49 protein-coding genes and 1 tRNA gene (2 of these 50 cut by a window edge) are annotated in these 57,671 nt (G+C 64.8%); 20 read left to right on the plus strand and 30 right to left on the minus strand.

Features of this window, described 5'->3' with window-relative positions:
- The 9 genes from HK108_RS05770 to HK108_RS05810 form a co-directional block, all read right to left on the minus strand.
- Window positions 1-777, minus strand: the 5' portion of a protein-coding gene (locus HK108_RS05770; protein WP_181270804.1) for an outer membrane protein assembly factor BamB family protein. Its footprint begins 696 nt before the window's first position; only the first 777 of its 1,473 coding nucleotides appear in the window; it begins with the start codon at window positions 775-777; its stop codon lies off the left edge, out of view.
- A 194-nt stretch (window positions 778-971) separates the two neighbouring features.
- On the minus strand, window positions 972-1,592 hold the full coding sequence (locus tag HK108_RS05775; RefSeq protein WP_139467990.1) for a response regulator: 621 nt from the start codon (window positions 1,590-1,592) through the stop codon (window positions 972-974).
- Window positions 1,589-3,022, minus strand: a complete 1,434-nt coding sequence (locus HK108_RS05780) for a sensor histidine kinase (protein WP_229663962.1) — start codon at window positions 3,020-3,022, stop codon at window positions 1,589-1,591. The genes HK108_RS05775 and HK108_RS05780 overlap by 4 nt, the downstream gene beginning before the upstream one ends.
- 126 nt (window positions 3,023-3,148) lie before the next feature.
- A complete protein-coding gene (locus HK108_RS05785; RefSeq protein ID WP_181270805.1) occupies window positions 3,149-5,422 on the minus strand; it encodes an MMPL family transporter in 2,274 nt (757 codons plus the stop codon).
- 138 nt (window positions 5,423-5,560) lie between these two features.
- On the minus strand, window positions 5,561-6,127 hold the full coding sequence (locus tag HK108_RS05790; RefSeq protein ID WP_139467988.1) for an isochorismatase family protein: 567 nt from the start codon (window positions 6,125-6,127) through the stop codon (window positions 5,561-5,563).
- A 108-nt stretch (window positions 6,128-6,235) separates the two neighbouring features.
- Window positions 6,236-7,126 carry a siderophore-interacting protein gene (locus HK108_RS05795; RefSeq protein WP_181270806.1) on the minus strand — a complete coding sequence of 297 codons (891 nt, stop codon included), beginning with the start codon at window positions 7,124-7,126 and terminating at the stop codon, window positions 6,236-6,238.
- Between the two features lie 109 nt (window positions 7,127-7,235).
- Window positions 7,236-7,922: a GrpB family protein gene (locus HK108_RS05800; RefSeq protein WP_181270807.1), complete on the minus strand. Its 687-nt coding sequence runs from the start codon at window positions 7,920-7,922 to the stop codon at window positions 7,236-7,238.
- 3 nt (window positions 7,923-7,925) lie between these two features.
- Window positions 7,926-8,414, minus strand: coding sequence for a DoxX family protein (locus HK108_RS05805; RefSeq protein ID WP_172171684.1), 489 nt, complete (start codon window positions 8,412-8,414; stop codon window positions 7,926-7,928).
- 69 nt (window positions 8,415-8,483) lie between these two features.
- Complete coding sequence (locus HK108_RS05810; protein WP_229663961.1) at window positions 8,484-9,632, minus strand: CPBP family intramembrane glutamic endopeptidase; 1,149 nt, start codon at window positions 9,630-9,632, stop codon at window positions 8,484-8,486.
- Window positions 9,633-9,841: 209 nt separating this feature from the next.
- Here HK108_RS05810 and HK108_RS05815 point away from each other — a divergent pair, with 209 nt between their 5' ends.
- On the plus strand, window positions 9,842-11,389 hold the full coding sequence (locus HK108_RS05815) for an APC family permease (protein WP_181270808.1): 1,548 nt from the start codon (window positions 9,842-9,844) through the stop codon (window positions 11,387-11,389).
- Window positions 11,390-11,416: 27 nt separating this feature from the next.
- Here the strand turns inward: HK108_RS05815 and HK108_RS05820 are convergent, their stop codons facing one another.
- Window positions 11,417-11,929 carry a GNAT family N-acetyltransferase gene (locus tag HK108_RS05820; RefSeq protein WP_229663960.1) on the minus strand — a complete coding sequence of 171 codons (513 nt, stop codon included), beginning with the start codon at window positions 11,927-11,929 and terminating at the stop codon, window positions 11,417-11,419.
- A gap of 130 nt (window positions 11,930-12,059) precedes the next feature.
- Here HK108_RS05820 and argG point away from each other — a divergent pair, with 130 nt between their 5' ends.
- The gene (gene argG / locus HK108_RS05825) at window positions 12,060-13,481 is read left to right on the plus strand and encodes an argininosuccinate synthase (RefSeq protein WP_139467983.1); all 1,422 of its coding nucleotides are present in this window, start codon (window positions 12,060-12,062) and stop codon (window positions 13,479-13,481) included.
- Window positions 13,482-13,757: 276 nt separating this feature from the next.
- Here the strand turns inward: argG and HK108_RS05830 are convergent, their stop codons facing one another.
- The 10 genes from HK108_RS05830 to HK108_RS05875 all read right to left on the minus strand — a co-directional run bounded on the left by HK108_RS05830 (window position 13,758) and on the right by HK108_RS05875 (window position 25,689).
- Entirely contained in the window at window positions 13,758-14,609 is an 852-nt protein-coding gene (locus HK108_RS05830; protein ID WP_229663959.1) for a sugar phosphate isomerase/epimerase family protein, read from the minus strand.
- Window positions 14,606-16,027 (minus strand): sugar porter family MFS transporter, encoded by a 1,422-nt coding sequence (locus HK108_RS05835; RefSeq protein WP_181270809.1) that lies wholly within the window; start codon window positions 16,025-16,027, stop codon window positions 14,606-14,608. Before HK108_RS05835 ends, HK108_RS05830 begins: the two co-directional genes overlap by 4 nt.
- A 120-nt stretch (window positions 16,028-16,147) precedes the next feature.
- On the minus strand, window positions 16,148-17,161 hold the full coding sequence (gene iolG, locus HK108_RS05840) for an inositol 2-dehydrogenase (RefSeq protein WP_181270810.1): 1,014 nt from the start codon (window positions 17,159-17,161) through the stop codon (window positions 16,148-16,150).
- A gap of 80 nt (window positions 17,162-17,241) precedes the next feature.
- Window positions 17,242-18,318, minus strand: coding sequence for a Gfo/Idh/MocA family protein (locus tag HK108_RS05845; protein WP_181270811.1), 1,077 nt, complete (start codon window positions 18,316-18,318; stop codon window positions 17,242-17,244).
- Window positions 18,315-19,202 (minus strand): sugar phosphate isomerase/epimerase family protein, encoded by an 888-nt coding sequence (locus HK108_RS05850; protein WP_229663958.1) that lies wholly within the window; start codon window positions 19,200-19,202, stop codon window positions 18,315-18,317. The genes HK108_RS05845 and HK108_RS05850 overlap by 4 nt, the downstream gene beginning before the upstream one ends.
- Window positions 19,199-20,170: an NAD(P)-dependent oxidoreductase gene (locus HK108_RS05855; RefSeq protein ID WP_181270812.1), complete on the minus strand. Its 972-nt coding sequence runs from the start codon at window positions 20,168-20,170 to the stop codon at window positions 19,199-19,201. Before HK108_RS05855 ends, HK108_RS05850 begins: the two co-directional genes overlap by 4 nt.
- A complete protein-coding gene (locus HK108_RS05860; RefSeq protein WP_181270813.1) occupies window positions 20,163-21,413 on the minus strand; it encodes a Gfo/Idh/MocA family protein in 1,251 nt (416 codons plus the stop codon). Before HK108_RS05860 ends, HK108_RS05855 begins: the two co-directional genes overlap by 8 nt.
- Before the next feature lie 54 nt (window positions 21,414-21,467).
- Window positions 21,468-22,256: an HpcH/HpaI aldolase family protein gene (locus HK108_RS05865; protein ID WP_181270814.1), complete on the minus strand. Its 789-nt coding sequence runs from the start codon at window positions 22,254-22,256 to the stop codon at window positions 21,468-21,470.
- Window positions 22,244-24,178, minus strand: coding sequence for a 3D-(3,5/4)-trihydroxycyclohexane-1,2-dione acylhydrolase (decyclizing) (gene iolD / locus HK108_RS05870; RefSeq protein WP_181270815.1), 1,935 nt, complete (start codon window positions 24,176-24,178; stop codon window positions 22,244-22,246). The genes HK108_RS05865 and iolD (HK108_RS05870) overlap by 13 nt, the downstream gene beginning before the upstream one ends.
- 62 nt (window positions 24,179-24,240) lie before the next feature.
- Window positions 24,241-25,689 carry an aldehyde dehydrogenase family protein gene (locus HK108_RS05875; RefSeq protein ID WP_181270816.1) on the minus strand — a complete coding sequence of 483 codons (1,449 nt, stop codon included), beginning with the start codon at window positions 25,687-25,689 and terminating at the stop codon, window positions 24,241-24,243.
- A gap of 232 nt (window positions 25,690-25,921) precedes the next feature.
- On the opposite strand from HK108_RS05875, the gene HK108_RS05880 reads away from it, so the two are divergent.
- The 16 genes from HK108_RS05880 (at window position 25,922) to HK108_RS05955 (ending at window position 43,029) form a co-directional block, all read left to right on the plus strand.
- On the plus strand, window positions 25,922-26,986 hold the full coding sequence (locus HK108_RS05880) for a LacI family DNA-binding transcriptional regulator (RefSeq protein ID WP_181270817.1): 1,065 nt from the start codon (window positions 25,922-25,924) through the stop codon (window positions 26,984-26,986).
- Window positions 26,986-27,708, plus strand: coding sequence for a DNA alkylation repair protein (locus HK108_RS05885; protein ID WP_181270818.1), 723 nt, complete (start codon window positions 26,986-26,988; stop codon window positions 27,706-27,708). The genes HK108_RS05880 and HK108_RS05885 overlap by 1 nt, the downstream gene beginning before the upstream one ends.
- 223 nt (window positions 27,709-27,931) lie before the next feature.
- A complete protein-coding gene (locus tag HK108_RS05890; RefSeq protein WP_181270819.1) occupies window positions 27,932-29,116 on the plus strand; it encodes a Gfo/Idh/MocA family protein in 1,185 nt (394 codons plus the stop codon).
- Window positions 29,113-30,114, plus strand: coding sequence for a sugar phosphate isomerase/epimerase family protein (locus tag HK108_RS05895; protein WP_181270820.1), 1,002 nt, complete (start codon window positions 29,113-29,115; stop codon window positions 30,112-30,114). The genes HK108_RS05890 and HK108_RS05895 overlap by 4 nt, the downstream gene beginning before the upstream one ends.
- A 169-nt stretch (window positions 30,115-30,283) precedes the next feature.
- Window positions 30,284-31,051 carry a GntR family transcriptional regulator gene (locus tag HK108_RS05900; protein ID WP_181270821.1) on the plus strand — a complete coding sequence of 256 codons (768 nt, stop codon included), beginning with the start codon at window positions 30,284-30,286 and terminating at the stop codon, window positions 31,049-31,051.
- Between the two features lie 258 nt (window positions 31,052-31,309).
- A complete protein-coding gene (gene iolC / locus HK108_RS05905) occupies window positions 31,310-32,326 on the plus strand; it encodes a 5-dehydro-2-deoxygluconokinase (RefSeq protein WP_181270822.1) in 1,017 nt (338 codons plus the stop codon).
- Window positions 32,327-32,391: 65 nt separating this feature from the next.
- Window positions 32,392-33,282 carry a class I fructose-bisphosphate aldolase gene (locus HK108_RS05910; RefSeq protein ID WP_373284077.1) on the plus strand — a complete coding sequence of 297 codons (891 nt, stop codon included), beginning with the start codon at window positions 32,392-32,394 and terminating at the stop codon, window positions 33,280-33,282.
- 4 nt (window positions 33,283-33,286) lie between these two features.
- Entirely contained in the window at window positions 33,287-34,279 is a 993-nt protein-coding gene (gene iolB / locus HK108_RS05915; protein WP_181270823.1) for a 5-deoxy-glucuronate isomerase, read from the plus strand.
- A 1-nt stretch (window position 34,280) separates the two neighbouring features.
- Window positions 34,281-36,185 carry a 3D-(3,5/4)-trihydroxycyclohexane-1,2-dione acylhydrolase (decyclizing) gene (gene iolD / locus HK108_RS05920; protein ID WP_229663956.1) on the plus strand — a complete coding sequence of 635 codons (1,905 nt, stop codon included), beginning with the start codon at window positions 34,281-34,283 and terminating at the stop codon, window positions 36,183-36,185.
- Between the two features lie 94 nt (window positions 36,186-36,279).
- Window positions 36,280-37,194 (plus strand): sugar phosphate isomerase/epimerase family protein, encoded by a 915-nt coding sequence (locus HK108_RS05925; RefSeq protein ID WP_181270824.1) that lies wholly within the window; start codon window positions 36,280-36,282, stop codon window positions 37,192-37,194.
- Window positions 37,195-37,224: 30 nt separating this feature from the next.
- Complete coding sequence (locus HK108_RS05930) at window positions 37,225-38,253, plus strand: Gfo/Idh/MocA family protein (RefSeq protein ID WP_268236631.1); 1,029 nt, start codon at window positions 37,225-37,227, stop codon at window positions 38,251-38,253.
- 36 nt (window positions 38,254-38,289) lie between these two features.
- Window positions 38,290-39,174 (plus strand): sugar phosphate isomerase/epimerase family protein, encoded by an 885-nt coding sequence (locus tag HK108_RS05935; protein WP_181270825.1) that lies wholly within the window; start codon window positions 38,290-38,292, stop codon window positions 39,172-39,174.
- 201 nt (window positions 39,175-39,375) lie between these two features.
- Window positions 39,376-40,791, plus strand: coding sequence for a sugar porter family MFS transporter (locus HK108_RS05940; protein WP_229663955.1), 1,416 nt, complete (start codon window positions 39,376-39,378; stop codon window positions 40,789-40,791).
- Window positions 40,792-40,904: 113 nt separating this feature from the next.
- Complete coding sequence (locus tag HK108_RS05945; RefSeq protein ID WP_181270826.1) at window positions 40,905-41,264, plus strand: universal stress protein; 360 nt, start codon at window positions 40,905-40,907, stop codon at window positions 41,262-41,264.
- A 372-nt stretch (window positions 41,265-41,636) separates the two neighbouring features.
- Entirely contained in the window at window positions 41,637-42,461 is an 825-nt protein-coding gene (locus tag HK108_RS05950; RefSeq protein WP_181270827.1) for a hypothetical protein, read from the plus strand.
- 190 nt (window positions 42,462-42,651) lie between these two features.
- The gene (locus HK108_RS05955) at window positions 42,652-43,029 is read left to right on the plus strand and encodes a hypothetical protein (RefSeq protein ID WP_181270828.1); all 378 of its coding nucleotides are present in this window, start codon (window positions 42,652-42,654) and stop codon (window positions 43,027-43,029) included.
- A 212-nt stretch (window positions 43,030-43,241) separates the two neighbouring features.
- Here HK108_RS05955 and HK108_RS05960 read toward each other — a convergent pair whose 3' ends face one another.
- Window positions 43,242-43,970 (minus strand): hypothetical protein, encoded by a 729-nt coding sequence (locus HK108_RS05960; protein ID WP_181270829.1) that lies wholly within the window; start codon window positions 43,968-43,970, stop codon window positions 43,242-43,244.
- A 100-nt stretch (window positions 43,971-44,070) separates the two neighbouring features.
- Window positions 44,071-44,143, minus strand: a tRNA-Arg gene (locus tag HK108_RS05965).
- 374 nt (window positions 44,144-44,517) lie between these two features.
- Between HK108_RS05965 and HK108_RS05970 the strand changes: the two genes are divergently transcribed.
- Complete coding sequence (locus HK108_RS05970; RefSeq protein WP_181270830.1) at window positions 44,518-46,350, plus strand: phosphoenolpyruvate carboxykinase (GTP); 1,833 nt, start codon at window positions 44,518-44,520, stop codon at window positions 46,348-46,350.
- A 100-nt stretch (window positions 46,351-46,450) separates the two neighbouring features.
- On the opposite strand, the gene HK108_RS05975 is transcribed toward HK108_RS05970, so the two are convergent.
- From HK108_RS05975 to HK108_RS05995, 5 genes are all read right to left on the minus strand, one after another.
- The gene (locus tag HK108_RS05975) at window positions 46,451-47,113 is read right to left on the minus strand and encodes a hypothetical protein (RefSeq protein ID WP_181270831.1); all 663 of its coding nucleotides are present in this window, start codon (window positions 47,111-47,113) and stop codon (window positions 46,451-46,453) included.
- Between the two features lie 494 nt (window positions 47,114-47,607).
- Complete coding sequence (locus tag HK108_RS05980; protein ID WP_172171696.1) at window positions 47,608-47,841, minus strand: hypothetical protein; 234 nt, start codon at window positions 47,839-47,841, stop codon at window positions 47,608-47,610.
- Window positions 47,838-49,217, minus strand: coding sequence for an inorganic phosphate transporter (locus HK108_RS05985; protein ID WP_181270832.1), 1,380 nt, complete (start codon window positions 49,215-49,217; stop codon window positions 47,838-47,840). Before HK108_RS05985 ends, HK108_RS05980 begins: the two co-directional genes overlap by 4 nt.
- A gap of 320 nt (window positions 49,218-49,537) precedes the next feature.
- Window positions 49,538-50,953 carry an aspartate aminotransferase family protein gene (locus tag HK108_RS05990; protein WP_139467963.1) on the minus strand — a complete coding sequence of 472 codons (1,416 nt, stop codon included), beginning with the start codon at window positions 50,951-50,953 and terminating at the stop codon, window positions 49,538-49,540.
- 80 nt (window positions 50,954-51,033) lie between these two features.
- Window positions 51,034-52,518: a CoA-acylating methylmalonate-semialdehyde dehydrogenase gene (locus HK108_RS05995; RefSeq protein ID WP_139467962.1), complete on the minus strand. Its 1,485-nt coding sequence runs from the start codon at window positions 52,516-52,518 to the stop codon at window positions 51,034-51,036.
- Between the two features lie 113 nt (window positions 52,519-52,631).
- Here HK108_RS05995 and HK108_RS06000 point away from each other — a divergent pair, with 113 nt between their 5' ends.
- The gene (locus HK108_RS06000; RefSeq protein WP_181270833.1) at window positions 52,632-54,329 is read left to right on the plus strand and encodes a PucR family transcriptional regulator; all 1,698 of its coding nucleotides are present in this window, start codon (window positions 52,632-52,634) and stop codon (window positions 54,327-54,329) included.
- Between the two features lie 87 nt (window positions 54,330-54,416).
- Here the strand turns inward: HK108_RS06000 and HK108_RS06005 are convergent, their stop codons facing one another.
- From HK108_RS06005 to HK108_RS06015, 3 genes are all read right to left on the minus strand, one after another.
- On the minus strand, window positions 54,417-55,421 hold the full coding sequence (locus HK108_RS06005) for an Ldh family oxidoreductase (RefSeq protein ID WP_181270834.1): 1,005 nt from the start codon (window positions 55,419-55,421) through the stop codon (window positions 54,417-54,419).
- A 105-nt stretch (window positions 55,422-55,526) separates the two neighbouring features.
- Window positions 55,527-56,618 carry a proline racemase family protein gene (locus HK108_RS06010; protein ID WP_181270835.1) on the minus strand — a complete coding sequence of 364 codons (1,092 nt, stop codon included), beginning with the start codon at window positions 56,616-56,618 and terminating at the stop codon, window positions 55,527-55,529.
- 117 nt (window positions 56,619-56,735) lie between these two features.
- A protein-coding gene (locus HK108_RS06015; RefSeq protein WP_181270836.1) for an FAD-dependent oxidoreductase crosses the window boundary here: on the minus strand, window positions 56,736-57,671 show its 3' portion. The gene runs 312 nt beyond the window's last position; 936 of the gene's 1,248 nt are visible here — the last part of the coding sequence; its start codon lies beyond the right edge, outside the window — the gene reads right to left on this strand; the stop codon is at window positions 56,736-56,738.

The raw sequence follows: 57,671 nt of genomic DNA on the forward strand, positions 1-57,671 counted from the left end.
GAAGTGCTCGACTCCGGAGTCGTCGATCGCTCGAGCTTTGGTGATGGGAACAGTGGCATGACGCCCGGTGTCCAATGAGATCCGTGTGACCATGGAGCCCTCCCCGGACTTCCATGACATGACTGCGTTCTTGCGGTCCGGCGCGAGGTGAATCAGGGAGCCGCCGAAGGTCCGACCGTCATCATCGATCGACAGCGACGGCCAGGCTTCAACCCCTGTCGATGGGTCAAGGGCGAACAACACCGCATTGCCGGCTTCGGAGGTAGGTGTGCAGTGCCCGTCCATTCGCATGCCGCTGTATTCGAGCAGGAGCAGGTCATCTTCGCCGAGGCGGTTGCCGAGCCCTGTCGACCGGGAGCCGAACGCCATCTGTTCATGACACGCATCGTCGGGGCCGGGAATGTCGAATGACCAGGCTTCCTCGCCGTCTTCCCAGGTGTAGGCAGTGACCGTTCCCGAGTAGTCGTTGACGATCACCAGGTCTCCCGCGGAATAGGCTTCTGAGCCTCCGCCTTCGTCATTGATGTAGGCGTCGATGCTCCACAGCTCTTCTCCGGTGGAATCGATCGCCCGCAGCTTCTCTTCGACCCAGTCGGTGACGAGCGCATGCCCCGCACCATCGTCGACGGTCAGTGTGGCGAAGTAATCGAGCTCGACCGGTTCGGCCAAGGTCGGGGTCGTCGTCGGCGATGGTTTTCCCTCTGGTTCGCCGCCGATGCTGCAGCCGCTCAGCGCCACTAAACCTGCCGCCACAACCGCCGCCCACATCCGCTTCATAATGCGTTTCTCCTGCTCATACCCCGGTGCATAGCTTGATCATATGCGGCGGCATTCACATTGGCACTTCGGGTGTGGTGAGCATAGAACCGCGCACTCGCCGAAAAACGGGCTGCGTGTCGAGAAACGGGGGTGCACATGCGTTTCTCGACGCTCAGCCCGTTTTTCGGCGGAGACTGCGAGAAGCGCGGCCGCTAAACCAGCCCCTGGTCCTCGGCGACTCGGATGGCGCGGGCCCGCGAGTCCACCCCGAGCTTCGTGAATACATTGACGAGGTGGCTCTTCACCGTCGCCTCGGTGACGAAGAGCTCCTGTGCGATCTGCGCATTCGAGGCCCCTGTGGCCAGAAGTTTGACGACGTCGCGTTCACGCCGGGTGAGCTTCGGGCTGGGGTTGCGCATCGCGGCGAAGACCTTCGACGAGATCTCCGGAGGCATATAGGTCTCCCCCTTCGCCGCTTTCTCGATCGCCGTCGAGATGTCCCCAGGGTCGATGTCCTTGAGCAGGTAGCCCGAGGCCCCGGCGTTGATCGCGGCGATGATCTCCGAGTCGAGGTCGAAGGTGGTGAGGATGAGCACCGCCGGCGGATTCGGCTTCGCTCGCAGCCGCTTCGTCACCTCGATGCCGTCGATCCCCTGCCCCAGCCGCAGGTCGCAGAGGACGACTTCGGGGTCGAGTTCGTCGACGACCGTCAGCGCCTCCTCGCCGCTGCCGGCCTCACCGACAACCGCGATGTGGTCCGGAGCGTCGATGACGGACTTCAGGCCCGCCCGCACGACCGGGTGGTCGTCGACGAGGATGACTCGAATGCTCATGCGTTCTCTCCTGGATCGCGTGTCTCACCTGTGTTGCTTTCACCATCGCCGAGGCGGCCCGATCCATCCGTGCCCGACCCGTCCGCGCCTGTGCCCTCACCCTCGCCGAGGCGGCGGTCCGAATCCGCGCCCGATTCCGCGGCTGAGATGCTGAGGCCCTCGCCCCGGGTGTGCAGCTGGGACTGGCTCGGCAGGGTCGCGGAGATCGCAAAGCCGGATCCCTGACTCGATTCGATGACGAGTTCACCGCCGAGTTCGCGCATCCTTGAGCCGATGAAGTCGAGACCGAATCCCGAATCGGGGTTCCGCTGCCGATTGTGAGGATCGTCCATTCCGACGCCGTCATCGACGATGTCCATCCTGATCGCCCCGTCGAGGTCCATGAGGCTGACCATCACTCGTGTGGCCTGCGAATGCTGCCGAACGTTGGCCAGCGCAGACTGCGCGGTCCGCAGCAGCGCCACCTCCGCCTCGGCGGACAGATTCGGCAGGGTCTCGTCGACGTCGAGGCGGCCCCTGATCGTACTGTCCTCCTCGAGCCGGGCGAGCAGGCGGCGGATGGCAGCGGTCAGTGCGCCGTCCTCAAGTTCGGCCGGGGCGAGCGCAGCGATGATGCGGCGGACGTCGCGGGAGCTCTGCGCGGCGAGCTCCTCGACCTGGGCGAGCACCTGCCCGGCGTGATCATCGGTGGTGCGCTCCGCCTCGGCGTGGGCGATGAGGCGGATCGACGAGATCGACTGCGCGATCGTGTCGTGGATGTCGCGGGAGACGCGGGTCCGCTCCTGGATCTCGCCTGCGTGGCGCTGGGTGAGAGCGAGCTCGTCCTGGAGGTCGAGCAGGTTCTGGTGGGCGAGCTCAAGCGAGCGCAGCAGTTCCTCGCGGCGGCGGCCCTCGCGCAGGAGTTCGATATAACCGCGGGACAGCCCGAGAGCGAACACGGCACCGATGAGGGAGCCGATGATGCTCGGGGTCGGCACCTGCCCGTAGTGCGCGAGTGGGGCGACGATTGTCGCGATGTAGGTGAGTGCGGTGAAGACGACGGCGATGCGCAGGGAGAAGAGGTGGCCTGCGAGCAGCCAGAGGAGGAAGGCGACCCAGATGAACTCGGCGGAGACGAGCAGGGTGCACAGCCAGGCGGCTGCGAGGACGATGAGCCACCATTTCGCGAGGACCAGTGCGCCGGAGCGCGCTGCGCGGACGGCGCCGAGGGCGTACCAAGCGAGGAAGACGACGCTCACGGCTACGGCAGCGAGCATCGGTGCACCGGCAGAGACCGCGCGGATGCAGGAGATGAGCATGAGGACGAGAGCGATGGCGTGCTGACCGAACTCCATCGTGCGTTCCGTCCATTTGCGTGCGCCCACGCTGCCACCTTCCTGCAGATCGGCCTCGGCGATGAAACTGCCGAAGCGGTGATCCTGTGCTGTCATGTTCTCCCTGCCAACTCAATCACATCCCGACCCCCGGTGGTATGACATCTGAGCCGTCCGGTGCGGAAACCGAGCGGGCCCGGGCGACGATCTGCGTCGTCGCCCGGGCCCACCCAGCGTGACGGTTCAGTGCTTGCCGTGGTGAATCCCGGAACCGGAGTCCGCGAATTCCTTCTCGGCGAGCAGATGGGTGGAGTGTTCGTCACCGTCAGCCGCACCGGATGCCGCACGCTCGTGGAAGTGCGTGATCGCCTTGTTGGGCCACCACATCTTGTCGCCCACGAGTCCGAAGATCGAGGGGACGATGATGGTGCGGACGATGATCGTGTCGACCAGTACGCCGACTCCGACGATGAGGCCGAGCTGGCCGAGCACCATCAGCGGCAGCATGCCCAGCGCCGCGAACACTCCGGCCAGGACGATGCCGGCGCTCGTGATGACGCCGCCGGTGTGGGCGACTGCCTCGACCATGCCCTGGCGTCCGCCGTGGAGGACAGATTCCTTCTTCGCACGGTGGGCGAGGAAGATCGAGTAGTCGATGCCGAGTGCCACGAGGAAGAGGAACGCGAGGATCGGCACCTGCGAATCGAATGCGGACTGACCGAAGATCGTCCGTGACAGGAACGCGCCGAGCCCGATGGCCGCCGCGGAGGAGACCACGTTGACCAGCAGCAGGGTGAACGCCGCGATGGGTGCACGGAGGATGACGAGCAGGATGATGAAGCTGATCGCCAACACCATCGGAACAATGGTCATGAAGTCTTTCTGATTGCCGTCACGGGCGTCGAGCTCCGTGGCCGCTGCACCACCGACCTGAGCGTCGGCTCCGTCGATGGCGTGGACGTCGCCGCGGATGTCCTCAACGAGGTCGAGTCCCTTCGTGCTGTCGGGTGCATACTCGCCGGTCACCATGATCTTCGTGACCGAGGTGCCGTCGATGTTCGTGTCCTCGATCGCCGAGGCGCGCACGACGCCGTTCATATCGTTGACTGAATCGGCGACCTCATCGGCATGGTCGGTATCGGCGACGATCCAGATCGGCTGGGATTCCCCGGGCGGGAAGTGGTCGGCCAGGACATCGAGTCCCTGCGCGGATTCGGACTGGACCCGGAACTTCTCGGTCTGGTCGAGACCGATCGAGGATCCGATGAACCCGGTGGCCATGACACCGAGGATGACGATCCCAGCACCGAGGTGGAGCCCCGGCCTGCGGACCACGCGGGTGGCGATGGTCCGCCAGATCGAGGTCTTGGCCGCACCCGCACGTGCGGTCGCACCCTCAGGTGCGGTGGCACGGCCGGCGGCGGCTGCCTCAGCGGGGGTGAGCTCTTCATCCGTGCTCTCCTCGGCCTTCGGGATGAAGGGCCAGAACATCTTCTTGCCGCAGATCGCGAGCACGGGCGGCAGGGCGAAGAGGACGGCGGCTGCGGAGATGAGCAGGCCGACGGCCGCGGTGATGCCCAGGCCGCGGGTGCCGGGGATGATCGCGAAGACGAGGCTGAGCAGGGACAGCACGACGGTGAGGTTCGAGGCGAGGATCGTCGTGGCGGTGTGCGTCCAGGCGTCAGCGAGCGCGCGGCGGTGGTCGGTGAAGCGGCGCAGCTCCTCGCGGTAGCGGGAGATGAACAGCAGCGCGTAGTTCGCTCCGGCGCCGAAGACGAGGACGCTGATGATACCCGCGTCGAACTGCAGGTCGAGCCAGTCGCCGACGGCCGCGGTCACGGTCGAGGCGAGTCCGTCGGCGGTGCCGATGACGATGAGAGGCAGCAGCCACAGGATCGGTGAGCGGTAGGTGATGATGAGCAGGAGGGCGACGATGACGATGGTGACGATGAGCAGCGTGAAGTCCGCGCCGTTGAATGCCGAGGCGATGTCGGCGCCGATCGCGGGACCGCCGGTGACCAGCAGGGACATGCCCTCATCGGTCAGTCCTGAAGCGGTCGGGTCGTCGGCGATGGCGGTGCGCAGGTCGTCGACGGTCTCGGCGGTGTCGGAGTTCGTCAGGCCGACCGTGATGGGCACCATGAGCAGCGCGGCCTGTTTGTCGTCGCTGAGGATCGGTCCGGTGACGGTCTCGGTGGATTCGTCGCCGACGGAGTCGCCCAGCGAGGAGCCGAGCTTCTTCAGCTCGGCCTGGTCGTCGGCGGAGAGTTCGGATCCGTCCTCGTTCGAGGCCACGACCATGACGGACTGTTTGTCCGCCTCGGGGAATTTGTCGAGGATCTTCTGTGCCTGAGTCGATTCGGAATCGGCCGGTGCGGTTTCGTTGGGCCGGTCTTCTCCTGCCCCGGACAGGAGTCCGAAGAGCAGGGCGACGAGGACGACGATCCCGCCGAGGACGAGCCACGAACCGCGCTTCGATGTCAGCGTATGTGCGGTTTTCGCCAGTGGTGAGTTCATGACTCCAGTCCATCAATCTATGGAGTCACACACATCGCCTGTGAGTTCGGATTCGATCTGCAACTTTCGATGGAGAAAACGCGCTGAACTGGGGCGATAGGTTTTCTGAGGGTGGAGGTTCCGCGGAGAGTCGGCGACTCAGACGAGCTCAGCGCCCGCCTTCTCGACCTTCGAGAGGGCGGCTCTGCTCGACTCGCCTCCGACGCCCGCGACGAGGTCGGTGAGCACGCGAACGCTCAGCCCCGCGCTCAGCGCGTCGAGTGCGGAGGCGCGTACGCAGTGGTCGGTGGCGATGCCGACGACGTCCACCTCGGTGATGGTGAGATCGCCAAGAAGCTCGCCGAGGCGGCTCCCCGTGTCCGTGATCCCCTGGAAAGCCGAATAGTCGGGTTTACCTTGGCCCTTGCGGACTTCATGGGTGATGGCCGCGGTGTCGAGGAGAGGATCGAAAGCTGCGCCGTCGGTGCCTGCGACGCAGTGGACGGGCCAGGAATCGACGAAGTCCGGGGAGTCACTGAAGTGGCCGCCGTTGTCATTGTCGGCATCGTGCCAGTCACGGGAAGCGATGATGGCATCGTAGTCCCCAGCATGTGCTGTGAGGTGAGCGCTGATGCCTTCGGCGACGGCGTCACCGCCGGTCACGCCGAGCGCGCCGCCTTCGGTGAAGTCATTCTGGACATCGACGATGAGGAGTGCCTTGGCCATGCCTTGAGCATAGGCGTTTCTGCGTGGAATTCCAGAGATGTGGCGAATGGGGACGGAAATCCAGTGCTGTGGCGAATCGGAGGGTCGAGCGATTCGTGTCGGCGCGGCTCAGCCGGTGGGTTTGTCGGCGAACCAGTAGAACTGGGAGAACTGCTGCGAACGCCCCAGCCCCAGATCGCCCTTGGCGAAGCGACGGACCTCTTTGACCATGCTCCTCTCCCCCGCCGCCCAGACGTACAGTCCGGCGCTATCGAGGTCGAGTCCGCGCAGGTGATCGGCCACGGATCGATCCGTGCGATACTGCGGGGCCGCCTCGGCGCTCACACCCTGACTCACCCAATGCCACGTCGCGTTGGGGTGTGCCGACTGCGGGAGCCCTGGCACCTCGGCCGGGTCGGCAGTGATCGCCACGGTGATGGCAATGTCGGCGGGGACGGCTTCGCACCAGGAATTGATTGCCGGCAGCGCGGTGAGGTCCCCCACCAGGAGGAGGCGGGAGGTGTCGTCAGGCAGGTCGAGACGGGCCGGGGTGAGGGCGGCTTCAATGGTGTCACCTGGGCGGACATGAGCCGCCCAGCGAGCAGCGGGACCGATGTCGGACGTGGATTCCGCCTCAATCGGGCTTGTCGAGGCTGCCGGGCCTGCCTGACCCGCAGAAACTGCCGGGTCCGCCGGAATTGCCCGGTTTGCCGGGCCGCCCGAATCGGCTTCCCCGAGGTCACCGTGGAGGACGAAGTCGAGGCTGAACGTCCCGGCGTGGAGGTCGATGGCCGAGAACGTGTAGCCGCGCTGACTCAGGTGGCCCTCGCCCTTCTCCGGGTGCGGGAACCACAGCCGGGTCCACAGAGTCGGGAAGACCTCATCGAGTTGGGCCAGCAGTTCGGCACCGGAGAAGTGGATCCGACGGTAGGTCGGGGTGAAGTCCGTGACCCCGGTGACGACCACTTCGTGATTCGTGATTCGCATCAGCCGCATCACGCCGCGCTGCCAGTTGACCATTCGCTCCACCCCTCGTTCGCACGTCTTTGCTTAGCCTACCCTAAGCAAACAGCGCCGGTTGCGTGAGTCAGCGGATCAGACGCTTCGCGATGGGCGTGTGTGGAGTGGATCAGACCCAGCCTCGGGCTTCGAAGATGCGGTGGTAGATCTCGCGGACGACGGCCTGCTTGCGGGCGTTGTAGCCCATGACCGTCTCCCCGACCGCGTTCGATTCCGCGGCCGAGGTCCGCTTCACCGACTCGTAGGCCTCGCGCTCGTCCGCATGCTCCCGCAGCCGATCTCGGAAGAGCCGCATCCGTGCCACTTCCGCGCACCGGGGTCCGAAGACGTGGAGATTGTATTCAGGCTGCCCGGGGGCCGGGTCGAGCCGCTTGAACATCCGATGCTCGTACCACGCAGGTTCGCGGAGGGTGAGATCGAATCCCGCTTCGGCGAGCGCGGGGACATAGTCATCTTCGGCCGTGGGGTCGGCTACGACGAGGGCGATGTCGATGATCGGTTTCGCGGGCAATCCCGGCACCGAGGTGGACCCGACGTGGTCGATGCCGACGAACGCACTGCTCGGGCTCAGGGCCCGACGGATCCGGTGGGCCGCCTCGGCGAAATGATCGGTCCAGGCGGGGTCGTGGTCAACGATGGCGATCACGGACGGCGGCGCGGTCGGTCGCGTCCAGAGATCGGGATCCTTGACATCGTTGAAGGTGATGATGTCAGCGATCGCGGCTGACATCGGATCGGCGAACACACCGCCCGCGGCCTCCTGCTCAGAGGAGTCACCAGCGGACGGCTGCGTCATGCCTCAGGCCTGCTTGAGGGCGTGCTTCTCGGCCTTCTTCGCAGCTTTCCTGGCAGCCTTTGCGGCCGCCTTGTCGATGGCCTTCTGGTTCTCACCGGCGCCGATGAGGAGCAGCAGTCCGCCGAGCGCGGCGAGGTTCTTCGAGAACTGGGTCTGGTGAGCCTTCGCCTCTCCGCCTTCCATCTCCCAGAAGGAGTGTCCGGCGAGCGTGGTCGGGATGAGGGACCCGGCGAGTGCGAGTGCCGACAGTCGCGGCTTGATGCCCAGCAGCAGGGTGGTGCCGGCGAGGATCTGGACGCCGCCATTGATGCGCACGAGCAGCTCGTTGTCGTCGGGCAGCCCGGGCACGTATTCGCGGATGGCGTCCAGGGTCGACTCGGCCATCGCTGCTTTGCCTGCCGGATCAGTGACGGCCGAGTATCCGCCGCTGATGAAGATCGGTGCGGTGAACACGCGTCCGGCGGTCTGCAGCAGCGAAGGTCCGAAGGTCATATGAGGCTCCTGTGGGTTTGGGATTGCGGTTGATCGGGTTTTGAGCCTAGCCGACGCCGGGGCCGAGCCTCAAGATTCGGGGCCGGCCTTCGCCTTGATGCCCAGTTCCGGCTGCTTGCGGAACTGGCCGGTGACGACGAGCACTGCGATGACGACCGCTGAGACGATCCAGCCTGCGACTCCGAGGAACGCGACAAGCGCCGGATCCGGAGTCGACGCACCTGCATCGACGAACAGGCCCAGCAACATGGCCCCGCAGCCGTTGAGTGCGGCATGGGCGAATACGGCCGGCCACACGGATCCGGTGCGCAGGCGCAGCCAGCCGAAGAGGATGCCGACCACGATGCAGCCGCCGACCATGAAACCCACACCGGTGAGGTCGGGGCGCCCGAAGTTGTAGCCGAGCAGGATGAGCGGTGAGTGCCACAGGCCCCAGACGACGCCGATGATGAGCAGTGCGGGCCAGGTGCCCAGGGGACGCAGACTGGTGAGCAGCCATCCGCGCCAGCCGAATTCCTCGCCGATCGTGACACCGACATTGGCCACCGAGCTGACGAACATGAGCAACAGGTAGATGGCGATGGCGGCGGCAGTCGGCAATGAGTCCGTGCCGGGAATCGTCTCCAACTGTGCCTTGAACCCGGACAGCCCGTCGAGATCGAGGGCGAGCCATCCGAAGGCCGCGCTGACCAGGTAGCCGAGGACGACGAGCACCATGATCCCGAAGAAGGCGGCGATGGTCATCCCGATGACTCGGCCGAAGCTGCGCAGCGGCCAGTAGCCGAAGTAGCGCGGAGCACTGGCCAGGACCTCTCCCCTGGCACGGGCGCGGCGGCGCTGGATGATGGAGGCGATGATGCTCGCGATGAGCGGAGTGAACATCATGGCGCTGCCGCAGGCCAGAAGCAGAACAGGATCGCCGATCCCCTCCTCGGAGAACCACAGCGGCAGGCAGGCCAGCCAAGCGAGCCCGAAGGCGGTGACGGTGAAGATTCCGATCTCGAGCCACGGGACCCGAGCGGGCACGACGGCGAGCGGCCGTCCTTTCGCGTCGACATCCTCGGCGGGGGTGTGCGATCCATCCATCGCCGAGGCGGCAGAACCGGGCATGGAATCCGTCGTTCCGGGCCGGTGGGGTTGGATAGTGGGTTGAGGTGATGGCTCGGTCGGTCCGGTCGCCTCGGCGAATCCGTTGTGACTGTGCGTCTGCGTGTTCACGGTTCCTCCTCGATCCTGCACTGTGCCCACCGATTCGGCGGTGGTCCGTGCCTGTGATTCCACGCTATGACTCGTCGTTGTTCGACACCTCCGCCGCGAGGATGAAATAGCAATCAGCCGCGCGGGCGAGAACGCTTCCGCAGGTGAGAATCGGAGATACGATGCGAACAGCACAGAATCAACGACGATTCGAATGAAGGAACATCACCATGTCCGATCTCCCCTCGAACGCCCACCACCCCGCAGGCGTTCACAACTCCACCGGCAACCGGGCCGGCGACCACCTCTCCGATTCCGACCATCTGGCCGTCCTCGGCTACGAAGATTCCTTCGAACGGTCGATGAGTCCGTGGGCGAACTTCGCCCTCGGCTTCACCTACCTCTCCCCTCTCGTCGGTGTGTATTCGCTGCTGGCAGTGGCGCTCTCAACCGGTGGTCCGCCCTCGATCTGGTGGATCGTCATCGTTGCCTGCGGACAGCTGCTCGTCGCCCTCGTGTTCGGTGAAGTCGTCTCCCAGTTCCCCATCGCCGGCGGAATCTACCCATGGGCCAGGCGGCTGTGGAGCAAGCGATATGCGTGGATGGCCGCATGGATCTACATCTGCGCACTCATCGTCACGATCACCTCGGTGGCGGAGTTCGGTGCCGGATTCCTCGCGAGCCTCTTCGGCCTCGAACTCAGCCGCAACTCCACTCTGTTCCTCGGCCTGGTGCTGTTGGTGCTGGCCTTGGCGATCAACTTCTCGGGCACGAAATGGTTGGCCCGCATCGCGCGCATCGGCCTTTTCGCCGAGCTCATCGGCGTCATCGGGCTCGGCCTGTTCCTGCTCATCTTCGAACGCAAGCACAGCTTCTCCGTCTTCTTCGACACCATGGGCACCGCGGGCGACGGCAGCTACCTGCCCGTCTTCATGGGAGCTGCAGTCGCCGGGCTCTTCCTCTTCTACGGATTCGAAGCCTGCGGCGACGTCGCCGAGGAGGTGTCGAATCCGGCTCGCGGCATCCCGAAGGCGATGCTCATGACGATCCTCGTCGGAGCGGTCTCGGCCCTGTTCTCCTTCGGCGGGTACGTGCTCGCGGCACCGAATCTCGAGGAGATCGTCTCCGGTGAGGTCGCCGACCCGATTCCCGCGATCCTCGAAGGCAGCCTCGGAGCGGTGGGGGCGAAGATCTTCCTCGTCGTCGCTGTCCTCGCATTCATCTCCTGCGTGCTCAGTCTGCAGGCCGCCGCATCGAGGCTGATCTTCAGCTTCGCCCGCGATGGAATGATGCCCGGGCACCGGTGGCTGTCGAAGGTCACCGACGGGACGAAGATCCCGCACAATGCGCTCATCGTCGCCTGCACGGCACCCGCGCTGATCTGCGTGCTCATCTGGTTCAACGACGGAATCCTCGTCGCTGTGACCTCGTTCGCGATCCTCGGCATCTACCTCGCCTTCCAGATGGTCGTCCTCGGGGCGCTGCGGCAGCGGCTGCGCGGGTGGAAGCCGGCGGGTCCGTGGTCGCTGGGCGGTTGGGGAATCATCGTCAATTTCGCCGCACTGGCCTACGGCATCTTCGCTATGGTCCTGCTCTCGCTGCCCGGCGACTCCGGATCGTTCTTCGCCGACTGGATCGTGCTCATCGGTCTGGTCGTCGTGCTTGTCGCCGGATTCATCTATCTGTTCACGGCACGTCCGGATCGGAAGTCCGACGCTCCCGAAGGTGACGCCATCGCCGTCGCCGAGGCGATCCGGGCACACCGCGCGAAGCAGTAACTCACGCGGGTCGGGCGCGGCCCCGGATCAGACCCCGAACTCTGGCGCGAAGGCCAGGGCGCCCTCGGGTACCTCGCCTCCCAGCGGCATCGCCATGAGCGCTTCGTCGGGAACGTCGACGTGCAGGGTAATGCCGAAGCCTGAGGCTGGGGTGAACCCGAAGCGCGGATAGTACTCGGGGTGGCCGAGGACGACGGCGAATGCCTCACCACGGCGGGCCGCCTCGGCGAGGAGCGCTTCGATCACCGCAGTGCCTGCGCCAGTGCGCTGGTGCTCGGGCCATACGGAACAGGGCGCCAGGCAGACGCCTGGGGCCTCGCCGACGAAGCAGCGGGAGAGCATCGCGTGGGCGATGACCTCACCTTCGAGCACTCCGACGAACGACAAGCCCTCGACCCCATTGCCGGATCCGCGGAGGGCGTCGACGAGCTCTGCCTCGTCAACCTGGCCGAATGCAGCTGCGGTCAGCGCGTGGATGGCGTCGAAGTCGCCGGAAGTCTCAGGGCGGACGGTGAACTGAGGTACGGGAGGATTCGTCACCCGCTCACGATAGCAATCGGCGGGGCCGCCTCGGCGAGATTCCATCGCCTCACTCACCCCATTCACATAAAAATACATTCCAATGCATAACAATTCGACAATCGACGGAGACTCACGTTACGCTGGTGACATGTCGAAAGTACTGTCTTCGCTCCCAGTCGGTGAGCACGTTGGAATCGCCTTCTCCGGCGGTCTGGACACCTCCTGCGCGGTCGCGTGGATGCGCCACAAGGGCGCCATCCCGTGCACATACACGGCCGATATCGGCCAGTACGACGAGCCCGACCTGGAGTCGGTGACCGATCGCGCCAAGGAATACGGTGCCGAGATCGCTCGCTTCGTCGACGCCAAGCGCCTGCTCGTCGAAGAAGGCTTCGTCGCCCTCCAGTGCGGTGCGTTCAACGTCCGCTCCGGAGGCAAGACCTACTTCAACACCACTCCCCTCGGCCGCGCTGTCACCGGGACCATGCTGGTCCGCGCCATGAAGGAGGACGGCGTCGACATCTGGGGCGACGGCTCGACCTACAAGGGCAACGACATCGAGCGGTTCTACCGGTACGGCCTCATGGCCAACCCGAAGCTGCGCATCTACAAGCCCTGGCTCGACTCGGAGTTCGTCGACGAGCTCGGCGGCCGACAGGAGATGAGCGAATGGCTCGTCGAACACGGCTACCCCTACCGCGACTCGGCCGAGAAGGCCTACTCCACGGATGCGAACATCTGGGGCGCCACCCACGAGGCGAAGACCCTTGAGTTCCTCGACGCCGGACTCGACATCGTCGAACCGATCATGGGCGTCGCCGCCTGGCGCGATGACGTCGAGGTCAAGTCGGAAGAGGTCTCGGTCCGCTTCGAAGCCGGCCGCCCAGTCGCCATCAACGGCGAAGTCTTCGACGATCCCGTTGCCCTGGTCTTCAAGGCCAACGAGATCGGCGGCCGCCACGGGCTCGGCGTTTCCGACCAGATCGAGAATCGCATCATCGAGGCGAAGTCCCGCGGCATCTACGAGGCCCCGGGCATGGCACTGCTGCACGTGACCTACGAACGCCTGCTCAACGCCATCCACAACGAGGACACCATCGCCCTCTACCACGAAGAGGGCCGCCGCCTCGGCCGCCGGATGTATGAGGGACGCTGGCTCGACCCGCAGTCGCTCATGCTGCGCGAGTCCATGCAGCGGTGGGTCGCCTCGGCGATCACCGGCGAGGTCACCCTGCGCCTGCGCCGCGGCGACGACTACACGATCGTCAACACCGAGGGCCCGAACCTGTCCTACCACCCGGAGAAGCTGTCGATGGAGCGTGTGGGCGACTCCGCCTTCGGCCCCGAGGACCGCATCGGCCAGATGACCATGCGCAATCTCGACATCGCCGATTCGCGTGCCCGCCTCGAACAGTACGCCGCCATGGGCATCGTGTCCGGCCCGACTTCGGAACTCGTGGGCTCACTGGAGGCCGGCGGCGCCGAGGAGATCGCGAACTCCAACGCCGAGGTGGACGAAGCCAGTGACCTCGCCAACCTCTCCTCGGCCTTCGACGCCGGCACGGACTGAGGTCCCGCGTCGGACTGAGGTTCTGACCCGGCACAGGTCCCGGTCGGGCTGAGCCTCGTCCGAACCGGAGGTCCCCCGAACTTCCGGAGACACTGCGCAGCATGAGACTCGCGGCCTCCGGTTGAGAACAGAGAGCGGCCGGCAGGCGCACTCCTCGATCATCACTATCGACGGAGTCCGCCTGTCGGCCGCTCTTTCGGCTCGGACCTGTTCTGCTACCCGTCGGCCGTATCGAACCGTTGCAAACGCTCAGACCGGGGTCATCGCCGTGCTCGTTCAGACAACACCGAAGGCGGACAGCGCTGTTCGACGTGCGACGTCCAGCGCCTCGCGCAGAGGTCGTCTTCGATGCCCCTCAGAGAGGATCTCAACACCCCATGGGCCGTCATAGCCGATGGCCTTGAGCGTCTCGATGAAACCGCTGACATCTTGGTGCCCATCACCGATGAGGCGACGATTGTCCCTGGTGTCTTCGAACAATGTCCCGACAGCGGTTTCGTCGGCATCGCAGAGTTCGACACCGAAGACCTGGTCCGCAGTCAGAGCGCTTCGCAGTTCCTCCAAAGAGGTGCCTGCACGGAAGACGTGCCAGTAGTCGACGACAAGGCCAGCAGCTGGGTGGTCGACGCGTCGAATAAGCTCGGCGCCCTGCGGAATCGACGCGATCATGCCGAACGGTAGAGGCTCGAGCGCGACCTTCGTGCCATAGGTCTCCGCCTCCTCCGCCAAACGTCGCAGCGGTTCGACGAAAGGCTCGACATCCTCTACGGCGGGGACACTGTCAGTGCCGATCTTGATGAAAGCAGCATCGAGTTTTCGCGCCGCTTCGAGCAGTTCCTCCCAATGCCCACGCCATCCCGCGTTGGGTCCCCTCCACCATCCGGAGCACAGTTCGACCTCGACATGGCGCAATCCTGCACCGCTGATCTCTTCAGCCAGTGCGTCGTAGCCGATCGTGTCCCGAATTGCTCTCAGATCATCGAGGACAAATCCGAGACCTGCCCATCCGGTGGCCGCGACTTCTCTCACCCGGTCGAGGGGATCGAAGGGACTGCGTTCACTCGCCCGCATCGGGGCGGCATCCCCGGCACTCGTCCAACAGGTCGCAATCAGTTCTATCCCGGTCACTGCTCGTCACGCATCCTTCTCCACTCGCGGAATCTGTAGGCCATTCCCGTTTCGACCCCTTCCTCCATCTTCTCCAATGAGATGCCGCGAGTCTCGGGCACCTGCGTGGCGATGAAGATCAATGCCACGACTCCGACGATCGCGAAGATGAAGAAGACGCCGGAGATTCCGACACCAGCCACCAGCGACGGGAAGACTAAGGCGATGACGCCGTTCATCCCCCATCCGAACAGTTGCGATACCCCGATTCCGACACCGCGCATCGGCAGCGGGAACACCTCGGCGAGCCAGACCCACACGGCGACGTTGAGGAACGACTGCATGGAGGCTACGAAACCGACGATGAGAGCGAGGATGACCCATGCTCGCAGCGGATTGTCCTCGGCCATGAATTTCGAACACAGTCCGATAAGGAGATGGAACGTCGTCGTCAGAGACAGACCCGTGATGAAGGTGGTGCGCCTGTCGACACGATCCATCATGTACAGGGCGAAGAAGCCGCCGAGCACGGCGACCACACCTGGGGCGATGTTGGCAATGAGCGCGGCGTTCTCCGCGAAGCCGGATTCGATGAGGACGACCTGACCGTAGTACATGATCGAGTTGATTCCGGTGAGCTGCTGACAGACCGCAACACCCATTCCGACGAGGACGATCCTGACCAGCCATTTGTTGAACACGAACTTCCGGTAGCCGACTCGTTGGTCGCCGGTCGACGCCTCAGCAACGACTTCGACGGCCCCGAGTTCGGCGCGAGCCCGTTCCTCGGTACGGACGGACATGAGGACCGCCAGGGCCTCATCCCGGCGATTATGCTCGACGAGCCACCTCGGCGATTCTGGCATCCGAAGCATGCCGATGAAGAGACAGACGGCCGGTATCGCACAGATGGCGAACATGACACGCCAGATCCCGTCGATGTGTCCCCACACGTTGCCGATGATGGCGTTGACGACGAACGCCGCAAGCTGTCCCGTGACGATTGCGACTTCGTTGCGTCCGCTGATCGAACCACGAATCTCGTGCGGTGCGAGCTCCGACAGATACACCGGCACGACGATCGAGGCCCCGCCGACTGCGAGGCCGAGAAGGATCCGGCCGACCACCAGCAAAGCGACGTTCGGCGCGAGAACAACGACCAACGTGCCGAGGAAGAACATCAGCGCGAGGTAGAGGATCGTGCGTCGGCGGCCGATCATGTCGCAGATCTGACCGCAGGTGACTGCGCCCACAGCAGCGGCGAAAACGAGCGAACTCGTCACCACTCCTTCGCTGACTGCAGTGAGGCCGAGCTCCTGGGACATCGGCCGGAGCGCGCCGTTGATGACACCGGTGTCGTAGCCGAACAGAAGGCCGCCGAAACAGGCGACGACCGAGATCAGTCCGATCCTCTTCCTGAACGGTCCGGTTTTCGGCATGTCCGGTAATGCTGAGTCCCGGAGTGTCGGTGACTCTGTTGAATTGGCAACCACGATGGTCTCCTCACATTGTGCTTCGTTGCACTGTCATTGATGTCGCCGTACGGTTCGTCGAACCGCTCACCTATCCAGGTCGACGCGAACGACTCGTCCTTCTCTGGCCGAGAGTTCGGCCGCATCGGCCAACAGCAGCGCCGCACGACCGTCTGCGAAGGTCGAGCAGCGGGATTCCTCCCCTCTGACGAGTCGGCTGAACTCGCGCAGCTCCTCGAGGTAGGCTTCCGCGTAGCGCTCAAGGAAGAAGTGCTGATAGGGCGTAGTGGTCTTCACTGCTGTCGCATTCGAGTAGCTGACCAGGCTGGTGCCCGCATTGCCGACCTCGAGCATGCCCTCACCGCCGAAGATCTCGATCCGCTGGTCGTAGCCGATCGAACTGTGACGCGAATTGGTGATCGAGATCTGGACTCCGGTCGAGGTCCGCATCGTCACCATGGCGGTGTCGAAGTCCGACGTCTGTTTGGCACCGTCGTCGAACAGCTGCGAGCCGGTCGCGAAGACCTCGACGATGTCCGGGGCGAAGTAGCGCGCCATGTCGAAGTCGTGGATGGTCTGGTCCCGGAACATGCCTCCGGTCGTTCTGAGATTCTCAACGGTCGGCGGGGCGGGATCGCGGCTGATGATCGCCAGCTGCTCGAGATCACCGACCTCACCGGCGATGAGGCGCTCTCGAGCGAGTGAGAAGTCACGATCGAATCGCCGGTTGAAGCCGACAGCAAATGGAACGCCGGAGCCTTCGACCACGGGGGCAAGCTTGTCGACTCGGGCGATATCAAGGTCGATCGGCTTTTCGCAGAGCACGGGTATTCCGGCCGCGATGGCCCGCTCGATGAGGTCGGCGTGGGTCGAGGTCGGCGAGGCGATGACGACCGCATCGAGATCGCCGGAGGCGAATGCCTCTGCCGGGTCGGCCGTCGCGCGGGCTCCTCTTTCGGCTGCGATCGCCTCTGCTCCGGCGATGTAGGGATCGATCACCCAGGTCAGGGTGGTCTCCGGCAGAGCCGCGATGTTCGCAGCATGGACCTTTCCGATGCGGCCGGTCCCGATGAGACCGATGCGCAGCTGTTCGTTCGTCATAGGAATTCTCTCCTCGTTCGATGTTCGCGGTTCGCTGTGGAACGGATGATGGGGGTCTTCGGCGCGGTGCGCCGGAGCGTTCAGAAGTCGATCTCGTCGAGCCGGACGGGTATCCCGCGCCGCACTGATTCTTCGGCGGCCACTGCCAGTCTTGCTGCGACGATGCCGTCGGACGGCAGTGTCAACGACGTGGCATCGCCGTCGATGACCGCGAGGAAGTGTCGGATCTCGCGGCGGAATGCCGGCTCGAACCGTTCGACGAAATCCGCGTAAGTCGACTCCGGAGGAGACACGCCGGGTTCCGTCGAGACGACCGGTGACTTCGAGTCGACGCCTGCTGCGTATGCGGCGTCACTTCCGTAGACGACGGTGTTGACATCTTGGCCGGAGGCGATGTTGCGTGCGCCGCTGATGAGCGCTTGCACCCCGGATTCGAAGGTGATGACGGCCGTGGCCGTGTCGAGATCGCCGCTGTCCGCGTATGCCTGTTCGTCGAGCACTGACCCCGAGGCGTAGATCGACACCGGCCTTTCCCCCAACAGCCAGGGAATCGTGTCGAATTCGTGGATGAGCAGGTCACGCCATACTCCGCCCGAGGTGGGGATGAACTCCGGATCGACATGGAAGTGATCGTGTCCGGCCGAATGGATGACTCGGATGGTTCCCATATCTCCGCTGTGGATGCGCTCTCTGAGGCTCTGGAACCCTTCGTCGTACCTGCGGTGGTAGGCGACCATGATGGGTACGTCGAGCGCTTCGAACTCCGCAGACAGGGCCGCGGTCTCTTCGAGCTTGAGTCCGATCGGCTTCTCGAGGAGGACGGGGACGCCAGCTGTCAGCGCTGTCCGTGCGAGCTCGGGGTGGGTGTGTGTCGAACTGGCGATGATGACACCGTCGAGCCCGTCGGTCCAGTCCTCGGTGAGCACCACAGTGCTGATGACGGGACTGTTGTCGCGACCTGCGGGAGCGTGAGCACCTCGAAGGTCCGGCCCGGCCTCCGGGGCCAGCTCTGACTGCAGCTGCGCTTTGGCGTCTTCGAGCTTGCCTTCGGTGCGGCCGATCAGCACGAGCTCGTCGACTCCCGGTTCCTGCGCGATGTTGCGAGCGTGCATTCGGCCGATCCTACCGAGACCGACGACGCCGATCCGTGTGCTCATCGGTTCTCCTCGATGATCTGCTTGAGATAACTGAGGCTGGCGCGAGCCTGGTCGATCGGTCCAGAGCCGCGCGCCGGCTCGTCGGCAACGACGGTGTCCTGTTCGAGGGTGAACCAGCCGTCGAATCCGGCGCGGATGAGAGTGCCGACGATCGAGTCGATGTCGATGTCTCCCTGGCCGAGCGGCTGGTACATTCCGTCGACGACGGCATCGTAGTATGTCTGTTCGCCGGCCTGGACACGACGAGCTCGGTCGAGCGCGACGTCCTTGAGGTGCGCATGGGAGATGCGCCCCGTGTGCTTCTGCACGAATTCGACCGGGTCCACTCCGCCGATGAACATGTGTCCGGTGTCGAAGCAGAAGTCGACGTCGGTGCCGTTGAGAATGTGGTCGACATCATCCTGGGTTTCGACCATGGTGCCCACATGCGAATGCAGGCTGACGGTGACTCCCCGGGCTTTCGCGGCTTCGAGGATGCGGTCGATGTTGCGGTAGACGGTCTTCCAACCGGCGTCATCGAGCTCAGGGCGTTTGGCGTCGTAGCCGTCGACGCCCGTCGCTGCTGCCAGGACGAGAGTGTCGGCACCGGCGGCGACATATGCTTCGAGTTCCCGCTCGAGCTCCGGCAGCGGGTCGTGTTCTGGGTCATGGATGATGGCTGGGTAGAATCCGCCGACGGCCTGCATGGAGTGCCGTCTGAGGGTCTCTGCGCGGCCCACTGCGTCATCGGGAAGGAAACCTTCGGGACCGAATTCGGTGGCGTCGAAGCCGAGTTCCTGCATTTCTGTGAGGACCCGTTCAGGGCTCAGTTGAAAACCCCAGTCAGGGACTTCGCAGACTCCCCAAGAGATGGGGGCTGCGGCGATCTTGACGGTATTACTCACTGGTTAACTCCTTTGCCTACGGTTGCCGGCTCGGCCGCTCGGTCCACCTCGTTGACCGCAGCCTCAGGTCTGCCTCCTTTGAGGACGGTGTCCACGGCCCGGGCGGCGGCGATGAAAGTGGCTCGGCTGGCTTTGGCGCTCAATCCCATCACATGAGGGCTCAGCACGGTGCGCGGGTGCTGGTAGAGGGGGTGTGGCTGCGGCGGCTCGGATTCGAATGAGTCCAAACCGACTCCCCCGAGCTTGCCCGATTCGAGCCCGGCCAGTGCCGCGTCTTCGTCGATCAGTCCACCACGGCTGGTGTTGATGAGGATCGCTCCGTCTTTCATCGTTTCGACCGCGCGGGCGTCGATCATGTGACGGGTGCTATCGAGCAGCGGCACATGGAGGGTGACGATGTCGGATGCGCGCAGGATCTCGTCGACCGTCTCGGCCCTGTTGGCCCGGGGCACCTCGGCGACGGGGTCGTACGCGAAGACAGTCATTCCGAAGGCCTCGGCGATCGCCTTCACCCGGCGGCCGATGTTGCCGAATCCCACGATTCCCAGGGTCGCTCCGTCGAGATCGCCGACCGGGACGCTGGTGCGCTCGGCCCATCCTCCGGAGCGAACGATCTCGGTCAGCGGGCCCAAGGATTTGACCAGTTGCAGCATGTGGGCGAAAGCGCCTTCGGCGACGGCCGTCGAGTTGACCCCGGGCGTGATCGCGACGGGGATCCCCCGCTCGGTGGCAGCGTCGACATCGACATCGTCGACGCCGACACCGGTGCGGGCGATGACCTTGAGGTTGGGCATCGAGTCGAGTTCTGCCGGACCGACCTTGACGGCGGCGCGGACTATTGCGCCTTCGGCCTTCGCGTAGTCCTCAGCTTCGGGGCTCTGGACGAAGTCGACACCGCGTCCTAGTTCACCCTCGACGAGGTTCTTCGGCACCGGTCCGAGACCGATGACGATGGTCTTCTCAGGCATCGACGGTCTCCCTCCTGGTCGAGTCGGCAGCGGTCCGAGTCGACGCCGAGGTGCCTTCGACCGGTTCGACGCTCTGCCAGCTCTCGGTGGCGATGGCGCGCTCACCCGCGTAAACAACGCGGTTCGCGGCCAGTGCGTCGTGGACGTCGGCGTGGATTGATTCCTGACCGACGTGGGCGAGGAGGAACTTCTTCGCTTCGATGACCTTGAGGTCGTCGTAGCCCATCGATGTGCCTGCCCCCGGTTGGAATTTCGAGAAGTCACCGAATTCGGAGCTGGCCATGATGCGGGTGAAGCCCACGTGCGGGCCCTTGTGACCGAGCGCGAGTTCGAGTTCGTTCATCCGCTCGAAGTTCCATCGCAGTGACCCTTCGGTTCCGTAGACCTCGAGGGAATACTCCGCGCGGGGTCCGACACACACCCGCGAGGCTTCGAGGGTCCCGACGGCGCCGGCTCCCTGAGCGTCAGGGCCGAAGTGGACGAGCAGGCCGGCGTAGTCCTCATTTTCGACCGGTGCCATCTCACCGCCTTCGACGACGTCGAAGTGGGTGCCGCTGCCCATCTCGAGTTTGGGGCGTTCGGTGTAGGCCGTGTTGGCTACCCCGGTGACCTTGTCGATCGGGCCGACGACGTAGTGGGCGAGGTCGGTCAGGTGTCCGAGGAGATCTCCGAGGACGCCGGATCCTGCGAGTCCGCGGATGAAGCGCCAGGACAGTGCGCCGTTCGGCTCGGCCGAGTAGTCGGCGAAGAATGCGCCGCGCACGTTCGTGATGCGTCCGAGCTTGCCTTCAGCGATGATCTTCCGCGCGTATTCGATGGCCGGGGCGTTGCGATAGTTGAAGCCGACGGCGGTCACGACCTCCGCTGCGTCGGCCGCGTTGACGACGGATTCCGTCTCTTCGGCTGAGCGTCCGACGGGTTTCTCGATCCACAGTGATTTGCCGGCTTTGGCGACTGCGGTGCCGATCTCTTCGTGGAGGAAGTTCGGTGCGCACACGGAGACGACGTCGACGTCCGGGTGGTTGAGAACGTCGTTGTAATCACTCGTCGAGCTCTCGTATCCGAGCACGTGCTCGGCGAATTGGGCGCGTTCGTCGTTCGTGTCGGCGGCGATGACCAGGCGTGTTCTGATGCCTAGTTCGGGGTAGACGACGGGAACGTTGGAGTAAGCGCGGCTGTGGAGCTGGCCCATCCAGCCGACGCTGATGAGTCCGACTCCGATGGTGGTGGGGTTGTTGCTCATGGTGCTCCTTGAGTAATCGATGATTGCGCGGATGTTCCGCGAAGTTCTGTGTTTTCAGTCGCGCAATGCAGAGATGACTGCAGTGGCGGTGTCGGCCAGCAGGGTCGAATCCGATCCGACCGGCAGGAAGGTGAAACCCTGTCCAGCTCGGGTCGAGGCGACTCCGGCGTCCGCGCTGAGGATGCCTGCCGACTTTCCGTGTTTCCGTGCGGCAGCGACGACCGCCTCGAGGGCGTCGAGGAAGGCCGGTGCGGTGAAGTCCAACGGCACGCCGAGTGCGTAGGACAGATCGAGGGGACCGACGAAGAGGACGTCGACGGCGTCGATCGACGCGATCTCGTCCACCTCGGCGAGGGCACCGGTCGTTTCGATCTGCACGATGGTGATCACCTCGCTATCGCTTGTCTGCAAGGCGTCCTTGTCCATCCCCCAACGCAGGGAGCGGTTATAGGTCGCAACCCCCCGGTCTCCGAGCGGCGGGTAGTGCACGTGCGGAATGATCGTGGCCACCTCGTCGGCGGAGTCCACTCGCGGGAGCATGACTCCGGCAGCGCCCGCGTCGAGGGCGCGGCCGATCCTGATCCGGTCAGGAGTCTCGACTCGGACGAAGGTTCCGGCGCCGTATCCGCCGGCTGCCGCGACCGCGTTTCCGATACCGTCTTCGCTTCCACCGCCGTGTTCGAGGTCGACGAGGATCCAATCGAGTCCTGCCGCGGCGAGGACTTCGATGGCCATGGTGGACCCGAGACCGGCGAAGCTGCCGATGGTCGTCTCTCCTGCGCGGATTCGCGCCGCCAGGGCACCCTTGTCCAAAGGCGTCATCGTTGAGTTCAGATGTGCCATTTCTGGTCCTCCAGCCCCTGTTCGTAGTCGGTACGCAGCTCGGCGACCCAGTCCTGTTCGGCGACTTCGGCGGGCGCGACATCCCAGAAGACACCTGATCCGGGCAGATCGACAAGCGGGATGGTCGGCACGACGATCGCGACGGGTCCGTGGACATCGCGCGTCTCGTTGAGAGCCGAACGGACCTCTTCGGCGCTCGTGGCTCGGATGGTCTTCGCGCCGAGCCCCGAGGCGATCTCGCCGAGGTCGACGTGGAGGTAGTCGCCCGAGAGTCGAGCGGTGTCCTCTTCGCCCCGGTACCGGAAGTCGTTGCCGAACTGCTCGCCGTACTTCATCATCTGCAGGCGGCGGATGACCTGGAATCCGTGGTTCTCCGAGATAACGTAGGTGATGTCCAAATGTTCCTGCGCGGCGGTGAGGATCTCCGTCGGGTTCATGAGGAAGGTTCCGTCGCCGATGAAGACCGAAACACGTCCAGTGCTCTCCGGATCAGCCAGGCGGACTCCGATGCCGGCGGGGATCTCGTAGCCCATGCAGGAGAATCCGAACTCGAGGTGGCAGCGACGGTCGTCGGTGGCGTCCCAGACCTTGAGCAGATCTCCCGGAGGCCCCCCTGCTGCGGCGATGAGGGTGTCACCGGGCTGCGCGTGCTCCTGGAGCAGGCCGATGAGCTGGCCTTGGGTGATGACAGCGTCCGTGTCGGGGATACCCAGTTCGGCATTCTCCGGTGCCAGTTTGTCGAACGCGGTGTCGGGGTCGAGGGCCTTGCTGCGCTGCGGGGCCCAGTCGGCTTTCTGATCGCCGATTTCACGCGCCCAGTCTCCTGGCACCGTGTAGTCGGAGAGGTCCCCGCTCAGTGCCTCGATCCCGAGCTTCGCATCGGAGAGTACTGCGATGGCTCCCTGTTTGATCGCGTCGAGCTCGGCGATGTTGATCGAAACGAATCGCACATCCGGGTTCTTGAACATCGTCTGCGATCCAGTGGCGAAATCGGTCAGTCGCGTGCCGATGCTGAGAATGACGTCGGCCTGTGCGACGAGTCGATTCGTCGCGGGATTGCCTTCGAGTCCGATGCCGCCGAGCACCCAGTCCGCGTCGTTGAGCGCAGAGCCCTTGCCGCCGAACGTCTCGGCGACGGGGATTCCTGTGGATTCGGCGAACTCGGCCAGGGCCTCGCGGGCTTCGGAGTAGTGGACTCCGCCTCCGGCGATGATCAGGGGCTTCTCGGCTGAACCGAGCACGTCAGCCGCCTCGGCGATATCGTTCGGCTGAGGAATCGTGCGACGAATCGTCCAGTCGCGGTCGCGGAACAGGCTGACCGGGAAGTCGAAGGCATGCGACTGGATGTCCTGCGGCAGAGAGAGTACGACGGCTCCGGTCTCCGCGGGGTTCGCCAGCACGCGGAAAGCTTTGGGCAGCGCAGTGATGAGCTGTTCGGGGCGTGTGATCCGATCGAAGAACGCCGAGACAGGACGGAACGCGTCGTTGACTGTCAGCGACGGATCCTGAGGGTTCTCCAGTTCCTGCAGAACCGGTCCTTGGCGCTTGGTCGCATAGGTGTCGCCTGGCAGCAGGAACAGAGGGAGGCGGTTGATCGTCGCCAGAGCGGCCGCTGTGACGAGATTCATCGCGCCGGGGCCGATGGATGCGGTGACGGCGAGCGTCTGCTTCCGGTTGCTCGCCTTGGCCAGGGCACTTCCCGCGTGGGCCAGCGCTTGCTCATTGCGTCCCTGTATGAAGGGAAGGTCGTCGGCGTACTGCGAGAATGCCTGGCTGAAGCCGGCGACATTGCCGTGGCCGAAGATGCCGGCCGCGGCTGGGATGAAACGCCGGCGGTCGCCGTCGAGCACTGAATACTGACTGCTGAGGAACTTGACGACGGCCTGTGCCACCGTCAGGCGGATGGTCGGTTCGTGACTCATGGGTTCTCCTTCGAACGGATGGGGTGCGCTCTTCTGCGCTGAAGTTTCAGTTTTGTGCCGAGTCAGGTCCAGGGGCGGCCGTGGATGACGACGGTCTTCGACTCGGTCATCTCCTCGACGGAGGCCCGCAGTCCTTCCTTGCCGATTCCGCTGGCTTTGAGCCCTCCGTAGGGCATGAGGTCTGCTCGCCACAGCGGAGTCCAGTTGATGTGGATATTTCCGGCATCGATCTCACGCATGTACTGCACGCCGGCGTCGACGTTGTTCGTGAAGATTCCGGCAGCGAGGCCGTAGTCGGTCGAGTTCGCCAGTTCGATGGCCGTCCTGACGTCGGGTGCCGTTGACACGGCCACGGCGGGGCCGAAGATCTCATCCTGGGCGATCGCGGAATGGGGATCAACGCCACTGAGGATTGCGGGTTCGATCATCGCCCCGTCGCGGTCGCCACCGAGTTCGAGGCGCGCTCCGGTGCCGACGGCCTCACGGATGGACTCTTCGACACGTTTGGCCTCGGTCTCAGTGATGAGAGTGCCGACCGTCGTCGAGTCGTCCTCGGGGTTGCCGATCCGGTGCTCACGGACTTTGGCGCTGAGAGCGTCGAGGAAGTCGCCTTGGATGTCTGCGTGGACGATGACGCGCTGCACCGAGATGCAGACCTGACCGGCATTCGCGTACCCTCCGGCGGCGACGGCACTCGCCGCGAGCTCGATGTCGGCGTCGGGAAGGACGACGACTGGTGCCGAAGAACCCAGCTCCAGGGACAGCTTCTTCACTCCGGCGATCGAGGCCAGATGCTCGCCCACCGAGGTGGATCCGGTGAACGAGATCTTCCGGACGCGCCGGTCAGCAGCAAGTTGATCGCCGATCTGTCCGCCGGAACCGGTGAGGACGGAGAGGACTCCTTCTGGCAGCCCGGCATCGATGAAGCATTCGGCCAAAGCCAATGCCGTCAGCGGAGTGGTGCTCGCTGGTTTGAGGATGACGGAATTTCCGGCGGCCAGAGCCGGAGCGATCTTGTGGTTGACCAGCAGTGCTGGGTAATTGAACGGGGTGATGGCCACGACTACTCCAACCGGCTGAGGCAGGGTGAACCCGACTTTGTCCAGACCGGTGCCCGGGTTCGCATCGAGCGGCAGCGTCTGCCCATATAGCTGGGTGCCTTCGAATGCGGCCAAGCGGATGATCGAACCGGAACGGCCGGCCTCGGCGCGAGCCTCTTTGAGGGTCTTGCCGTTCTCGGCAGAGATCACCCGAGCGATCTCCTCGCTGCGCTCATCGGCCAGAGCAGCGGCGCGGAGCAGAATCTCACTGCGCTCGTGGGCCGGAGTCCTCCGCCAAATCTGTGCGCCGTGCGATGCAGACTCGAGAGCAGCCTCGACGTCGGCAGCACCCGAGATCGGGACCTGCCCGACCGTGCGACCGTCGAACGGCGACACTACATCCTTCAGGCCGCCGTCTCCTTCACGAGGGGATTGCCATGCCCCGCCGATGAGCAACTCGCTGCGCGTCATTGCGTACTCCACATTCTTTCGATCTCACATACTTGCAGCCCCAATTTGAACCGGTCCAAATTCAGAGTTCATCGCAATCGTCCAAACTTTTGGACCGGTTCAAAATGGGATCAGTGTGAATCTAATGTGATTCGGATCATGAAGTCAAGAGTGCCTCGTAATCTTTTCGCAAGTTGAGTCGAGATCGCCCCCGAAGCTCACTCCGGCGGCCGTCCTGTGTGAAGATGAAGCCATGGGATCAGCCGTCGGCGACGAATCACGGACCTCGGGGTCGAGGCCGACGATTCGTGATGTCGCGGCGGCCGCTGGAGTGTCGAAGTCACTCGTCTCCCTCGCTTTCAAGGACCCGCAGCGAGTCGGGGAGAAACGTCGCGAGCTCATCCTCCGGACCGCGCAGACGCTCGGCTACCAGCCGAACTTCCTCGCCCGTTCCCTGGCAACGGAAGGATCGCCGTTCGTCGGCATCCTCGTCGTCAATCTCCACAATCCGATCTTCGCCGAGATCGCTGACGCCGTCCGCGTAGAACTCGATAAACAAGGCGAGTACGGACTGATCACGAGTGCCACGGTAGCGAACCATCACGATCCTGCCCAGCCGTACGGTCGCATTGACTCGCGAGTCATCGCCATGCTCCAGGATCTCCGTCCGAAAGCGCTCATCGTCGTCGGCACCGTGATCGAGCACGAAGGACTCTTCGAGGGAATCCCGACGGTCTACGCGAGCGCCGAACCCCGCAGCGATTCCGGCTACACCTCGGTCCGGATGGATGACACCCAGGGCGCGGAACTCGTCATCGACCACCTGCGCGAGCTCGGACACGAGCGGATCGCCTTCGTCGGAGGACTGGGCGGAGCTGTCGCGAAAACCCGAGAGTTCGCTTATCGAAAGGCGATGGAATCACGCGGCCTGACCCCGATCGTCCGAGAAGCCGGCTTCTTCGAGAGCGACGGATATGCCGCCGCCACGGAGCTTCTCGCTTTACCGTCCCCGCCGACTGCAATCGTCTCGATCAATGATGTCTCCGCGATCGGCATACTCTCGGCAGCCGACGACGCAGGAGTGGTGGTGCCCGACGAATTGGCGGTCGTCGGCGTCGATAACATCCCTCTGTCAGCCCTGAAGAGGATCTCGTTGACCTCAGTGGATCCGCAAAACCAGATGATCGGGCGCCTGTCCGCTCAAGCCGTCTTCGACATCCTCGCCGACCCCAATGAACAGGCAAAACAACACCTCATCACACCGAAGCTCATTGTCCGGCAATCCACTGTTGGCGGCAACGCGGCCAGTGGATCGTAATGCCCACCCTCGCCGAGCCGGTCGACCGCGAGCTGCGCGACCGCGGCCGCGACGCACGCGCACAGAAGGAGAAGGCCTACCTCAAGAGCGCACTCGACCACTACGGAGTCAGCGTCCCTGACACCCGAGCGATCGTGCGGGCGGCGCTGCGCGGAGTCGAGCCGAGCGGGACGAAGCTGAGCCATGTTGAGGTCGTCGATCTCGCGCGGGAGCTGTGGGCGGTCCCCGTCCACGAACGTCGTGCCGCGGCAGCGATGGTGCTCATCCAAACTCAGGATCGCCTCGGCGCAGGCGATGCCAGCTTCATCGAGGGACTGCTCCGCGAGGCGAAGACCTGGGCGCTCGTCGACCCTCTGGCCGGGGACCTTGTCGGGCCGCTGAGCGAACGGGATACTGCCTTCGACCCCGTTCTCGAGCGCTGGGCAAGCGATGGGGATTTCTGGATTCGCCGCTCGGCCCTATTGGCGCACCTGGTCCCTCTGCGGCAGGGCCGCGGCGACTTCGACCGGTTCTCCCGATTCGCCGATGCGATGCTCGAGGAGAAGGAATTCTTCATCCGCAAGGCCATCGGCTGGGTACTGCGCGACATCTCGCGCAAACGTCCCGACCTCGTCTTCGACTGGATCCTCCCGCGCGCCCACCGCACCTCTGGGGTGACGATCCGCGAGGCGGTCAAGCGCCTCTCACCTGAACAGAGGGAGTCTGTGCTCAACGCCAGGTGAACGACTGAGCAGATTCCCCGAGCACCGATGGCACGCCTCGCATCGGCCCTGTCGTGAATCTATATGTCATGACAAATTGGTGCGCAGATTCTCTTTTGACATGACAAATTTGAGTGTAATGTGGTGAGCGCTTCACACAGAAAGAAGCACAACGACCACCGTGTCAGGCGCACCTCGACCGATGCCCGACACCGCCCCCTCATGCATTCGAAGGAGAATCACCATGCCGCAGCGCCTCGGAATCGCTGTCATCGGAGCCGGAATGGCCGGACGCGCCCACGCCTCGGCCTGGCGGACCGCGCCCACCGTCGGCACCGGCGAACTGCCGGACATCGAACTCGTCTCCGTCTGCGACATCGCCGGCGACCTCGCCGCCGCGACCGCAGCAAGGTACGGCTACTCTCGTCACGACACCGACTGGCACGACATCGTCAACGCCTCCGACGTCGACATCGTCAGCGTCGTCGTCGCGAATTCCCTCCATAAGGAGATCGTCGAGGCGCTGCTCGCCGCCGGCAAGCACGTCCTCTGCGAGAAGCCCCTGACCGACACCGTCGACGACGCCCGTGTGATGGTCGCCTCCGCCGAGCGCGCCGACTCGATCGCCCGACTCGGCTTCACCTTCCGTCGCGCACCCGGCCTCGCCGCGATCCGCGACCTCATCAACGACGGCACACTCGGAACGGTCAGTCACATCAACGCGTGGTACTGGACTGACTACGCCTGCTCCCCCACTGCTCCGATGAGCTGGCGCTACAAGGGCGAACTCGGCACCGGCGCCCTGGCCGATGTCGGCAGCCACCTCACCGACACCGTCGAATTCCTCGCCGGCCCCATCCAGTCGGTCTCCGGCGGACGCTTCCACACCGCGATCACCTCCCGCCCGCTGCCGCTGGGCCACGTCGTCGGCCACGACCACGTCGAGGTCAGCGACGAATACGAACCCGTCGGCAACGACGACTACGCGGGCTTCGGCGTCGAATTCCCTACCGGCTCGGGAGTCATCCAGGTCTCGCGCATCGCCGCCGGCCACCCCAACAGCCTCGGCGTCGAGGTCTTCTGCGCCAACGGATCGGCCAGCTTCGACTTCCGTTTCCCCGGCCAGATCGTGCTCAACCAGAGCATCGACGGCGCCGCCGCCACCGGACTGACGACGATCCAGCTCGGCCCCGACCACCCCTACATCGCTGACGGACTGCCCATGGCCGCCCCCGGCGTCGGAGTCGGACAGAACGACGGCTTCACCTTCCAGGCTCGCGCGTTCCTCGACGAGGTCGTCGGCCGCCCCGAAGCCGAATCGCTGCCGCGCTGCGCGCACTTCTCCGACGGCCTCCACGCCCTGCAGGTCCGCGATGCCGTCATCGCCTCGGCCAATGACAACGGAACCACGAAAGAGGTCACAGCATGAAGTACGGCGTCTACACGGCGATCCTCCACGATCGCCCGCTGCCGGAAGCTCTGTCCGTGATCAAGGGACTCGGTCTCGATGCTGCCGAGATCAACGTCGGCGGGTTCCTCCCGCCTGTGCACATGCCCACGATCGATGACATCCTCATCTCGGACGCTGCCCGAGACGAGTACCTCGGCACCTTCACCGAGGCGGGGGTCGAGCTGGCGGGTCTCAACGCCAACGGCAATCCCCTCCATCCGAATCCGGAGATCGGACCGCCGACTCTGGCCGACATCGAGCGGGCCATCAAGGTCGCGAATCGACTGGGCCAGACGCGCGTGGTGACGATGTCGGGTCTGCCCGGCGCCGATTCCGCGGCCACCGTGCCGACCTGGATCGTCAACCCGTGGGAGTCGTCCTACCTCGACGTCCGCGACGCTCAATGGGAGGCCGCGACCCCGATCTGGCGCAACCTCGACCGCCTCGCCGCCGACAACGGTGTGAAGATCGCCATCGAGATGCACCCGCACAACCTCGTGTTCAACCCCGCCACCCTCGAACGCCTCGTCGAGACGATCGGAGCGACGAACGTCGGCGCGGAGATGGACCCCTCCCACCTGTTCTGGCAGGGCATCGATCCCGTCGCAGCCGTCGACCACCTCGGCGAACTCGTCGTCCACGCAGCAGCCAAGGACGTGCGCATCAACGAGGCCGCACAGATCCACGGCGTGCTCGACGACCGCCACACCCGCTTCACCGGGGACCGGATCACGAACATCCGCGGCGGAGCGGCGATCAGCGCCTGGCCCAAGGGCTCGGCCTGGGACTTCGTCGCCCTCGGCAAGGGCCATGACCAGGACTTCTGGAACCGGTTCGTCGTCGCCCTGGCCCGAGTCGACCCGAACATGGCCGTGCACATCGAGCACGAGGACGAATCTCTCGGCCGGATCGAAGGACTCGAAACCGCCGCCGAGGTGCTCCTCACGGCCGCACGCACCGTGCCGTCCCCAGCCTGATCGACACGGTCGCGCAGTCGGCGTGCGACGCGTCCGACCGCGGCACAGCGACCACGCCGACTGCGTGAACTGAGGCGTTCGGGGACGGTGACCTGAGCGGGTCACCGTCCCCGAACCCTGGCGAGCCGAGTAAGCTCGAAACACAGATCCCCCGATGAGGCAGGAGCCAATGGCACGCGAACCCGAGACCGAACTCCCTGCGGAGTTCTTCGGCCCCCTCGACCGCTCCCCCGGTGCCGCGCCGCTCTACACCCAGATCGCACGCAAGCTCGAAGGCGCCATTGCCGCCGGCACGCTCGTGGCCGGCACCCGGCTCGAGAACGAGGTCGCGATGGCCAAACGCATCGGGCTGTCCCGTCCGACGATCCGCCAGGCGATCCAGGACCTCGTCGACAAAGGACTGCTGGTGCGTCGCCGCGGGATCGGCACGCAGGTGATCCAGCGCCCCGTTGCCCGGCCGGTCGACCTCACGAGCCTCTATGAGGACCTCGAGAAGTCCGGCAATCCGCCGTCGACTGTCGTGCTCTCGCATCGCGTCGAAGCCGCCGACGCCGAGGCGGCCGAACACCTCGGAGTCCCCATCGGCACACCCAGCCTCCACCTGCGGCGACTCCGTCTTGTCGGTTCGACACCGCTGGCGGTGCTGCACAATGTGCTGCCGGCTCCCTTCACCGACATCACCGCCGACGAGCTCGTGAGCACCGGCCTCTACGAGACCCTGCGGGCCCGCGGGGTCGTCTTCTCCGTCGCTCAGCAGCGCATCGGCGCGAAGGCCGCCGATTCCGCCGAGGCGGAACTGCTCGACATCGACACGGGGTCACCGCTGCTGACGATGAACCGCACGGCACTCGACCATTCGGGCACCATCGTCGAATGGGGCGATCACTGCTACCGGCCCGACCTCTACTCATTCGAGACGACCCTCGTCTCGCGCTGAGACGCACCGATCCGCACTTCGGCGATGCCTGCGGCCGCGACAATCAGTTACACCGCACACAACGGGGGCCATCCGGCATCGCGCCGTCACGCCTACACCGCACTCTCACACCCACCCGCCACCGCTGTGCCCGCACCCGAGAAATTTCTCCCGCAAGGGGGGTGACGAGGCACACGAACAGTGCTATTGTCATGACAAATACTTTGTCCTGACAAATACTCGCAACGGCATCGCCGCCGTAGAGAAGGAAGCTCCACCATGACCTCCTCGCCGACTTCGGCTCCTCGGACCTCACCGTTCGACCTCATCACCATCGGACGCATCGGCGTCGACATCTACCCGCTCCAGGACTCGGTCGGCCTCGAAGAGGTCGAGACCTTCGGCAAGTACCTCGGCGGGTCGGCCACGAACGTCGCCGTCGCCGCAGCCAAGCACGGCGTCGACGCCGCCGTCATCACCGCCACCGGCGACGACCCCTTCGGCCGCTACCTGCGCAGCGAAGTCGCCCGCCTCGGCGTCGACAACCGCTGGGTCGCCACGAACCCGGACTACAACACCCCCGTGACCTTCTGCGAGATCTTCCCGCCCGATGACTTCCCGCTCTACTTCTACCGCGACCCGAAGGCCCCCGACCTCGACCTCACCGAGGCCGACCTCAACCCCGAGCAGATCGCCTCGGCGCAGATCTTCTGGGCCACCGTCACCGGGCTGAGTGTCGAGCCCAGCCGGGGAACCCACCATGCCGCGTGGGCGGCGCGGAAGCGCGCCGGGCACACCGTCCTCGACCTCGACTACCGCCCGATGTTCTGGGAGTCCCCCGAGATCGCCAGCGCCGAGGTGGCCCGTGCCCTCGAGCACGTCACCGTGGCCGTGGGCAACAAGGAGGAATGCGAGATCGCCGTCGGTGAGACCGAACCCGAACGCGCCGCCGACGCACTCCTCGAACGCGGCGTCGAACTCGCGATCGTCAAACAGGGCCCCAAGGGAGTGCTCGCGAAGACCGCCGACGAACGCGTCGAAGTTCCGCCCTACCCGGTCGACGTCACCAACGGCCTCGGCGCCGGAGACGGATTCGGCGGCGCACTGTGCCGCGGACTGCTGGCCGGCTGGGACCTCGACTACCTGCTCCGCTTCGCCAACGTCGCCGGAGCCATCGTCGCCACCCGCCGCGAATGCTCGACCGCGATGCCCGCGACCGAGGAGATCACCACCGTCATCGGCGAACCCACCGACTCCGCTGCCGTCGCGGCCGGCGCGAAGGGAGACCACTCGTGACCACCGACGCCACCACGGCACAGACCACGGCCTCAGCTTCCGCCTCGGCGACAGCGAGCCCCATCGTGACCACCGACGCCATCGCCGAACTCCGCGAGGCCCGCTTCACCGACCCCGGCACGATCACCCGCGCCTGGCAGTCCCGCTCCCGCCGCACCATCGCCGGCGATGACTCCCGCCTCTTCATCGTCGCCGCCGACCACCCGGCCCGCGGCGCCATGAAGGTCGGCGACGACGCCCTGGCGATGGCCGACCGCGCCGACCTCATCACCCGCCTGGCCACCGCACTCTCGCGACCCGGCGTCGACGGAGTCCTCGCCACCGCAGAGATCCTCGACGACCTCGCCTTCCTCGGCCACCTCGAGAACAAGCTCGCCGTCGGATCGATGAACCGCGGCGGGCTCGCCGGCTCGAGCTTCGAGATCGACGACCGCTTCACCGGTCACACCGTCGACCAGATGGCCCACGACGGGATCGACCTGGCCAAGACGCTGCTGCGGATCAACCTCGGCGACCCGGCGACCGCCTCGGCGCTGCAGGCCAATGCCGATGCCGTCAATGCCTGCGCCGAGGCGAACCTGCCGGTCATGCTGGAGCCGTTCATGAACGAATGGGTCGACGGCAAGGTCCGCAACCAGCTGACCCCAGAGGCGGTCATCAACTCGATCGGCATCGCCCAGGGCCTCGGCGCGACGTCGACGCACACGTGGCTGAAGATCCCCGTCGTCGACGACATGGAACGGGTCATGGCCGCGACCACGCTGCCCACGCTGCTGCTCGGCGGCGAACGCTCGAACGACCCCGAGGCGACCTTCCGCAGCTGGGCGAACGCCCTGGCCCTGCCCGGAGTCCGCGGACTCGTCATCGGCCGCTCGATCATCTACCCCGCCGACGGCGATGTCGTCTCGGCCGTCGACCGCGCCGCCGCTCTCGTCCACGGAGAAGAGAGGATCTGAAATCATGATCAACGAATGGTTCCACACCGCGGGCTCCCTCGCCCGCGAGGGCTTCGACTCCGTCGTCGACGCAGAGATCGACGGCTGGGCACACACCGGATTCCGGTCCGTGACCTTGGGCGATGCCTCAGCATTCGCCATCCCGTCCGCACCGCGCACCGGCACGACCGCCTCGGCGAATGATCAGCACCCCACCTCCATCGACCTGCCGGCCGCCGCGGTCGAACGGGTCCTCGTCCCGCTCGCCGGTGAGTCCTTCACCGTCGACTACACCCTGGCCGACGGCAGCACCGGCGGCCAGACACTGACCGGCCGAACCTCGGTCTTCCTCGGCCCCGCCGACTGCCTCTACCTGCCCACCGGAGCGAGCGCGACCGTGTCCTCGACCGCCGGGCGGATCGCCGTCGCCGAGGCGCCCACCACCGAGGCTCGTCCCGTCCAGTTCCTGCCCGCCGCCGAGGTGCCCGTCGAACTGCGCGGTTCGGGGATCTCGAGCCGTCAGGTCCACAACTTCGCGACCCCGGCCGGACTCGACTGTGTGAAGATCATCGCCTGCGAGGTCATCACCCCGGGCGGCAACTGGTCGTCGTATCCCCCGCACAAGCACGACGAGGCGATTCCCGGCTCCGAATCCCGACTCGAGGAGATCTACTACTTCGAGACCGCGGTCTCCCGGGGATCGAAGGCCCCCGAGGCGGCCGATCCGTTCTCCCTGTTCTCGACCTACTCGTCGTCCGCGGGAGAGATCACCACCTCGGCGACGGTGCGCACCGGCGACATCGCGCTCGTGCCCTACGGCTACCACGGTCCGCTGGCCGCAGCCCCCGGCTACGACAACTACTACCTCAACGTCATGGCCGGCCCCGACGAGGAACGCGTGTGGCTCATCAGCGACGATCCGGCCCACGGCTGGGTGCGCGAGGAATGGGAGAACCTCGAATTCGACTCCCGCCTGCCCTACACGGCCGAGACAGACGCGACTTCGAAGGAGAAGTGACATGACGACAACGATGACGGTCGCCCAGGCGCTCACGACATTCCTCGCCCGCCAGTACACGGTCGACGGCGACGTCCGCCAGCGGACCATCGCCGGCATGTTCGGCATCTTCGGTCACGGCAATGTCGCGGGCATCGGCCAGGCCCTTCGCCAGCTCAGCCACGAGGAACCGGGAGCCATGCCCTACCACCAGGGCCGCAACGAACAGGCCATGGTCCACCAGGCCGTGGGCTACGCCCGGATGAACCGCCGGCGTTCGACCTTCGCAGCGGCAGCCTCGGTGGGTCCAGGTGCGGCCAATATGCTCACCGGCGCGGCCCTGGCCACGGCCAACCGCATGCCGGTCCTGCTCCTGCCCTCGGACACCTTTGCCACCCGCGTCTCCGACCCGGTCCTCCAACAGCTCGAACACCCTCACGACACATCACTGCAGGTCACGGACGCGTTCCGGCCGCTCTCCCGGTTCTTCGACCGGGTCGACCGTCCCGAGCAGCTCTTCTCCATCGCGCTGGCCGCGATGCGCGTGCTCACCGACCCGGCCGAGACCGGGGCCGTGACCATCGCCCTGCCCGAGGACGTCCAGGCCGAGCTCATCGAGGTCCCCGATGAGTTCCTCACCGAACGCGAATGGCACATCCGCCGTCCCCTGCCCGAACCCGGACCGCTCGACCGCGCGGTCGAGGCGATCCGGAATGCGAAGGAACCGCTCATCATCGCCGGCGGCGGTGTCCTCTACTCCGAAGCCGAGAACGAACTCAAGTCCTTCGCCGAGGCGACCGGAATTCCCGTGGCCACCACCCACGCCGGCGGCGGAGTCCTCGACCACGATCATCCGCTCAACCTCGGCGGGGTCGGTGCCACCGGATCGGCCGCCGCGAACCGGATCGCCTCCTCGGCGGACCTGGTCATCGGCATCGGCACCCGCTACAGCGATTTCACGACCTCGAGCCGCACCGCTTTCGACAACCCCGACGTCAGCTTCGTCAACCTCAACGTCGCAGGCTTCGACGCTTACAAGCACGGCAGCCGGTACCCGATCATCGCCGACGCCCGGGCCGGTCTGCTGGGACTGCACGAGCGCCTCGGCGACTTCCGGGTCGATGACGCGCTGACACGGAAGGTCGAAACGGAGAAGGCGAACTGGACCGCCGAGGTCGACGCCTCCACCGCGGCCACCGACGCCGAGCTGCCCGGTCAGCCCGAGATCATCGGCGCCGTCAACCGCGCCATGGGACCGCGCGACGTCGTCGTCCAGGCCGCTGGTTCCCTGCCCGGTGACCTGCAGAAACTCTGGCGGACCCGCGATGCGCTGGGTTACCACGTCGAATACGCGTTCTCGTGCATGGGCTACGAGATCGCCGGCGGACTCGGCGTGCGCCGAGCCATCGACGCCGCCCGCGACGACCGGGACGTCGTCGTCATGGTCGGCGACGGGTCCTACCTCATGCTGCACACTGAGCTGCTGACCGCGGTCGCCGAAGGGCTCAAGCTCATCGTCGTCCTCATCCAGAACCACGGCTACGCCTCGATCGGGCACCTGTCCGAAACGGTCGGTGCTCCGCGCTTCGGCACCTGGTACCGCAAGTACGACGCCGACGACCCTGAGTTCCGCACCGACGAGATCCTGCCCGTCGACCTCGCCGCGAACGCCCGCTCCTACGGCATCGACGTCGTCGAGATCGAGCCCGGGAACTCCGCGAGCGCCCGACTCGCCGAGGCGGTCGAAGCCGCCCGTGCCTCGGAGTCCTCCACGCTCATCCACATCAACTCCGACCCCTTGGTCTACGCCCCGGACGGCGAGGGATGGTGGGACGTGCCGGTCGCAGCCACCTCGACGATGGACGAGACCCAGGACGCCCGCACCGCCTATGAGGAGGAGCGCAGCACGCAGCGGGCGCTGCTCTGACCTCCTTCAGATCACCTGCGCATCACGCAACCCGATTCGAGACGCGCCCCCGCCCTCGATTCAGACGAACATCACCGACACCAAGGATTCACCCATGACGACGCAGTCACTTCGCATCGGCACCGCCCCCGACTCCTGGGGAGTCTGGCTGCCCGACCACCCCGGCCAGGTCCCCTGGCAGCGCTTCCTCGACGAGGTGGTCGAAGCCGGCTACACCTGGATCGAACTCGGCCCCTACGGCTACCTGCCCACGGACCCGAACCAGCTGCGCGAGGAACTCGGCAGCCGCGGCCTCAAGCTCTCCGGCGGGACCGTGTTCACGGGGTTCCACAAGACCGATGATCAGTTCGACCGAGCCTGGAAGCAGGCCGAAGCGGTCGCGGCGCTGACCGCCGATCTCGGAGGCGAGCACATCGTCGTCATCCCTGACCTGTGGCGTTCGGACACCACCGGACAGGCCCTGGAGTCGCGCACTCTCGACGACGAGCAGTGGGCCCGCATGGCCGCCGGCCACGACGCCCTCGGCAAGGCACTGTTGGAGGAGTTCGGTCTCCACCAGCAGTTCCACTCCCATGCAGACTCCCATGTCGGCACGCATTCCGAGGTCGAACGCTTCCTCGAGCTCACCGATGAGCGCTTCACGAACCTCTGCCTCGACACCGGCCACTTCTCCTATTACGGAGGCGACAACCTGGGTCTCATCCAGGACCACCCGTCCCGGATCGGCTACCTCCACCTCAAGCAGGTCGACCCGGTGAAGATCTTCGACGTGCTCAAATCCGATACTCCGTTCGGAGATGCGGTGGCCGACGGGATCATGGTCGAACCCGATCAGGGCATTCCGCCGCTCGACCCGATCATCGACGCCGTCGCCGCCCTCGATGAGAACATCTTCGCCATCGTCGAACAGGACATGTTCGGCTGCAGCGTCGACGCCCCGTTCCCGATCGCTCAGCGGACTCTGGCAACCATCCTCGGCTCGACATCAGCCGCGGTCGTCGACCGCTGACCATCAGACCACGAACACACAGGAGTGACAGTGAACGATTCCGCCCAACCACGAGACTTCCGCGTCGGCGTCGTCGGCGCAGGCATGATGGGAGCCGACCATGTCAAACGCATCACCTCTACGATCAGCGGAGCCAGGGTCTCTGCCATCGTCGACCCCGACGAGGCCAGGCTCGCCGCGGCGCTGGAGGACGCACCAGGGGCCAAGGGATACGCCCGCATCGAAGACGCTCTCGACGAGAGCGCTGTCGACGGAGTTCTCATCGCCACCCCCGGATTCCTCCACGAGCAGGTTCTCCTGCCCTGCCTCTCCGCCGGCCTTCCGATCCTCTGCGAGAAGCCGCTGACGACGGATCCGGAATCGTCCTGGCGGGTCCTCGAGGCCGAACAGGCCACCGGCAGACAGCTCATCCAGGTCGGCTTCATGCGCCGATTCGACCCCGAATACCGACAGCTGCGGGAACTCGTCGCGAACGAGCAGGCCGGTGAGCTGCTCATGCTCCGCTGCGCTCACCGCAATCCGGCGGTGCCCGACTCATATCAGCAGGAATCACTCATCAACGACTCGGTCGTCCATGAGTTCGATGTCGTGCCGTGGTTGGCAGGCTCCCCCATCGTCTCCCTCGAGGTCAAGCACGCTCGCCGCAACCGACTGACGCCCGAACGTCTCAAGGAGCCGATCCTCGTGCTCATGGAGCTCGAGAACGGAACGCTCGTCGATCTCGAGATGAACGTGAGCATCCAGTTCGGCTACCAGGTGACCACCGAGGCGGTCTTCGACTCCGGCATCGCCCGGATCGGAGAGTCCCACGGTATGCAGCTGTGGCATCAGGGACGTTCCGGTGTTGCCGAGCACGCCGACTTCACCACTCGCTTCGCCACGGCCTACGACAACCAGGTGCAGACATGGGTCGACGCGGCCAGGCAGGGAACCATCGCCGGGCCTTCGGCCTGGGACGGCTACAGGGTGGCCGTGGCCTGTCAGGAGGGCGTCGCCTCTCTTCTCGACGGCAAGCCCCGCACGCTCGACATCCCCAAAACTCCCGCCTTCTACCTCTGACCCGACAGCCCGCCCACTGGATCACCTGGAGCACCGATGAAGATCGCCTACGATCCCACCCCACTGCATCACACGCACCGACTGCTCGACTTCCCGGCCGCCACGGCGGATCTCGGGTTCGAACACCTGCAGCTGACCCCGCACCCGGATTTCGCGACCCACTTCCGCTACCCGAAGATGGACCGCGACCTCATCCGCCGATTCGGCCAGGCCGTCAATGCCGCAGGCATCACAGTGCCGGCTCTGCTGCCGGTGCAGCGGATCGCTTGGCCCGACGAAGCCAAGCGCGTGGCAGCGGTGAAGAACTTCCGCCGCATCATCGAGATCGCCGTCGACCTCGGTGTGGACACCATCAACACCGAGTTCAGCGGCCGGCCGGAAGCGTTCGAGGATTCCGAGGAATCGTTCTACCGGTCGATGGACGAGCTGCTGCCGATCATCGAGAAGGAAGGGCTGCGGCTCAACTTCGACCCGCACCCCGACGACTTCGTCGAAGACGGCCACGAGGCATGGCGGGTCCTGCGCGGACTCGACTCCGAGTCCATCGGCTTCGTCTACGTCGCCCCGCATACGTTCCACTACGGTGACTGCCTCGAGACCCTCGCCGACGAACTCGGCGAGCGCCTCCGCGCGGTCTACATCTCCGATGCCTACGATCACCGGGCCTCACACGGGCTGCGGTACATCGCGAATCCGCCGACCACCCCGGCGCGGGTGCACCAGCACCTCAAGGTCGGAGACGGCGACGTCGATTTCGACGCGCTCTTCGCCGCATTGCGGCGGACGGGTTTTCTCGACCGTCCGGGGTCTCTCATCGTGTCCAACGTCTTTGCCGAGAACGAGAACAACGAGTCAGTCAGCCGCTTTCAGAAGCGACGAATCGATGACCTGATCAGAGAGCAGGGAGGCCCGACAGTCTGACAATCGCAGCACCGAGCCGACCCCGCGTCGTCGGGCTGGCTCGCACCCACTGATCGAACCACATAAGCGCACCATCCGCACCACTACTGAATAGCCAACCTCAACCGCACCGCCACGGCGTGGTGCGGCTACCCCGTCGCGCCGCAATTCAGCGTTGCCGCGACGAAACGATTGAGAATCATTCAAAGGAGAGTGAACGCCATGAGCGGTCAAGTGAAATCGCTGGTGGAACTTCCGCCCGACACAAAGGGTCCGCATACCTCACGCCTGGGCATCATCGCCGTCGTCGCCACGTTCGGCGGCCTGCTGTTCGGCTACGACACCGGGGTCGTCAACGGTGCCCTCGAACCGCTGACGCACGACTTCGGACTGACTCCGCGGACCGAGGGCCTCGTCGTCAGCTTCCTCACCATCGGAGCCGCCTTCGGCGCAGTCGCCGGCGGACGTCTCTCCGACGCCTTCGGGCGACGCTCGAACATCATCCTTCTGGCGATGTTCTTCATCGTCGGAACTCTGGCGTGTTCGTTGGCACCGAACTGGCAGTTCCTCGCCGGAGCCCGGTTCTTCCTCGGCCTGGCGGTCGGCGCGGCTTCGACGACGGTACCGGTCTATCTGGCCGAACTCGCACCGTTTGAGAAACGCGGATCACTCGTGACCCGCAATGAGGTGATGATCGTCGTCGGTCAGTTCGCGGCCTTCGTCATCAATGCAGTCGTCTTCAACGTATGGGGTGAACACGATCATGTGTGGCGCTATATGCTCGCCGTCGCCGTGCTACCGGCAATCGCACTGCTTGTGGGCATGATCTTCCTGCCGGAGAGTCCGCGTTGGCTGATTTCGAAGAAGCGCGATGGTCAGGCGCTCGAGGTCCTCAAACTGGTCCGGTCCGACGAACGTGCCGAGGCCGAAATGAGAGAGGTCGAACTCCTCGCCGAGCAGGAAGAGGTCGCCAAAACCGGTGGGGTGTCGGACCTCGCCTCGAAATGGGTGCTCAGACTCGTCCTCATCGGCGTCGGCCTCGGCGTCGCTCAGCAGCTGACCGGTATCAATTCGGTGATGTACTACGGCACCCAGCTGCTCACCGATGCCGGCTTCTCCGCAGATGCCGCGATCATCGCGAACACGTTCAACGGACTCTTCTCCGTCCTCGGCGTCACCGTCGGGATCATGCTCATCAACCGCCTGCCGAGGCGGTTCATGCTTCTCGGCGGGTTCATCCTCACCAGCTCTTTCCATCTGCTCATCGGCCTCTCGGCCGTGTTCCTGCCTGACGGCACGTTCAAGGCCTACGCGATCCTCGTGTTCGTCATCCTGTTCGTCTTCTCCATGCAGGGAACGCTCGGACCGCTCGTGTGGCTCATGCTCGCCGAGATCTTCCCACTGAAGATCCGCTCGTTCGCAATGGGCATCTGCGTCTTCGCCCTCTGGCTGGCCAATGCCGCGGTCGCACAGTTCTTCCCGAGCGTGGTCAGCGGCCTCGGCATCGCGAACACGTTCTTCCTCTTCGCCGCCCTCGGCGTGCTGGCACTGCTGTTCATCTACTTCTTCGTCCCCGAGACCCGGAACAAGACCCTCGAAGACCTCGAAGCAGAGTTCCGCACGAAGTACGGTGAGTGACGTGACGAGTCCGTTCCCGCCCGCATTGCCGGCACTGGTCGTCCTGCCGCCGATGCTCACCCCACCGCCCGCATCAGCTTCATCGTTCATCTTCTTTCGTGAAGGAGCCCATCATGTCGATCCTCGTCGCCGTCACTGACCGCGCGGAAGGCGCAGCGGCAGTCACCGCCGCCATCGCCGAAGCCAGGCTCTTCGACACCGATCTCGTCATCGTTCCGCTCGGCATCGCCGCGTCGTTCGACACCGCCGCGCTCGACGAGAGCGGAATCAGCTACACCGTCGTCGCACGCAAGGGACGCGGCGACCGCGATCCCGCCGAGGCGGTCCTCGACGAACTCGAGGAACGCTCGGATGTCGACCGCCTCGTCATCGGGATGCGTCGCCGGTCCCGGGTCGGCAAGATGCTCATCGGCTCGGTGAGTCAGAGGCTGCTCCTCGATTCCCCGGTCCCGGTCCTCGCCGTCAAAGACTGATTAGCCGAACACGGAGCAGGGGTCGTCCGACGAAGATGCCCCCTACTCCGCGTTCCACAGCGCACGGTAATACCGGATCCGCAGTGCGTCCGGTTCGACTCCGTATGCCTCCCAGAAAAGAGACTCGTCATAGTCAACGTAATTTCACCAGTCGGGTGCCCGACTCTGGGCAGTTGATGTGATACTGCCGTTCCGCACGCCGAGGCGTCGGCCGCACCTGTGGCAGCTGACTGCTCGACCGGGCTGGGAAAAGCTCCGAGAGTCATGTCAGCGCCGTCCCTTACGCTGTTCCCAACGACAAAAGTAGCAGCTAACGTCGTTGCCTCAGGCGCTTTGTCGAGATTCGCGCCGTAACTCATAAGGGAAACCGTGGTGGAGTCCTCGTTCCAGCCGCTGTCCGTCCGGCGTGGGGTCAGATCCCCGTTCATGCTAAAGGAAGGAGTGCCAGACCATCTCCGAACGCAACTTGAGTCGATCCTTCGCAGTTGGATACGTGCCAACCGGTCTGATGCTCTGCTTTTAGCAACAACTCTGGAAATTACAGTTAAGCCAGATGCCAACGGGTGGATTGATTCGATCTTGCGAGCACTTCGGGATGACGATGTGATGCTCGACTTCGTTGATCTGTATCTCAGGGTGTCCACGCGTGAAGTCGGCCCGAAAGATGACGGTCCTGAAACTGTGAGCAACCTATTCAACTTGGGACATTCGGTCTGGAAAGTTAAGGCAGCACAATGGGACCCATGGTGCCTCGAGCGTCGAGTTTCAGATGAAGCGCTAAACACATACACGAATGCACTCGAGTTGAGGGACGGCGCAGCAAGGCACCTTTCGGATGCATGGAGAGCTGTCTTTTCACGGCAGTCAGATCCGTCCACAGCATGGTCATCTGCAACGAAAGCACTGGAGGCGGCACTTGCTCCCATCGTCGTGCCTAAAAGCGAAAGACCCCAGTACGGTCCCATAGTCAAGGCGCTCAAGGACAAGCCGTCGAAGTGGGATGCCGATCTAAGTGGCTCCACACAAAACGAGCGGGTACAAGGATTTATCCGGCTCCTCGAACTCGTTCCATATGCGCCCGACCGCCACGGCAAGCCCGACTTCGCTGATATAGATCCTGGTGCGGCCAGGTCGCTCGTTCTGATCACGACCACAATCCTTGAGATCATCAGAAACGATGGCCTGCGTATCAAATGAGAGGTATGGGAAGTGCGGCCGCGCTGAAGCGGCCGTACCAGTGGCACCTGACTGTTCTACCGACGAATCGGACCCGAGAACTGTGTCAGCGCCGTCCCTTACGATGTCCCCAACGACAGAAGTAGCAGCTTCCGTCGTTGCTGCAGGTGCGTTGTCGAGATTCGCGCCGTAACCCGCGAGGGAGTTTCTTATGTCGTCATGGGCAAGCATTGTTATCGGTGATTCGGAAAGTTCGTCGATGACGATTTCGTGGCGAGCAGAAGAGCTACGCGCCCTTCACCACGTCCTGTTCAACCGATTCGAAGACCCCAGCCTGCCGGGCCTTCGGGTTACTTTCCACATCGGCGAAAGCCGGAGCAACATCGAGCGCCATTTCTTTCTGACGCCAAATCGTCCGATTCACTTCGTTTATCCAAACGGTCAATTCCCGGACGTGAGCGAAGATCTCATCAAACTCATCGACAACCAAATCGACTTCGGACAGACGATCCATATGCCGTTGACAGCCGGCGTGGAGAGCGATTCGCTGGCACGGAGCTATCTCTTCGGAGACTCGGCAAATGATTGACCCTGCGATTCGCGAATCTGCGCTACCAGCAGAAACCGGAAGAGGCACATTGTTCGCCGTGATTAGCCTGGCTGTCGCTGGTGCCGCATCCCCGCTCCCGGTCCTCGCCGTCAAGGATTGAGGTCACTCCGGCTCCCGCCCTGCCCGCCCGGCGACTGCCTCCGTCGTTTCCGCAGATTCGCTGCCGCGTATCGTCGGCGCAGGCTGTCCGACTACCGGAGACCCCCGACTCGACGGACGGGCGGGTGGCCGGGCAGCTGGCGGGCCGCATCCTCGGGGTTGCACGTCAGTTCGACGACTCCGCGGTCAAGTGCCGCCTGCCCCAGCTGTGGATACCCCGCCGACGAGGCCGCTCGAGCGATGCCCTCGATCGTGCGCTGCGGGGGCTCCGTTCCCGTTCCCGCAAACCAGATCCACCGAGCGTCGATCGACCGTGGAATCGGGTCGAGCGCCAGTGTGAGACGTCTGCGTCCGCGTCTGGCATCCTCGGCCGAGCAGGCGACGAAGTGGACACCGTTCTTCGTCCACCAGGACGCTCGCAGGGTCGACTGCGCGATCTGTCCCTGGAGTCCGACCTCTTTGAGATATCTGTTCGCGCCGGCGACCCCGGCAATGCTGCCGGGCGTGATCTGCTGATAGGGAATGGCGTAGGGACGAATCCCCGGGGCAACGGAGCCGACAAGGATCCCTCGTTCGCAGACGATGAGCCGCTCACCCGAGAGATAGAGAAGGATCAGACCGAACATCACGGCGAAGATGACGCCCGGAGCAATCGCCAGCAGCGGCGTCTCCCCGGGGTTGATGAATGTCAGAGCTGTGAAGAGCGCCCACCCGAGGACGACCCCCGTCACCGTCTTCGGTCCTGGGCTGTCGGCGAACACCTCGATGACCTCACCGAGCTCGTCCCGGTGACGACGGGCTTTCCTCTGCTCAGCACCCAACAGAACCCAACCTTCGGATCGACGCCCGGATCAGCCTGACTCCGGGCATACGAAAAAGTCCCTCACCGGCAATCCTGCCAGGTGAGGGACTCTCCTTCTGTGCGCCACGAGGGATTCGAACCCCCAACCTTCTGATCCGTAGTCAGATGCTCTATCCGTTGAGCTAGTGGCGCATGTCGCTCGGACTCACGCCCTGCAACTCGAACAACTATACACACCAGTTTCACTGAAGCTCAAATCGCACCCACGTGCGCTTCGCCACATTCGCACTCACGGTCAGAGCCACCTCGGCGAGAGGGGATGAAATCGCAGATTTCAGCCGTCGATCATCGCCGAAACAAACCGTCAATCACTTGAAACAACACGTCATCCAATTGTTGCATTCACGTCAATGACCCTCTGGCTGTGATCCAATGCACATCTTCGAGTGACCGAAACGCGCGTTTTTCGCTTCCGCTCCCATCCTACGGTGGATATGTACCAACCGCTCGACGGACGCCAGCCGCCGGAGACGAAACCCCACACCCGATTGACCAGGAGACCACTCATGACTGTCCTCGACCATGATGTCGTCGCTGACCAGCTGAAGAACGCACCGACCGAGAACAAGTCGGTGCTCTCGTTCGTCAGCCGGATCGCCGCCCTGACCACCCCGGACGACATCGTCTGGATCGATGGTTCCGAAGCACAGAAGAACGAGATCGCTGAGAAGCTCGTCGAAGCCGGCACCATCCAGCGTGTCAACGGCACCAAGGACTCCTACTACGCGGCCTCCGACCCCGAGGACGTCGCCCGCGTCGAGGGCCGGACCTACATCTGCTCCGAAGACGAGAAGGATGCCGGTCCACTCAACAACTGGGTCGCTCCCGCGGAGATGAAGGAAACGCTCAACGGTCTGTTCGAGGGTTCGATGCGCGGCCGCACCATGTACGTCATCCCCTTCGTCATGGGCCACGCCGAGGCGGACCAGCCGATGTTCGGCATCGAGGTCACCGATTCGGCCTACGTCGTCCTCTCCATGCTCGTCATGGCTCGCTCGGGCAAGTACGCCCTCGATGCGATCGACGCCCAGGACGCGAAGTTCGTCGAGTGCGTCCACTCCGTCGGCGCTCCGCTGGAAGAGGGACAGGAAGACGTCGCCTGGCCCTGCAACACCACCAAGTACATCACCCACTTCCCCGAAGACCGCGCCATCTGGTCCTACGGATCCGGCTACGGCGGCAACGCCCTGCTGGGCAAGAAGTGCTACGCGCTGCGCATCGCCTCGGCGATCGCTCGCGACGAAGGCTGGCTGGCCGAGCACATGCTCATCCTCAAGCTGACGAACCCTGAAGGCGTCGTCAAGTACGTCGCCGCTGCGTTCCCCTCGGCCTGCGGCAAGACGAACCTCGCCATGATCGAACCGACCATCCCCGGATGGAAGGCCGAAACCCTCGGTGACGACATCGCGTGGATGCGCTTCGGCGAAGACGGCCAACTCTACGCCGTCAACCCCGAATTCGGACTCTTCGGAGTCGCTCCGGGCACCGGTTACACCACGAACCCGACCGCCATGCGCGCCATCGAGGCCGGCGGCAACATCTTCACCAACGTCGCACTGACCGACGACGGTGACGTGTGGTGGGAAGGCAAGACTGACAAGGCACCTGCTCACCTCACCGACTGGAGGGGCAACGACTGGACGCCTGAGTCCGACACCCCGGCCGCTCACCCGAACTCGCGTTTCTGCACCCCGATCGCGAACGTGCCGACCCTGGCTCCCGAGTGGACCAACCCGAACGGTGTGCCGATCTCGGCCATCCTCTTCGGCGGTCGCCGCAAGACCACGATGCCGCTCGTGACCGAGACCCAGGACTGGACCCACGGTGTGTTCATGGGTTCGGTGCTCTCCTCGGAGACCACCGCAGCTGCCACCGGTGCCGTCGGCGTCGTCCGCCGCGACCCCATGGCGATGCGTCCGTTCATCGGCTACAACGTCGGTGACTACCTGCAGCACTGGATCAACATCGGCAACACCGAGGGTGCCCAGCTGCCGAAGATCTTCTACGTCAACTGGTTCCGCCGCGACGACGACAACTCGTTCCTGTGGCCCGGATTCTCCGAGAACTCGCGCGTTCTCAAGTGGGTCTTCGAGCGCGTCACCGGCACCGCCGATGCTCAGGAATCCCCGCTCGGCCTCACCCCGGTCGAAGGCGGCCTGGACACCGAGGGCCTCGACTTCACCGACGAGCAGCTGCGCAAGGCTCTCGCCATCAAGCCCGAAGAGTGGGAGACCGAACTCGGCCTCATCGAGGAATGGTACGCCGAACTCGGCGATTCGGTTCCGGCCGAACTCCGCGCCGAGGTCGACAACCTCCGCCAGCGCCTCGGCCTCGCCTGACTCGTTTGGCTCCATCGCTGACAGTCTGAGCCGTCCGTTCATCAACAATCCCCCAACCGCCGCCGAGGTGGTTGGGGGATTGTCGTGTTCCGGTCCGAGTTCAGCGATGCGCCGTATGCGCCACGTGAACCTCACGGAGAAATACCAACACATCACGCGGTTTCGCCTTGAGCTCCCTCAATACTCGATAAGTCACCATCTCCGGATTTCTGACGTTGCCGATCAGCGCGTTCCGATGAGCGGTCACACCGCGGGCCGTGATCGTTACGACCAGTGCGTCCGGGAGCATCCCTTTCCTCCACTGGAACTCTCCCCCGATGTCGACGATGCCTGACCACGGCGTTGCGAACTGCCTGACCCGCCCGCCAGCCTTCCACCATGAGGACTCCACGCCCCATCTCGACACGACGAACTGTGGTCGCACAAAGGGAAAGACAAAAGTCCACAACAGCGCTCCGACGCCGAACAGCGCCAAACCGATGGCGAAGACCGCAAGGAGGAAGAAGACCGGCCACCCGCCGAAGCCAGGGGACATCGGGTTCCAGGTCGAAGCGGGGGTGACGGTGAACGTGAGGATGATCGCTCCAACGAACAGCCAGCTGACGAGTGCGAGGGCGAAAGTCTTGACTAGGTTTGTTCGCAGTACGACGCGTCCATCGCGCCGCATTGCTGCATGCCATTGGTCGATGCGCCGGCGATCGGCTTTGGCGATTTCCTTCTGCAGATCGGCGGATTGCCGAGGATTGTGCGGTGGAGTTCTCACAGATCGAGTCTAAGCCGAGGCGCCAGGGTCTCAGGAAAGCCACCCGCAGCTGCTTTCACTGAGCCGCCCAGATTCCAACGCTCGGGTATCCCGCACCGTCAGCGGCATAACTACCTGGCAGTGGCACTTCCTCTCGTGACGCAGGGATGCTTCATTGCACATAGCCCGGAGCATCCCTCACCGCTGCTGTCGCTAGGCACCGGTGGGAGCAAAACACCGTCGCAGCGGCACGTTACACCGTTGCATCTGTAGGCGCTGCAACTAAGGGCGAGGGATGGTGCGCTAGAGGGTGTACGTGACGCTACCGGTACGTGATGGCCTCACGAAGAGGCCGCGGCGTCACGCGGGAATCAGCCAGAGAACTCAGGCGAGCACTTCAGAAACGACACGTGGCCTCCAGCACGGAGGCGTCAGGCGGTCGGCACCCGAAGTGTCAAGCGCCGCCCGAGGTGTCAAGCGCCGTCGGAAGCGTCAGGCGCTCAGCACCCGGAGTGTCAGGCGCCGTGAAGGGCCGGGACGATGAGGTAGACGCCGAGAAGCACGACTGCGCCGCAGATTCCGAAGACCGCCCAGTAGCCGACCGGCAGAGCCGAGCTGCTGCGGCCCTCCTCGACACGGTCGAGGTGCGCGGCGCGCATCCGCACTCCGACGGAGAACAGCGTGATGACGATGATGGCCGAGACCCATGTCGCGGCCGCAACGATGGCGAACGAACTCCACTCGATCATTTCGCGTCTCCCTTATCGCTCGCATCTGCCCGGCCCGCATCGGCTCCGGAAGCAGATCCGGTCGACGATGAACTCGTCTTCGCAGCCTCGGCGGGAACCGCTCCGTTCTTCTTCGCATCGCGGTGGGCACGGCGCTTCTCTTTCGCCGCCTGCTTCTCCGCCCAGGCCTCGTATCGAGCTTCTCTCTTCTCCTGAGCACGTTTGCGGTTGCGGTCCTTGCGCAGCTTGCGCTTGCGGCCGCGGATGTTGACGGCTTCGCCGACGGTGTCGAAGTTCGAGATATCCGTCTCCTCGACCCGGCGAGAGCTGACGTAGATCCACAGCACCACGACGACGGCGATGACCGTATCGACGACGACGCCGACCGTTCCCAGGTGAGCGATGCCGGCGGCGATGCCACCGACGATCGCGGCGGCCGGAATCGTCAGCAGCCAACCGGAGGCGATCCGTCCGGCCGTCGACCACTGGACATCGGCGCCCTTGCGACCCAGCCCCGAACCGAGCACGGAACCGGAGGCGACCTGAGTCGTCGACAGAGCGAAGCCGAGGTGCGAAGAGGCGAGGATAGCCGCAGCCGTCGACGTCTCGGCCGACAGTCCCTGAGCGGGCTTGACCGTCGTCAGCTTCGTGCCGAGGGTGTCGATGATGCGCCAACCGCCGACATAGGTGCCCAGCGCGATCGCCAGAGCACATGCGGTGATCACCCAGATATGGGGGCCGGTGCCGTGCTCCTGCAGGTTGGCGGAGACGAGCACGAGGGTGATGACGCCCATCGTCTTCTGCGCATCGTTCGTTCCATGCGCGAGCGCCACCAGCGAGGACGAGAAGATCTGCCCGTACTTGAACGGTGCTCGGCGAGCGGTCTTTCCCTCCTCGTTGCGGCGAGTGATCGCGTAGGCGATCTTCGTGCACAGATAGGCGCTGAACCCGGCGATGAGCGGGGCGGCCAGAGCCGGGATGACGACCTTGGACAGGAACACTCCGTAGTCGACGGAGTTGAGTCCGGCACCGACGATGGCCGCACCGATGAGGCCGCCGAAGAGTGCGTGGGACGAGGATGATGGTAGGCCGAAGCGCCATGTCGCCATGTTCCAGATGATGGCGCCGATGAGGCCGGCGAGGATGAAGTCGGGAGTGATCTGGACTCCCCCGCCGCCTTCCTTGATGATGCCGCCCGAGATGGTCTTGGCCACCTCGGTGGAGAGGAAGGCGCCGACGAGGTTGAGGATCGCGGCAAGCGTGACCGCCGTCTTCGGTTTGATGGCCCCGGTTGCGATCGGTGTGGCCATGGCATTGGCCGTATCGTGAAAGCCATTGGTGAAGTCGAAGAACAGTGCCAGTGCGATGACGAGCACGACGACGAAGATGATTTCCACTAATCGACCTTGGGTGTAGACACTATTCGGACCGTGGATGATGCAGCTGACGGCCAGCCATCACTATCCCGCAGAAGTCTACCCACAGATTCAACCGCTCTTCACCCGCAATTCGACCCTACTCCACCTCATTCACCTTTTGTTCACTTTTGACGTGCGCAAACGGGCCCCGCCCGGCTGAGAGTGCAATAGCACTCACATTCCGAACGGGGCCCGAAAACAGCAGTCCCTCGCCGAGGTGGCTCCCCGCCTCACGCAGTCAACCGCGGAAACCGCGGCGTGACTTCGCCGAGGCGACTCCTCCTTCACGCGTGACGAATCTACTCCGTGACGTACCGATCCGCGACGTCGAGTGCCCGGTCGAGGGCGGCGAGTCCGAACCTGACGTCCTCATCCGGGGTGTTCAGCGGCGGCACGACGTGGATTCGGTTGAAGTTCGCGAACGGCAGCACGCCTTCGGCCTTGAGTGCTGCGATGACCTCGTTCATCTCCGGTGAGCTGCCGCCGTAGGCCGCCAGCGGCTCCTTCGTCGTCCGGTCCTTCACGAGCTCGACGGCCCAGAAGCAGCCGAGACCCCGGACATCCCCGACCGAGGGGTGGCGCTGCGCCATCTCCCGCAGAGTCGGGCCGATGATGTCCTCGCCGAGGCGCTCGGCATTGGCGATCATCCCCTCGTCCTCCATCGCGGTGATCGTCGCGACCGCTGCCGCGCAGGCGAGCGGGTGGCCCGAGTACGTCAGTCCGCCCGGGTAGGCCCGGTCGCGGAAGGTCTCGAAGATCGCATCCGAGATGGCGACTCCGCCGAGCGGGACGTATCCGGAGTTCACGCCCTTCGCGAAGGTGATGAGGTCCGGGGTGACGTCCCAGTGGTCGACGGCGAACCAGCGGCCGGTGCGGCCGAATCCGGCCATCACCTCGTCGGCGATGAAGACGATCCCGTACTTCGCCGTCAGCTCGCGCACGCCGGCGAGGTAGCCGGCCGGTGGGGCGTAGATCCCCGCGGTGCCCGGTACGGTCTCGAGGATGAGGGCCGCGATATTGCCGGGCCCCTCGAGGGTGATCATGTCCTCGAGATGGGCCAGCGCCCGCTGCGTCTCCTCGGCCTCGGAGGTCGAGTTGAAGTACGACCGGTAGGGGTAGGCGGGCATGAAGTGGACGATGCCCTCAGCGGAGTAGTCGTTGGCGAACCTGCGCGGGTCGCCGGTGACGTTGACGGCTAGTTGCGTGCCGCCGTGGTAGCTGCGGTAGGCCGAGAGCACCTTCGTCCGGCCTGTGTGCAGTCGGGCCATCCGGATCGCGTGCTCGTTCGCGTCGGCCCCACCGTTCGTGAAGAACACATGGTCGAGGTCGCCCGGGGTGCGTTCGGTGATGAGTCGGGCCGCCTCGGAGCGGGCGTCGTTGACGTGCTGCGGCGCGATCGTGCACAGCTTGCCTGCCTGCTCCTGGATGGCCGCAACGACGGCCGGGTGCTGATGGCCGATATTCGTGTTGACCAGCTGCGAAGACATGTCGAGCAGCTTTCGACCCTCACCGTCCCAGACGTAGGGGCCGGCGGCGTCGACGATCGTCATCGGGGCGAACGGCCCCTGAGCCTGCCAGGAGTGGAAGACGTGCGCACGGTCGAGTTCGTGGGCACGTCGCCCGGCCTCGATCTGCTGCGCATCGATCCGATCAGCGCCCGAGCGATCAGCGTCGAGGTGCGATTCGGTGAGCTGGGAATCCGCGGTGGTGGTCATGTCAGGGCTCCTTCGCCGAGGTGGTTCGTCGTTGCGTGAACGTCCGCCCCGGGTCGGGGCGGACGTCAGTGGTGGTCGGTTCAGTCGTTGGTGGGGAATCCGAGGTTGAGTCCGCCGTGGCTGGGATCGAGCCAGCGTGAGGTGACGACCTTGCCGCGGGTGAAGAAGTGGACGCCTTCGTCACCGTAGGCGTGGGTGTCGCCGAACAGCGAGTTCTTCCATCCGCCGAAGGAGTAGTAGCCCACGGGCACGGGGATGGGCACGTTGATGCCGACCATACCGACCTCGACCTCGTTCTCGTATCGGCGGGCAGCACCGCCGTCGTTGGTGAAGATCGCGGTGCCGTTGCCGTAGGGGTTGGAGTTGATGAGGTCGATGCCTTCGTCGTAGCCGGGGACGCGGACGACGGCGAGGACGGGTCCGAAGATCTCATCGGTGTAGATCGACATGTCAGGGGTGACGTTGTCGAAGAGGGTCGGGTTGAGGAAGAATCCCTCGGCCGGGGTGTTCTCGCGGCCGTCGAGGACGACGGTGGCGCCCGCCTCGGCGCCAGCATCGATGTAGCCGGCAACCTTGTCGCGGTGGGCGGCGGTGACCAGCGGTCCCATATCGGGCTCGGTCGCCCCGTCGCCCACGCGCAGGGTCTTCGTGCGCTCGGCGATCTTCGCGACCAGGTCATCGGCGATGGAGTCGACAGCGACGACGACGGAGATCGCCATGCAGCGCTCACCGGCGGCGCCGTAGCCGGCGTTGACGGCGGCGTCGGCGGCGAGGTCGAGGTCCGCATCGGGCAGGACGAGCATATGGTTCTTCGCTCCGCCGAGCGCCTGGACGCGCTTGCCGGTGGCGGTGCCGTTCTCGTAGACGTATTGTGCGATCGGGGTCGACCCGACGAAGGACACCGAGGCGACCTCGGGGCTCTCGAGGATCGTGTCGACGGCTTCCTTGTCACCGTGGACGACGTTGAACACGCCATCGGGCAGCCCGGCTTCCTTCCACAGCTCGGCGAGCCAGTTCGCGGCCGACGGATCCTTCTCCGAGGGCTTGAGCACGACGGTGTTTCCGGTGGCGATGGCCACGGGGAAGAACCACATCGGGACCATGGCCGGGAAGTTGAAGGGAGAGATGATCGCGGAAACGCCGATCGGCTGGCGCAGGGAGTGGACGTCGATGTTCGTCGAGGCGTTCTCCGTATGACCGCCGCGTAGGTGGCTGGCGATGCCGCACGCGAATTCGACGACTTCCTGGCCGCGGGCGACCTCGCCGAGAGCGTCGGAGACGACCTTGCCGTGTTCGGCGGTGATGATCTCGGCCAGTTCCTGCTTCCGAGCGTTGAGCAGTTCGCGGAAGTTGAAGAGGACAGCGGTCCGCTTGGCCAGGGACGTGTCGCGCCAGGCGGGGAACGCGGCGGATGCTGCGGCGATCGCCGATTCCACCGTGGCCTTCGACCCCAGGGCCACCTGGCCGCTGACGACTCCGGTGGCCGGGTTCGTGATATCGCCGAGGCGGGTGTCGGTGTCCGCGGTGACGGTCCGTCCGTTGATCCAATGGGAGAGCGTTGCCATGAAGGGTCCTTCTGCGTCGTCGGTACGTCGGTTGAGTCCATCCTCTGTCCGCTTTGCCGATCTCGAAAGTGTCAGAATGTCAGAATCTTCGCCCTCGGCTTTACACTGTGTCAATGGACACTGCACGGGAGTCGAGCGGGGCATCGTTGAGCATCGCCGGTCTGCTCGAGTTCGAGGAGATCAGGGCTGCAGAGCCTGCGGTACTTGCCGGCGAGGCAGGCCTCGACCGGGCGATCCGCTGGGTCCACATCGCCGATTCCGAGCATGTCGAGCGCTTCCTCGAGGGTGGTGAGCTCGTGTTGACCACCGCCACGGCCTTCCGCCACTCGCCTGCGGCGATGACGGAGTTCCTCGACCAGCTCGAGCGCGCAGGTGCGGCTGGGACGATCATCGAACTCGTCGATGAGAACTCGACCCACGATGAGGAAGCGCGCGAGATCGCGGCCGCGGCCGCCTCGGCGAGGGAACTGCCTGTCATCGTCCTGCCGCGTCGGGTGAAGTTCGTCAGGATCACCGAGCTCGCGCACCGCAGTCTTCTCGCACAGCAGATCTCGCGGCTCGAACATGCCCGGGAGATCCACGAGACGTACACGCAGCTGAGCCTCGATCGGGCCGAGGCACGGACGATCGTCGATCGTACTGCAGAGCTGTTGGGCACGGCGGTGGTCCTCGAGGATGTGTCCCATCGGGTTCTCGCCCATTCCGGCCGCGGTTCGCAGGCTCTCGCGCAGAAGTGGGTCGACCTCGTCAGCGGTGCGAGTACGACACCCGGCGGTCACGTGCCGGCGCAGTGGCGGCAGACGCCGGTGGGGCTGCGTTCTCGCCGGTGGGGCCGGCTCGTCGTGCCCGGCGCCGCCGAGTCCCTCGCCGATCTCGAGCAGGTCATCGAACGCGCGGGTGAAGCCCTGACGCTGACTCGAATGGCCGATCGCGATGAGCAGGATCTGCTGCTGCAGGCCCAAAGCGGCCTGATCCGAGAGATCACGGACTCAGAAGGCATCGACGAGCGTTCGGCACGGGAGCGCGCCCGCTCTCTGGGATTCACTCCTGCGGAAGGAGCCGAGCTCACCCCAGTGGTCGTCCGCATTGATCGTGAGGCCGACACCGATCCGACTCGGGTGCAGCTGCAGGAGCGCGGCCTGACGCAGGAGATCGCTTCTGCCGCCTCACGCCTCAATCTGTGTCTGCTCATGACGAGCCTGCAGTCAGGCGTGTTCGGGTTCGTTGTGGGGCCCGGTCACGGGAGAAACCGACGATCGCAGCCGAGTCTGCGCGGTGCGGAGGAAGCCGATGAACGGCTCACCCGTCTGCTCGCCGAGCTCGATGGGCTTGCTGCGAGCTGGGTGGTCGGGGTCGGCCGAGGCAGCACTTCTCTGCTTCGCGCTGTCGCCGGTCTCGAACCCGCTTCTCACGTCGCCGAGGTCGCGTCGACGCTCGATGTGCGTGAGCGTGCGTTCTACCGCTCTTCGGACGTGCGCATCCGCGGGCTGCTGTCTCTGCTGGCCGAGGACTCGCGGCTGCGTGCCTTCGCCGAGGGAGAGCTGGGGCCGCTGCTCGGCGAAGACGGACGCCGGGACGGCGTTCTGCCGTCGACCGCGGACTCCGCAGAAGACGGACTGCTCGACTTCCTCGAGCTCTACCTCTCCCATGGCGGCAACAAGTCGGCGATGGCGCGAGCCGGGCACCTGTCCCGGCCCGCGCTCTACACACGGATCAATCGTCTGCAGGACCGCCTCGGCGTCTCACTCGACGATGCGGAGTCACGCACGGCACTGCACGTAGCGCTGCTGTGGTGGCGGATGTACGGCTGAGGACCGTACTCGCCGGAGTCGGCGACTCCCTCCAGCGGGGTCGTGTGCCGTTCGGGACAGAGCAGGCTTCGGCCGGTCGACAGAAGTTCAGTCGAACATAGCGCGAATCGTGTCGGTGACGGGGATTCCGCGTTCGGCCGCCTCGGCGCGATTGGCGTAGCGACGGTCACCGGGCTGACGGTCCATGCCCGCATCGCGGAGCATGTCGACGAATTCGCGCACCCGAGCGAGGTAGGCGTCGTTGCCGCCGCGCTCGGGATCGATGACGATGAAGAGCTGACCGGTCCGGAAGGTGTGGGCGCCCTCGGGGGCCTCCGCGTCGACCTCATAGGTGAAGGCACCGCCGGTCAGCCCTGCGGCAAGCGTCTCGATCATGAACGACAGCAGCGCACCCTTGTGCCCGCCGATGGGGCGGATTCCGCCGCCGTCGAGGATGGCGTTCGGATCCGTGGTGTCCGCGCCGGTCGAGTCGACCCCGGTCCCGACCGGAACGTCCTGGCCCTCTGCCCGCAGCAGCTGCAGGTCCCCGTGGGACATCGACGACGTGGAGAAGTCGAAGACGATCGGATCCGCCTCGGCGACGGGTGTGGCGAAACCGAACGGATTGGTACTGAAGACCGGGCGGGTGGCCCCCTCGGGGACAACGGCGAGCTTGCCGCTGGCGATCATCCCCATCGCCACCCGACCGTCGCGTGCAAATGCCTCGAGGTCAGGCCACAGTGCGCTGAAGTGGTGGGTGTTGCGCAGAGCGATGACGGCGACGCCGGTGTCGTCGAGCGCTTGGTCGATCGTCGGCCCAGCCTCGGCGAGTGCGGGTTGGGCGAAGCCGTTGTGACCGTCGATGCGGATATAGGAAGGGCCGACGACGTCGATGCTCGCTTCTGCTGTCCCATCTGCCCAGCCTCGATTCAATGAATCGAGGTAGCCGGCAACCCGGAAGACACCGTGACTGAGGGTGCCGTCGCGCTCACAGGTGGCACAGTTGGTCGCCAGCACTTCGGCGACTGCTGGAGAGGCACCGGCTCCGATGAGCTTGGCTTCGATCGCCGAGACAAGATCATCGAAAGAGATGCGGTCGGGTTCGTTCGTCATTGTGCGCTCCTCGTGTGCAGCAAATCGTGTCGGCTTCGACCATTGACCTTGATCAGCAGACTACCGCTCGAACAGTCATCGATCCTGCCCCGCCATATCCGCGTCTCAGCTGTCGACTCCTGGTTCTGCTGCCCTCGTACCGCCGCTCCAGATGTCTCCGACGGTGAAGCCGACCGGAAACGGATCATCGGCCTCGAGCACGAGCTGTTGGAATCCTGTGATCCACCCGCGCCCGGTGATCGAAGGGATGACGGCTGGACTACCGCCGATCTCGGTCTCTTCCTTCACCACGGCGGTGAAGGTCGTACCCATCATCGATTCGTGGACGAATCGCTGACCGACGCGCAGTTCGCCGCGGGCGTGCTTGGCCGCCACTCGCCCGCTCGTCCCGGTGCCGCACGGCGAGCGGTCGAAAGTCCCAGTCCACGTGCTCGGATCGTCGAGGTCGACTATGCCGTTGGGCAGGACGACGGCGTTGCGTCCGTCGGTGCCCTCAGTTCGTGCGGGTCCGTGGATCAGCGGCAGACCGATCGAATCGATTTCAGGGATGAGGGGATGCCTCACCTCGAAGGTCTCGTTCGCCGCCTGCCGCAACACGCTGGCAGCCCTGATGATCTCCTTGGCATTGCCAGGATCAAGATCCACGCCGAGGTTGTCCGACGCAGTCTGTACGTAGAACTGACCGCCGAAGACGATGTCGACGGGAATCGTCCCGTACCCAGGCACCTCGAGAGGCAGGTCGAGTCCGTGGACGAAAGCCGGGACATTGTCGAAGGTCACCGATTTCGCTCGGCCGGCCTCCACCTCGGCGCGGACCGTGACGACACCGGCGGCGGTATCGACCCGCAGCTCGGTGACCGGTTCGCTGACGTCGACGGACCCCGTCTCGATCAGCGCCGTGACGGTGCAGATGAGGTTCGATCCGGACATCGGCTTGAACCCGCCCTGCTCCATCACGATCATTCCGAAATCGCAGCTCGGATCCGTCGCAGGCACGACGATCGGCGAGCACAGGCCGGGATAGCCGCGGGGTTCGTGGAGGATGAGGTTCCGGAAGTCGTCGAGGTGCTCTTCGCAGTATCGGAGCTTTTCGGCCATCGTGGCACCTTTGACCCGCAGTCCCGAGCCGATGAGCACTCGGCCGGGTTCGCCGGCCGCGTGAACATCGACGGCCTGGATGAGCTGTCTGTTCTTCACGTTCCCTCGTCTCTGCTCGGGCGGGCCTCAGTCCACGACTTCGCTGCCCGTGACTTGCTGTGTGGTCATGAGCCCATCCTCGTCCGTTCGGGTCCATGTGGCGTTGGCGTGAGTCGTTCAGAATCGATTCGGGGACACACGAGCCAGCAGCTCACCGGGCAGCGTCGAACTTCCATCAGTCATGAGTCCGGATAGCAGCCGAGCAGATCCCGGTGCCAGTGTCAGACCGAGCATCGAATGTCCGGAGTTGATGTAGGCGTTCTTCACGGAGTCCAGTCGCCCGATGACGGGAAGGCCGTCAGGAGTCATGGGGCGCGACCCAGCCCATGGAGCCAGTTCTCCCTGACCGTCGCCCCACTCACGGAATGCTTCCTGAGCCGCGCGGCGGATTGCACCGACGCGGACCTCGTTGACGTCGTCGTCCGTGCTGCCGAACTCCATCGTGCCCGCGAGCCTGAGCATGCCGTTCAGCGGAGTGACGGCGACGCGAGCATCTTCGAGGGTCAGGGATGTGCGCAGCTGGATCGGAGCGGGTGAGTAGTCGATGCTGTAGCCCTTGCCCGAGTAGATCGGGATCTTCTGGCCGAGTTGCCTGGCCAACACGCCGGACGGGACACCGGCGGAGATGACAAAAACGTCGGCCTTGATGACCTCCGCGTCGGAGGTGACAACTGCGGTCACGGCGCCGCCGGAGCGAACGAAGCGTCCAACGCGAGTGTTTTCTCGCACGACTACGCCGAGATCGGTGAGTTTCGCGAGGAGGCCCGCTGTCAGAGAATCGGGTTCGATCTGTCGGTCAGCGGAGAAAGAGAGACCGTGGCGGATGCGATCGCTGAGAGCCGGTTCGGCCTCGCGGACTTCGTCATCATGCAGTCGCCGCGGCAGGTGGCCAGCGGCCTCGAAAGCGGGCAGGCTCGCACAGTGTTCGTCGAAGCGTTCCCGAGTCTCGAAAGCCAGCAGCACACCGCGGTCGTGCATCTCGAAGTCGATGCCTTGAGCCTGGTACTCATCGAAGAGATCGTTCGCATCCTCGCCGAGGCGCAGGTGGAGGTC

The organism is Brevibacterium sediminis (assembly GCF_013623905.1).
Classification (GTDB): Bacteria; Actinomycetota; Actinomycetes; order Actinomycetales; family Brevibacteriaceae; genus Brevibacterium; species Brevibacterium sediminis.

What these genes read in the sequence shown, in the direction of transcription:
- HK108_RS05775 (WP_139467990.1), bottom strand. Translation starts at nt 1,592, where the DNA reads ATGAGCATTCGAGTCATCCTCGTCGACGACCACCCGGTCGTGCGGGCG.
- HK108_RS05780 (WP_229663962.1), bottom strand. Translation starts at nt 3,022, where the DNA reads ATGACAGCACAGGATCACCGCTTCGGCAGTTTCATCGCCGAGGCCGAT.
- HK108_RS05785 (WP_181270805.1), bottom strand. Translation starts at nt 5,422, where the DNA reads ATGAACTCACCACTGGCGAAAACCGCACATACGCTGACATCGAAGCGC.
- HK108_RS05790 (WP_139467988.1), bottom strand. Translation starts at nt 6,127, where the DNA reads ATGGCCAAGGCACTCCTCATCGTCGATGTCCAGAATGACTTCACCGAA.
- HK108_RS05795 (WP_181270806.1), bottom strand. Translation starts at nt 7,126, where the DNA reads ATGGTCAACTGGCAGCGCGGCGTGATGCGGCTGATGCGAATCACGAAT.
- HK108_RS05800 (WP_181270807.1), bottom strand. Translation starts at nt 7,922, where the DNA reads ATGACGCAGCCGTCCGCTGGTGACTCCTCTGAGCAGGAGGCCGCGGGC.
- HK108_RS05805 (WP_172171684.1), bottom strand. Translation starts at nt 8,414, where the DNA reads ATGACCTTCGGACCTTCGCTGCTGCAGACCGCCGGACGCGTGTTCACC.
- HK108_RS05815 (WP_181270808.1), top strand. Translation starts at nt 9,842, where the DNA reads ATGTCCGATCTCCCCTCGAACGCCCACCACCCCGCAGGCGTTCACAAC.
- argG (WP_139467983.1), top strand. Translation starts at nt 12,060, where the DNA reads ATGTCGAAAGTACTGTCTTCGCTCCCAGTCGGTGAGCACGTTGGAATC.
- HK108_RS05835 (WP_181270809.1), bottom strand. Translation starts at nt 16,027, where the DNA reads ATGCCGAAAACCGGACCGTTCAGGAAGAGGATCGGACTGATCTCGGTC.
- iolG (WP_181270810.1), bottom strand. Translation starts at nt 17,161, where the DNA reads ATGACGAACGAACAGCTGCGCATCGGTCTCATCGGGACCGGCCGCATC.
- HK108_RS05845 (WP_181270811.1), bottom strand. Translation starts at nt 18,318, where the DNA reads ATGAGCACACGGATCGGCGTCGTCGGTCTCGGTAGGATCGGCCGAATG.
- HK108_RS05855 (WP_181270812.1), bottom strand. Translation starts at nt 20,170, where the DNA reads ATGCCTGAGAAGACCATCGTCATCGGTCTCGGACCGGTGCCGAAGAAC.
- HK108_RS05860 (WP_181270813.1), bottom strand. Translation starts at nt 21,413, where the DNA reads ATGAGCAACAACCCCACCACCATCGGAGTCGGACTCATCAGCGTCGGC.
- HK108_RS05865 (WP_181270814.1), bottom strand. Translation starts at nt 22,256, where the DNA reads ATGGCACATCTGAACTCAACGATGACGCCTTTGGACAAGGGTGCCCTG.
- iolD (WP_181270815.1), bottom strand. Translation starts at nt 24,178, where the DNA reads ATGAGTCACGAACCGACCATCCGCCTGACGGTGGCACAGGCCGTCGTC.
- HK108_RS05875 (WP_181270816.1), bottom strand. Translation starts at nt 25,689, where the DNA reads ATGACGCGCAGCGAGTTGCTCATCGGCGGGGCATGGCAATCCCCTCGT.
- HK108_RS05880 (WP_181270817.1), top strand. Translation starts at nt 25,922, where the DNA reads ATGGGATCAGCCGTCGGCGACGAATCACGGACCTCGGGGTCGAGGCCG.
- HK108_RS05885 (WP_181270818.1), top strand. Translation starts at nt 26,986, where the DNA reads ATGCCCACCCTCGCCGAGCCGGTCGACCGCGAGCTGCGCGACCGCGGC.
- HK108_RS05890 (WP_181270819.1), top strand. Translation starts at nt 27,932, where the DNA reads ATGCCGCAGCGCCTCGGAATCGCTGTCATCGGAGCCGGAATGGCCGGA.
- HK108_RS05895 (WP_181270820.1), top strand. Translation starts at nt 29,113, where the DNA reads ATGAAGTACGGCGTCTACACGGCGATCCTCCACGATCGCCCGCTGCCG.
- HK108_RS05900 (WP_181270821.1), top strand. Translation starts at nt 30,284, where the DNA reads ATGGCACGCGAACCCGAGACCGAACTCCCTGCGGAGTTCTTCGGCCCC.
- iolC (WP_181270822.1), top strand. Translation starts at nt 31,310, where the DNA reads ATGACCTCCTCGCCGACTTCGGCTCCTCGGACCTCACCGTTCGACCTC.
- iolB (WP_181270823.1), top strand. Translation starts at nt 33,287, where the DNA reads ATGATCAACGAATGGTTCCACACCGCGGGCTCCCTCGCCCGCGAGGGC.
- iolD (WP_229663956.1), top strand. Translation starts at nt 34,281, where the DNA reads ATGACGACAACGATGACGGTCGCCCAGGCGCTCACGACATTCCTCGCC.
- HK108_RS05925 (WP_181270824.1), top strand. Translation starts at nt 36,280, where the DNA reads ATGACGACGCAGTCACTTCGCATCGGCACCGCCCCCGACTCCTGGGGA.
- HK108_RS05935 (WP_181270825.1), top strand. Translation starts at nt 38,290, where the DNA reads ATGAAGATCGCCTACGATCCCACCCCACTGCATCACACGCACCGACTG.
- HK108_RS05940 (WP_229663955.1), top strand. Translation starts at nt 39,376, where the DNA reads ATGAGCGGTCAAGTGAAATCGCTGGTGGAACTTCCGCCCGACACAAAG.
- HK108_RS05945 (WP_181270826.1), top strand. Translation starts at nt 40,905, where the DNA reads ATGTCGATCCTCGTCGCCGTCACTGACCGCGCGGAAGGCGCAGCGGCA.
- HK108_RS05955 (WP_181270828.1), top strand. Translation starts at nt 42,652, where the DNA reads ATGTCGTCATGGGCAAGCATTGTTATCGGTGATTCGGAAAGTTCGTCG.
- HK108_RS05970 (WP_181270830.1), top strand. Translation starts at nt 44,518, where the DNA reads ATGACTGTCCTCGACCATGATGTCGTCGCTGACCAGCTGAAGAACGCA.
- HK108_RS05980 (WP_172171696.1), bottom strand. Translation starts at nt 47,841, where the DNA reads ATGATCGAGTGGAGTTCGTTCGCCATCGTTGCGGCCGCGACATGGGTC.
- HK108_RS05990 (WP_139467963.1), bottom strand. Translation starts at nt 50,953, where the DNA reads ATGACCACCACCGCGGATTCCCAGCTCACCGAATCGCACCTCGACGCT.
- HK108_RS05995 (WP_139467962.1), bottom strand. Translation starts at nt 52,518, where the DNA reads ATGGCAACGCTCTCCCATTGGATCAACGGACGGACCGTCACCGCGGAC.
- HK108_RS06000 (WP_181270833.1), top strand. Translation starts at nt 52,632, where the DNA reads ATGGACACTGCACGGGAGTCGAGCGGGGCATCGTTGAGCATCGCCGGT.
- HK108_RS06005 (WP_181270834.1), bottom strand. Translation starts at nt 55,421, where the DNA reads ATGACGAACGAACCCGACCGCATCTCTTTCGATGATCTTGTCTCGGCG.